Below are 56879 nucleotides of genomic sequence, written 5' to 3' on the forward strand. Positions count from 1 at the left end.
TGGCTGATACACCGCTATCGCAGGCAAGCCAGCTCCCACATTGAATCTCCATACACTTGCAGATAGTGCCTCTTCCCTTCATCACCTGTTTTCCCAGCGAAAGCTGGCTGAAAGCTTTCCCGTCTAGGATCGCCTCCAACTGCCGGCACCAGACCGGCTGTACACAACAACAATGGTGATTCCCGATGTCCGTCCGTACCCGCCTGTTCGCTCCAACTCCCCCCGTACGCCTCGTGCCTTTCGTTCTGCGCTGAGCCCCACCCGGTTCGCCATTCCCTAGCCGCGCTACGCCCGGAGTATTCCTATGCTGACTTTCCTTGGCTTTGCCATGGTCATCACGTTCATGTTCCTGATCATGACCAAGCGCCTGTCCGCGCTGATCGCCTTGATCATCGTGCCGATCCTGTTCGCGCTGTTCGGCGGTTTCGCGCCGGACATCGGCCCGATGATGCTTGCGGGCATCACCAAGCTGGCGCCGACCGGCGTGATGCTGATGTTCGCCATTCTCTACTTTGCCCTGATGATCGACTCCGGCCTGTTCGACCCGGCCGTGCGCAAGATCCTCAAGATGGTCAAGGGCGACCCGCTCAAGGTTTCGGTCGGCACCGCCGTGCTGGCCCTGGTCGTGTCCCTCGACGGTGACGGCGCCACCACCTACATGATCTGCGTGGCCGCCATGCTGCCGCTGTACCAGCGCATCGGCATGAGCCCGCGGATCATGGCCGGCCTGATCATTCTCGCCGGTGGCGTGATGAACATGACGCCTTGGGGTGGTCCGACTGCCCGCGCCGCCAGTGCGCTGCACGTGGACCCGTCGGACATTTTCGTGCCGATGATCCCGGCGATGGCCGCCGGCGCCGTCGCGATCCTGGTGATTGCCTACATGTACGGCCTGCGCGAACGTGCACGCCTGGGTGAATTGCACCTGCAAGGCGACGAGATCGACCACAGCGAAATCAGCGTGTCGCAATTCCCCGACGCCCGTCGTCCGAAACTGATCTGGTTCAACGGCGCCCTGACCTTGGCCCTGATGTGCACGCTGATCGCCGGCCTGTTGCCGCTGCCGGTGCTGTTCATGGTGGCGTTCAGTATCGCGATGATCGTCAACTACCCGTGCCTGCAAATGCAGAAAGACCGCGTCGCCGCCCACTCCGGCAGCGTATTGGCGGTAGTCGGGCTGATCTTCGCCGCGGGTATCTTCACCGGCATCCTGTCGGGCACCGGCATGGTCGACGCCATGTCCAAGAGCCTGCTGGCCGTCATCCCTGACGCGCTGGGCCCGTACCTGGCCGTGATCACCGCGCTGGTGAGCATGCCGTTCACCTTCTTCATGTCCAACGACGCGTTCTACTACGGCGTACTGCCAGTGCTCGCCGAAGCCGCCAGCCACTACGGCATCACTGCCGCCGAAATGGGCCGCGCGTCGATCGTCGGGCAACCTGTGCACTTGTTGAGCCCGCTGGTACCGTCGACTTACCTGCTGGTCGCGTTGGCGGGTATCGAATTCGGCGATCACCAGCGCTTCACCCTCAAGTGGGCAGTGCTGGTATGCCTGTGCATAATGGTCGCCGCGTTGCTGATGGGGATTATTCCGCTGTTCAGCACTCTATAATCGTACCAACTCAACCGCGCGGCGCTGCAGCTTGCGCGGTTTAACACTTGCTCAAAGGAATACACATGGAATGGCTGACCAATCCAGAGATCTGGATTGCCTTCTTCACCCTGACGGCCCTCGAGATCGTCCTGGGCATCGATAACATCATCATGATTTCGATCCTGGTCAGCCGCATGCCCAAGCATATGCAGGCCCGCACCCGGATCTTCGGCCTGGCCCTGGCCATGGTCACGCGAATCCTGTTGCTGCTGTCGATCACCTGGGTCATGCAACTGACCGCCGACCTGTTCGTGGTCTTCGGCCAGGGCATTTCCGGGCGCGACCTGATCCTGTTCTTCGGTGGCCTGTTCCTGCTGTGGAAAAGCTCCCAGGAGATGTACCACGCGCTGGAAGGCGAAGACGAAACCCACGAAGAACCGGGTGGCAAGGGTGGCAAGTTCATCTACACCATCATCCAGATCGCGATCATCGACATCGTGTTCTCCCTGGACTCCGTGATCACTGCGGTCGGCATGGTTTCCCATGTACCGGTCATGGTCGCGGCGATTGTCGTGGCGGTATTGGTGATGATGCTGGCTGCCGGCACCATCAGCGAATTCATCGACAAGCACCCGTCGCTGAAGATGCTCGCGCTGTCGTTCCTGCTGGTGGTGGGTACCGTGCTGATCGCCGAGTCGTTCGATGTGCACGTGCCAAAAGGCTACGTCTACTTCGCCATGGCGTTCTCCCTGGCGGTAGAAGCGGTGAACATCAAGATGCGCACCGCCATCGCGAAAAAGAAGAAGCAGCAGGATCCGGTGAAACTGCGCAAAGATATTCCGGGTCAATAAACCCGCGCCAGTCAAAAAGGGGCTTTTCAAGCCCCTTTTTCACGTCTGCAGAAAGCTGATTTCATGACAGTTTTGTTTCAATCACCCTTTCAGCTATGCAATGCTGGCGCGCACGCCATTCGCCAACTACAGCTTAAGTACAAGACGTAGAGCGGCACGCGGCAACTTTCCTACGCTTCTCTTGAAGCGCACCCACACGGGGGGCCGAGCATGCTGACCTTGCTCAATCTGCTTTCCGCGGTGACCCTGCTGATCTGGGGCACGCATATCGTCCGTACCGGCATCTTGCGGGTCTACGGCTCCAACCTGCGCCACGTCATCGGGCAGAACATGTCCAAGCGCTGGCTGGCGTTTGTCGCCGGTATCCTGGTGACCGCCATGGTGCAGAGCAGCAACGCCACGGCCATGCTGGTGACCTCGTTTGTCGGCCAAGGGCTGATGGGACTCATGCCCGCCCTGGCGACCATGCTCGGCGCCGACGTCGGCACTGCACTAATGGCGCGGGTGCTGACCTTTGACTTGTCCTGGCTGTCGCCGCTGCTGATCTTCCTCGGGGTGATTTTCTTCCTCTCGCGCAAACAGACGCGGGCCGGGCAGTTGGGCCGCGTCGGCATCGGCCTGGGCCTGATCGTGCTGGCCCTGCAATTGATCGTCGAAGCCGCCGGTCCCATTACCCACGCCCAAGGCGTCAAAGTCATCTTCGCCTCGCTGACCGGCGACATCCTGCTGGACGCCTTGGTCGGCGCCTTGTTCGCGATGATTTCCTACTCCAGCCTGGCTGCCGTCCTACTCACCGCCACCCTGGCCGGCGCCGGCGTGATCGGCTTGCACGTGGCCATCGGCCTGGTGATCGGCGCCAACATCGGCAGCGGCGTGCTGGCCTTCCTCAGCACCAGCATGCAGAACGCCGCCGGCCGCCAGGTGGCGCTGGGCAGCCTGCTGTACAAGTTGATTGGCCTGCTGCTGATCATCCCGGTGCTCGACCCGCTCGTACGCTGGATGGATGGTTTGGACTACGGCGTGCAGGGCATGGTCATCACCTTCCACCTGCTCTACAACGTCAGCCGCTGCCTGATCCTGCTGCCGACCATCGGCCCGATGGCGCGCCTGTGTGCCTGGTTGCTGCCCGAGCGCGAAGAACTCAACGGCAAGGCCAAACCCCGCCACCTCGACCTGACCGCACTGACCACGCCGAGCCTGGCACTGGCCAACGCCGCCCGCGAGACCCTGCGCCTGGGCGATCTGATCGACAACATGCTGACCTCGATGCAGGAAGTGCTGCGCGGCAAGCAAACCGCCATCACCCAGGCCATGCGCAGCCTCAGCGATGACGTCGAAGCGCTGTACAGCGCGATCAAACTCTACCTGGCGCAAATGCCCCGCGAAGACCTCAGCGAGCAAGACAGCCGGCGCTGGGCCGAGATCATCGAGCTGTCGATCAACCTCAAGCTGGCCGGCGACCTGATCGAACGCATGCTGCGCAAAGTCCAGCAGCAGAAAACCTCCCAGCGCCGCCAGTTCTCCGAGGTCGGCCTGGAAGAACTGTCCGACCTGCACAGCCAGTTGATTGCCAACCTGCGCCTGGGCCTGTCGGTGTTCCTCAGCGCCGACCCGGAAAGCGCCCGCCAACTGCTGCGCGAGAAGCGCCGTTTTCGCGCCCAGGAACGCCGCCTCGCCCACGCTCACGTCAGCCGCTTGCAGCGCAAGATCGTACAGAGCCTGGAGACCAGTTCCCTGCACCTGGAGCTGATTGCCGACATGAAACGTCTCAACTCGTTGTTTTGCAGCAGTGCCTATGTAGTGTTGGAAACGTCCGACACCGGCGCACTCTCCGCCGAAGATATTGCCGACATCACACATTCGCCCTGAACGTACGATGGCCCGTGAAGTCAGTTAACACTGACCACACTCGCCAGGAAGCCAGTTATGCGTCGCCTGTTGTTCATCTGCCTGCTCATGGGTTCTGCCCACGCCTTTGCCTTTGACCGCCTGCAAGTCGAGGGCTATACCTTGCCCAACGGCCTGCAATTGCTGCTCAAGCCGGGCACCGAGCGCGGGCATGTGGCGATTCGCCTGGTGGTCGGCGTCGGCCTGGATGACTTCGCCTGCGCGGACAAGGAACTGCCGCATCTGCTCGAACACCTGCTGTTCAGCGGCATCGACGGCGGCGGCGAAGGCGACCTGGAAGACCGCATGCAAGCCCTGGGCGGCGAGTGGAACGCCTACACCAGCAACGCCGACACCACCTTCGTGATCGAGGCCCCAGCGCAAAACCAGCGCAAGGTGCTCGACCTGCTGCTGGCGATCATCACCCGCACCGAACTGACCGACGCCAATATCAACGCGGCCAAGCAAGTGGTCGAGCGTGAGGACGGCGGCCATTACTCCCATCTGCAACGCCTGCTCGACCGCCAGGACCTCGGCCACACCGCCAGCAATCAACTCGCCGTCGAACTGGGGCTCAAATGCGCCGAACGTGCCGAAGTCGGCCAGTTGACCCGTGACCAGTTGGAGGACCTGCGCAAACACTGGTACGCCCCCAACAACATGACCCTGATCATCGTCGGCGACCTCGACAAACTGCTGCCGGCCTACCTGGAACGCACCTACGGCCAGCTCGACCCAGTCGATCCCACCGAACACCGTGAACTGCCGCAAATCCAGCACGCCGCCGCCAGCCAGCGCGAACTGATCCACGGCTGGGTCGGTGACAGCGCCAAGCTGCACTGGCTGTTCCCCGAACCGCTGCTGGACGACCAGCACGATGAAACCTACGACCTGCTCAAGGACTACCTCGACTGGGCGCTGTATCGCCAGCTACGCCTCAAGCACACCTTGTCCTACGGCCCCTGGAGCGAGCGTGAAGTGCTGGGCGGTGTCGGTTTCCTCAGCCTGAATGCCGACCTGGAGCGGGAAAATATCCCTGAGGCCGAGCACGTGCTGAAAAGCCTACAGGCGCAATTGCTCAAGGATGGCCTCGACCCGGCCGTGTTCGCACGCCTGCAACAAGCCGCCATCGCCCGCCAAGCCTGGGCCGTGCAGGGCAACAGCGCCCTGGCCGACTACTACTGGGCCGCCTCGGGCGACTACAACAACGGCCACTTCAGCGACCCGGTCAAACGTATCAAGGCGGTAAGCCTGGACCAGACCAACCGGGCCATGCGCCAAGTATTCAAGCAACCCGGCTACTGGCGCATCGAGAAACCGTTGCTGAGCTACGACACCCTCAGCTGGATCGGCGCCGGCATACTCGGGCTGATTGCCATTGTGTTGATCGGTGTGCGGCTTTATCGCAAACGGATCGCGTAATCGGCCACCGAGCACAGGGCTAAGACGTTATTCTGTCTGGGATTTTTCCTACAAAGACTGCGAACCGCCGAATGCTAAACCTGACCCGCATAATCACCCGCGTCCTCGAACTGATGAAGCGCTACCCAGGGGTGATTGCACTCGGCGGCTTTATCTCGGGGGTGTGCAGCTTCATTCTGGTGGATCGCCAGCAGGGCATGGCCAGCTGGATCGCGGTGATCATGCTGGTGAGCTGGCTGTGGCTGATGCTGGAAAACAGCTTCACCCAGCTGTTTACCAAAGTCTTCAAGCGCGAAATCCCCGAGCCGCTGCTGCGCTACGCGACCCAGATGATCCACCAGGAAAGTCTGTTTTTTGTATTGCCGTTCTTTTTCGTCACCACCGCCTGGAACAGCGGCCAATCGCTGTTCACCGGCTTGCTCGGCGCGGCGGCACTGGTGTCGATCGTCGATCCGCTGTACTACAAGTGGCTGGCGCCCAAGCGCTCGCTGTTCCTTGCGCTGCACACCCTGACCTTGTTCGCCGCGCTGCTCACCGCGCTGCCGATCATCCTGCACCTGACCACCGCCGAGAGTTACAAGCTGGCCCTGGGCGTGGCCATGGCGCTGTCGATCCCCAGCCTGGCAGTCAGCCTGCCGCTGCGCAGCCTCAAGGGCTGGGCGATGCTGTTGGGCGTGACGGCCGCGATTGGCTGCGCCGGCTGGTTCCTACGCAGCTGGGTACCACCGGCCACCCTGTGGATGACGGAAGTGGCCATCAGCACCCAGTTGCAAGACCGCACGCCGGGGGATGACCTCAAGGAAGTCACCGTCGCCCAACTGCGCAGTGACGGGCTGTACGCCTACACCGCGATCAACGCGCCGCGTGGCCTGGATGAGCGGATCTACCATGTGTGGAAATTCAACGGCAAAGAGGTCGACCGTATCCCCCTCGACATCCATGGCGGGCGCAAGGAAGGCTATCGCGCCTGGACCCACAAACAGAATTTCCCCGGTGATGCCGTGGGCCGCTGGCAAGTGCAAGTGCTCACCGAAGACGGCCAGGTGATCGGCGTGCTGCGCTTCAAAGTCATCGACACAGCACAAACGGACAACCCAAAGTAGGCAGGTTCGTGCTATTACGTAGGAATTGTGGATAGCCAAACAAGCTCGGAGCTTATGACCAGTAGTACCTCGGCCGGCGCAGCCCATCTCGATACGTCCTCCACGCCTGCGTTACTGCGGATTACGGGGGACTGGACGCTTGCCCACTACGCAGACCTGAAAAAGCTGTCGGACACGCTCGACGGCCAATACGACGCCGGCGCCCGCATCGACCTCAACGGCCTCGGCGCCCTGGATACCGCCGGCGCGTCACTGCTGGTGGAATTGCTCGGCCCCACGCGCATCGAGCAATCCGCCGAGCAGAGCGATTGCAGCCTGTCCGCCGCCGACCGCGCGCTGCTCAAGACCGTCTACCGCTCCCTCAATGATTTCTGCGTACCCGACAAAGCCCCGGAAGAAGCCACCGGCATCCAGGTGCTGGCGCGCATCGGCCGGGCGGTGGATAAAGTCTGGCAAGACAGCAAGCAACTGCTGGGCTTTATCGGCCTGATCCTCGAGACCTTCGCCCGGGGCATTTTCCGCCCCAAGCGCTGGCGCATCACGCCAATGGTCGCGCATATCGAACAGACCGGCCTCGACGCCGCGCCCATCGTCGCCTTGCTGACCTTTCTGGTGGGCGCCGTGGTGGCGTTTCTCGGCGCCACGGTGCTCAAGAGCTTTGGTGCGACGATTTTCACCGTGGACCTGGTGGCGTTCTCTTTCCTACGGGAATTCGGCGTATTGCTCACCGCGATCCTGATCGCCGGCCGCACCGCCAGTGCCTTTACCGCACAAATCGGCTCGATGAAGGCCAACGAAGAAATCGACGCCATCCGCACCCTCGGCCTCGACCCGATGGAGCTGTTGGTGCTGCCACGGGTGCTGGCACTGCTGGTGTCGCTGCCCATGCTGACGTTTCTGGCGATGCTCTCGGGGATTGTCGGCGGTGGCGTGGTGTGTGCCGTGGCGCTGGATATTTCGCCGGCGATGTTTCTCTCACTGCTCAAATCCGACATCGGCGTGCAGCATTTCCTCGTCGGCATGGTGAAAGCGCCGATCTTCGCCTTCCTGATCGCCGCCATCGGTTGCCTGGAAGGCTTCAAGGTCAGCGGCAGTGCCGAGTCAGTCGGCGCCCACACCACCTCCAGCGTGGTGCAATCGATCTTTGTGGTGATCGTGCTGGATGCGGTCGCCGCGCTGTTCTTCATGGAGATGGGCTGGTGAGTCGCTTACACCGTGCGCCCACTGAGGCGGTGATTGAAGTGCGCGGGCTGTGCAACCGCTTTGGCAGCCAGAGTGTGCATGAGAACCTCGACCTGGATTTGTACAAGGGCGAGATTCTCGCCGTGGTCGGTGGCTCCGGCAGCGGCAAGTCGGTGCTGCTGCGTAGCATCGTCGGCCTGCGCCGGCCCAGCGAAGGCGAGGTGCGGGTGTTTGGCAAGAACCTGCCGAGCCTCGCGGAGCATGAGCGTTCCCTGGTGGAACGGCGCTTCGGCGTGCTGTTCCAGAAGGGCGCGCTGTTCTCCTCGCTGACGGTGACCGAGAACGTCGCGCTGCCATTGATCGAGCACGCCGGCCTCAGCCGCCGCGACGCCGAGCACTTGGCGGCGGTCAAACTGGCCCTGGCCGGGTTGCCGTTGTCGGCGGCGGACAAATACCCAGCGTCGCTGTCCGGCGGCATGATCAAGCGCGCCGCCCTGGCCCGCGCCTTGGCCCTGGACCCGGACATCCTGTTCCTCGACGAACCCACCGCCGGCCTCGACCCGATTGGCGCGGCGCAATTCGACCAACTGATCCTGACCCTGCGTGACGCGCTGGGCCTGAGCGTGTTCCTGGTCACCCATGACCTCGACACGCTGTACACCATCACCGACCGCGTGGCGGTGCTGGCGCAGAAAAAAGTGCTGGTGGCGGACGCCATCGATGTCGTCTCGGAAACCGACGACGCCTGGATTTACGAATATTTCCACGGCCCCCGGGGCCGTGCGGCATTGGATGCCGCTCAACCGCTCAACGAGGTATGACATGGAAACCCGCGCCCATCATGTGATGATTGGTCTGTTCAGCGTGATCGTCGTGGTCGGCGCGATGCTGTTTGGCCTGTGGCTGGCCAAATCCAGCATCGACAGTGCCTTCCAGGATTACGAAGTGGTGTTCAACGAGGCGGTCAGCGGCCTGTCCCAGGGCAGCTCGGTGCAGTACAGCGGGATCAAGGTAGGCGACGTGATCAGCCTGCGCCTGGACCCCAAGGACCCGCGCCGCGTCCTCGCGCGCATCCGCCTGGCCGGGCAGACGCCGATCAAGGAAGACACCCAGGCCAAGCTGGCGCTGACCGGCATCACCGGCACCTCGATCATCCAGCTCAGCGGCGGCACGCCACAAAGCCCGGTGCTCAAGGGCAAGGACGGCAACCTGCCGGAAATCATCGCCTCGCCATCGCCCATCGCGCGCCTGTTGAACAACAGCAACGACCTGATGAGCAGCATCAACCTGCTGCTGCACAACGCCAACGCGTTGTTCTCGCGGGAGAACGTCGAGCGCCTGACCACCACCCTCGACAACTTGCAGCAAACCACCGGCGCCATCGCCGACCAGCGCGGCGACATCAAAGTGGTGATGCAGCAACTGATGCAGGTAAGCAAACAGGCCAGCGGCGCCCTGGAGCAAACCACCGTGCTGATGCGCAACGCCAACGGCCTGTTGAACGATCAAGGCAAGCAGGCGTTCAGCAGTGCCGAGCAGGCGATGAAATCCCTGGAAAAAAGCACCGCCACCATCAACACCTTGCTGACCGACAACAAGGACTCGGTGAACAGCGGCATGCAGGGCCTCAACGAACTGGCGCCGGCCGTGCGCGAACTGCGAGAAACCCTCGGCTCGCTGCGCGCCATCTCCCGCCGCCTGGAAGCCAACCCCAGCGGTTACCTGCTGGGCAGTGACAAGAACAAGGAGTTCACGCCATGAAGCGTGCATATCAACTGATCGTCCCTGTAGCCCTGGCCCTGGTGAGCGCGTGCTCGATCCTGCCCAAGCCCGACCCTTCGGACGTGTACCGCCTGGCGGCAGCCCCGGCGACCGTACAAGGCACGCAGGTCGCCTGGTCGCTGCGGGTAACCAAGCCCCAGACCAGCGAATTTCTCGACAGCCCGCGCATTGCCGTGGTGCCCAACGGTGACCTGATCAGCAGCTATGCCAATTCGCGCTGGAGCGATCCGTCGCCGGTGCTGTTGCGCAACCGCCTGCTGGACGGGTTCCAGCGCGATGGGCGGGTGACGTTGTTGAGTACCGACGACACCAACCTGCAAGCAGACTATGAACTGGGCGGGCAGTTGCAGGCCTTTCAGAGTGAGTACCGTGGCAATGCGGTGGAGGTGGTGATCCGCCTCGACGCACGACTGGTGCGTGGGAGTGATCAGCGGATTATTGCCAGCCGGCGGTTTGAGGTGCGGCAGCCGGTGGGGGATACCAAGGTGCCAGCGGTGGTGGCCGGGTTTGGCTTGGCGGGGGATCAGTTGAACAAGCAGGTGGTGGAGTGGGTGGTGCAGCAGGGCAATACAGCGCCGAAACGCTGAGGGCCTCTTCGCGGGCAAGCCCGCTCCCACATTTTTGATTTGTGAATACAGTCAAATGTGGGAGCTGGCTTGCCTGCGATAGCGATCCCAGCCTCAGCCAAAGAACCAGTAGCAAACTGCAATCGCCGCAACGACACCCGCCAACTCCGCCAGCAACGCACAGCCCACGGCATGCCTGGCCCGCTGAATCCCCACCGAACCAAAGTACACCGCCAACACATAGAAGGTGGTCTCGGTACTGCCCTGGATCGTCGCCGCCACCAGCGCCGGGAAGCTGTCCACGCCCTGGGTCTGCATGGTTTCGATCAGCATCGCCCGCGCGGCGCTGCCGGAGAACGGCTTGACCATTGCCGTCGGCAAGGCATCGACAAAACGCGTGTCCATGCCCGTCCAGGCCACCAGATGGCGAATGCCTTCCAGGCCGAATTCCAACGCCCCCGAGGCACGCAACACGCCGACCGCACACAGCATCGCCACCAGATACGGCAGCAGATTCTTGGCCACGTCGAAGCCTTCCTTGGCGCCTTCGACAAACGCCTCGTAGACCTTCACCTTGCGCAACGCGCCGATGATCAGGAACAGCATGATCAAACCAAACAGGGTGAGGTTGCCGAGGATCGACGAGAGGCTGGCCAGCGCGGTGGCGGAGAGGGTCGCCAGCAGCGCCATGAAGCCACCCAGCACCAGCGCGCCCGGGATCAGGTACGCGAGCACCACCGGGTCCCACAGGCGCAGGCGCTGCATGATCGCCACCGACAGCAGGCCCACCAGGGTCGAGGCGCTGGTGGCCAGCAGGATCGGCAGGAACACCAGCGTCGGGTCGGCGGCGCCTTGCTGGGCGCGGTACATGAAGATGGTCACCGGCAACAGCGTCAGCGAGGACGCGTTGAGCACCAGGAACAGGATCTGCGCGTTACTGGCGGTGTTGGGGATCGGGTTGAGTTCCTGCAAGGCCTTCATCGCCTTCAAGCCGATAGGCGTGGCGGCGTTGTCCAGGCCCAGGCCGTTGGCGGCGAAGTTGAGGGTGATCAAGCCGATGGCGGGGTGGCCAGCCGGCACTTCCGGCATCAGGCGGCGGAACAGCGGGCCGAGGGCCTTGGCCAGCCAATCGACGATGCCGGCTTTTTCAGCGATGCGTAGAAAACCCAGCCACAAGGTCAGGGTACCGAACAGCAGCACCATGACTTCCACCGACAGTTTGGCCATGGCGAAAATGCTTTCGACCATTGCCGAAAATATCCCGGCGTTACCGCCCACCAGCCACTGCACCAGCGCTGACACCATTGCCACGACAAAGAAGCCAAGCCACAGGCCATTGAGCATCAGTTAAATCCCCCGAATGATGGGGCGAATGATAGCGGGGCTGGCAGAAACGACAAACCCCGGATTTCCCGGGGTTTGTCTCACAGCGCTCGCGCTATCAGCTGCGCGTGGCCTGGGCGGCCGGAGCCGCGTCCTTGCTGCGCCAGTGCGGCAGGGAATTCCAGTAACGCTCGCCCTTGGCGTCGTCGTACATGCCTTCCCAACGCGCAATGACCAACACGGCCAGGGCGTTGCCGATCACGTTCAGGGCGGTACGTGCCATGTCCATGATGCGGTCGACACCGGCGATGAACGCCAGGCCTTCCAGCGGGATACCCACGCTGCCCAGGGTGGCCAACAGCACCACGAAGGACACGCCCGGTACACCGGCGATGCCTTTGGAGGTGACCATCAGGGTCAGCACCAGCATCAGTTGCTGGCCAACCGACAGGTCGATGCCATACAGCTGGGCGATAAAGATCGCCGCGATGCTCTGGTACAGGGTCGAACCGTCGAGGTTGAACGAGTAACCGGTCGGCACCACGAAGCTGCAGATGGCCTTCGGCGCGCCGTAGGCTTCCATCTTCTCGATCACGCGCGGCAGCACGGTCTCGGAGCTGGCGGTGGAGTAGGCCAGTACCAGCTCATCCTTGAAGATGCGCATCAGCTTGATCACCGAGAAGCCGAACAGGCGGGCGATCAGGCCGAGGATCACAAAGGCGAAGAACAGGATGGCGACGTAAACCAGGATCACCAGCTTGGCCAGCGGCAGCAGCGAGGCGAAGCCGAAGTTGGCCACGGTCACCGCGATCAGGGCGAAGACGCCGATCGGGGCGTACTTCATGATCATGTGGGTGACTTTGAACATGCTCTCGGACACGCCCTGGAACATGGTCACCAGCGGCTCGCGCAGGTCAGGCTTGAGGCTCGACAGGCCGAGGCCGAACAGCACCGAGAAGAAGATAATCGGCAGCATTTCACCACGGGCAACGGCGGCGAAGATGTTCGACGGGATCAGATTCAGGATGGTCTGGATGAACGCATGCTCGTGCTGCACTTCCGCAGCCGTGGCCTGGTATTTGGAGATATCGACCGTACCCAGGGTACTCATGTCGATGCCGGCACCCGGATGGAACAGGTTGGCCAGCAACAGGCCGACCACGATCGCGATGGTGGTGACGATCTCGAAGTAAAGGATGGTTTTGACGCCGATACGCCCGAGCTTCTTCGCGTCACCGACACCGGCAATGCCGACGATCAGCGAGGAAATCACAATCGGGATCACGATCATCTTGATCAGGCGGATAAAGATATCGCCCGCTGGCTGCAACACATTGCTGATCCACCAGGCTTTTTCAGCACTGAAATGGTTAAGCACTGCGCCGATTGCGATCCCCAACACCAAACCGATGAGGATCTGCCAGGCGAGGCTTAGCTTTGCCTTCTTCATGTCATTACCCTTACTTCAAGTGAACTCAAGGCAAATGCGCCAGCCGCAACGCTCGAAAGCGAAAAAGTGTGAGCATCTGCCTCCATGGAAGGTCACCGCAGCGTGGCCGAAATGGCTTACTGGCAGGCGAAAAAAGGCGCAACTATTCCGATGCAAGGGAGCGACGTCTAATGCCGTAAACGCCTACCCTATGCCGAATCGGCATGGCTTTTTTTCATAATAACTGTCCGAACGGTCAGTTCAAATGCGACAAATCGTCCGCCGAATATGCCGTGAACCTGCCAAAGCCGGCTCGCTCAGAGATTCAGCACGTCTTCGAAGGGTTGGCAGAAATGCCTGGGAATACTGCGCGGCAGTGTCGGAAATGTCCTATGGACCCGACGAAATTTTATCGATAGGTGGTCACGCCGACACACCAAGTAATGGTTGGAATCGGGCAAAAAGGAAATTTGCGGCTATGCGCGGTATGAGAAGCGGGGAATGAGAGTCACGAACCCGCCACAAGTTCAGCAAACCGTGGGTTTGTGAACTTGCGATCACTGATCAGGCCCGTCAAAGGGGCCTAGTACCAATTCGGGTCTTTCTTCAGCTGCTCCATCAGCAGCTTTTGCATGCCTGCATCCGGTTTACCGATAAAACGGTAATCGGCGTGCCGCGTCGGCGACTTGTCCGCCGGCAAGCCGGCCGGGACTTCTACCAACAGCGCGTAGGCATCGTCCTTGTCGAGGCTGAAGGCCACGATCAGGCGCTTGTTCAGGCAGGTGTCTGCAGTTTCGCAGAGCGGCCCGACCAAGTACTTGTCGCCGTCTTCTTCCACGGCATTCATTTGTTCAGCCGTACCCGACAGGTTCATCACCCATTCCGGCAGGCGCTCTTCTTTCTTCACCACGCCTTGCCAGGTCTGGCGGTATTGCGGGTCCGCACTGAGCAACTCGTTGGCGCGTGACTGGCCATCGTTGGCGGCCATCACCAAGCCGCTGCCGCCCAGCAGGGCGGCGGCAACCAGGGCTTTAAGAGACAAAGAGGTCATATTCAGCCTCGGCCACGACGACCAAAGAAGAACGAAGCGATAAACATCACCAGGAAGACCACAAACAGAATCTTGGCGATCCCCGTAGCGGTGCCCGCGATACCACCGAAGCCCAGGACTGCAGCCACAATGGCGATGATCAGAAATGTGATTGCCCAACTCAACATGGTGATTCTCCTTACGCTTTCTAAAGGGGTAACAACGGTGGTGCCGTACGGCCGCTCACGTGAGCGAGCGCTTTTCTTGCCTAGAACACCCAACGCTCTTGGACGGGCAGCTCGCCCAGGGTGGAATCCTGGTCGGCGACTCTCAATGGCGGGGCGGTTACATCGGCAGCCACGCTGCCAACGGAACGGAAATGGGTCTGGGTCTTCACGGAATGTTCGAAGTGCGGGACTTGTTGCTGACTCTGCTGCCAATGCTGCATCTGCTGGCCGCCAATCAACGTGACCATCAGGGCCAGGCTGGCGAACAGGCCTTGCTGCAAGCGCAGTGGCGATACGTGCAATTGGCTGAGGCTTGGGCGAGTCATGCTGTGGTGCTCCCGCATTCTGATTATTCGTTGAGAGGGATATTGCAGGGTGCATGCCAGCTTTTTTACAAAATAAAACTCAATAAAATCAATATGTTGCGAGATATCGAATAGGGAGGCACACAGCATCCTGCACGATGCCGCCCTGGGAGCCGTGCGAAATGCACGATCACCAGCGGTCGGATCAAGGGATAGAAAACACGCGACAGGTTGCCGAAGTGGCAAGACGACATGAAAACGCCATCAGACGGGGCTTTTCAGGAAACCATGCAGATACCTGCACGACGCTTCCTTTTATCGATCAGAATAAACCATGCAACTTGCCCGATTATTCTGGGACTAATCACCATCACTCATAGTTAAGGAGCGCGGCACAGATGGAATCAGCCAAGGAACTTCAAGGCCGTATTCTTTTAGTGGATGACGAATCCGCGATCCTGCGCACCTTCCGTTATTGCCTGGAAGATGAAGGCTACACCGTGGCCACCGCCAACAGCGCCGCCCAGGCCGATGCACTGATGCAACGCCAGGTGTTCGACCTGTGCTTCCTGGACCTGCGCCTGGGCGAAGACAACGGCCTCGATGTATTGGCGCAAATGCGTATACAGGCGCCGTGGATGCGCGTGGTGATCGTCACCGCGCATTCCGCCGTGGACACCGCCGTGGATGCGATCCAGGCCGGCGCCGCCGATTACCTGGTGAAACCGTGCAGCCCGGACCAATTGCGCCTGGCCACCGCCAAGCAGCTGGAAGTACGCCAACTGTCTGCGCGCCTGGAAGCGCTGGAAGGCGCGGTGCGCCAACCCAAAGACGGCCTCGACTCCCACAGCCCGGCGATGATGGTCGTGCTGGAAACCGCGCGCCAAGTCGCCGGGACCGACGCCAATATCTTGATCCTCGGCGAGTCGGGTACCGGTAAAGGCGAACTGGCCCGGGCCATCCACGGCTGGAGCAAGCGCGCAAAGAAATCCTGCGTGACCATCAACTGCCCGTCGCTGACCGCAGAACTGATGGAAAGCGAATTGTTCGGCCACAGCCGCGGCGCGTTTACCGGCGCCAGCGAAAGCACCCTGGGCCGGGTCAACCAGGCCGATGGCGGCACGCTGTTTCTTGACGAGATCGGCGACTTTCCCCTCACGTTGCAGCCGAAGTTGTTGCGCTTCATCCAGGACAAGGAATACGAGCGCGTGGGCGACCCGGTCACCCGCCGCGCCGATGTGCGCATCCTTGCCGCCACCAACCTGAACCTGGAAGACATGGTGCGCGACGGCCGCTTCCGGGAAGACTTGCTGTACCGTCTCAACGTCATCACCTTGCACCTGCCGCCGCTGCGTGAGCGCAGCGAAGACATCCTGACCCTGGCCGATCGCTTCCTGGCACGCTTCGTCAAGGAATACGCACGGCCGGCACGCGGCTTCAGTGATGAAGCCCGCGAGGCGCTGCTCAACTATCGCTGGCCGGGCAATATCCGCGAGCTGCGCAACGTGGTGGAACGCGCGAGCATCATCTGCCCGCAGGAGAAGGTGGAAATCAGCCACCTCGGCATGGCCGAACAACCCACCCACAATGCCCCGCGTATCGGCGCGGCGTTGAGCCTGGACGAGCTGGAGAAAGCCCACATCGGCGCCGTGCTGGCCACCGCCGACACCCTGGACCAGGCGGCCCGCACCCTGGGTATCGACGCCTCGACCCTGTACCGCAAACGCAAACAGTACAACCTGTGAGCTGTACCTTATGAAGTTAGCGATGAAGCTGCGGACTCGCTTGTTCCTGAGTATCTCAGCGTTGATCACCGTCGCCCTGCTGGGCCTGATCCTGGGCCTGGTCAGCGTCATGCAAATGGCCAAGACCCAGGAGTCGCTGATTCGCAGCAACTTCATCACCCTGGACCTGGGTCTCAAGCTGCGCCAGAGCCTGGGCGACCAACTGATGATGATGTTGGAGCAGCGCCCCGATCCTGCGGCTCTGCAAGCGTCGAAACAGCACTACTTCGACCTGCTGGACCAGGGCATCGCCCATGAACAGCGCGACGGTCACGGCACCGGCTTCAGCCAGGCCCGGGGCGAGTACCAGAACCTGCTGGACGCGTTTGACCAATCCCAGCAGGCCTCGCCACCGCCAGGCACCAAGGACAAGCTCACCGACACCTTCAACGTGCTGCGCAACGGCCTGATCGCCGAACACAAGCAGGCGCTGGAAAACATCAGCACCAGCGAACACAAATCCCGTGAGCGCGCCTTGCTCATTGCCGGCTTGTTGGGCCTGGTCGGGCTGGCTGTGCTGATCATCGGCTTTGTCACCGCCCATGGCATCGCCCGGCGTTTTGGCGGGCCTATCGAGGCGCTGGCCAAGGCGGCGGACAAGATCGGTCAGGGTGATTTCGAAGTGACGCTGCCGATCTCGTCAGCGGCGGAGATGAACCAACTGACACGTCGTTTCGGCATCATGGCCGAAGCCTTGCGCCAGCATCAGGCGACCAATGTCGATGAATTGCTCGCCGGCCAGCAACGCCTGCAAGCCGTGCTCGACAGCATCGACGATGGCCTGCTGATGATCGACCGCCAAGGCCGCCTGGAGCACCTCAACCCGGTGGCACAGCGCCAATTGGGCTGGGATGAGGAACGCCTCGGCCAGGGGTTGGGCGAAGCCTTGATGCGCCCCGAACTGGATGAGCAACTGCAACTGGTGCTGCGCGGCGGCAACCTGGAGCGCGCACCGGAAGACCTGGAAGTGGAAGTCGAAGGTGAACTGCGCCTGCTGACCTACAGCCTCACGCCCGTGAGTCATACCGAGGGGCATATCCTCGGCGCAGTGATGGTGCTGCATGACGTCACCGAACAGCGCGCCTTTGAACGGGTGCGCAGCGAGTTCGTGCTGCGTGCCTCCCATGAGCTGCGTACACCGGTGACCGGCATGCACATGGCGTTCGGTCTGTTCCGCGAGCGCGCGAAGTTTCCGGCGGACTCCCGCGAGGCGGACCTGCTGGACACGGTCAATGAAGAAATGCAGCGCCTGATGCAGTTGATCAACGACTTGCTCAACTTCTCGCGCTACCAGAACGGCCTGCAAAAACTCACCCTGGGGCCGTGTGACGTGAACGATCTGCTTGAGCACGCGCGTGCGCGCTTCACGGAACTGGCCAATGCGCAGAACATCGAACTGCTGGTAGAAGCGCAGGCCGACCTGCCACGCCTGTACGCCGACCAGCCGCAACTGGAGCGTGTGCTCGACAACCTGCTGGCCAACGCCCTGCGCCATACCGCCGAGGGTGGGCAGATTCGCCTGCAGGCGCGGCGGCATGGGGAGCGGGTGATTGTCAGCGTCGAGGACAACGGCGAAGGCATCGCCTATGGCCAGCAAGGGCGCATTTTCGAACCCTTCGTCCAGGTGGGCCGCAAGAAAGGCGGCGCCGGCCTGGGGCTGGCGCTGTGCAAGGAGATCGTGCAGCTGCACGGCGGCCGCATGGGTGTGTATTCGCGGCCGGGGCAGGGGACGCAGTTCTATATGGCGCTGCCGCTTTAACGACGGTTCAAGGCCCGCAGGATCGCGGCACTCTCGGCGTCGGGCGTGCCATCAAACAGCGACGGTCGGAAGTGCATCTGGAACGCTGCAATCACATGGCGCGTAGCCACATCCAACTCGCCGGTCTGCGGTGTCTGGTAGCCCAGGCGGGCTAGCTCTTCCTGGAACCAGGTAATGCTCGGCAGGTCAGCGGCGTATTGCACCTGGAACCGCGCCACCGCCTGGGCGTCCGGCCATACTCCCAGGCCTTCCTCGGCCAAGCGCTTCCACGGAAACAACGGGCCCGGGTCCAGCTTGCGCAGCGGCGCAATATCGCTATGGCCAATGATGTTCTTCGGGTCGATGCCATTACGCTTGCTGATGTCCTTGAGCAACACCACCAGCGACTTTACCTGCGCTTCGGAATACGGATACCACACGCGCCCCGTCGGCGTGTCGCGATAGCCTGGGTTGACGATTTCGATGCCGATGGAGCTGGAGTTGAGCCAGGTGCGGCCCATCCACTCGCTTTCCCCGGCGTGCCAGGCGCGCTGGCTCTCATCCACCAGCTTGTAGATCTTGCCCGAGGCGTCGTCGCCAATCAGGTAGTGGCTGCTGACCTGGCCGCGGGTCAGCAGTGCCAGGGAGCGCTCAAGGTCGGTGGAGGTGTAGTGGACGATCACGAACTGCACGCGGTTGTCGTGGTTCGCAGAAGGATGGCTGGTGTCCAGGCGCGGGCCGCTGGCGCAACCCGCAAGCAGAAGAAACACAAAGGCAATGGATAAGGATTTCATGGCAGAAGGCAGTACGCTGAAGACGATAATGCAACAGTGTAACGTACCGATTGTGACGCGGCGCTCAAATCACATAATGGAACATCTTTTACGCCGCCTGTACGCGGTTGCGTCCCGCCGCCTTGGCCCGATACAACGCCGCATCGGCGCGCTTGAGCGCCAGGTCGCTGCGCTCGCCCGGCATGAACTGCGCTACGCCCATAGACACGGTGACCGTCACCGGCTCGCCTTTGAAGTGGAACGGGCACGCCTCGATGGCTGCACGCAGCACCTCGCCCACCGCCAGCGCATCCGCCAGGGATGAGTTGGGCATCAGCAAGACAAACTCTTCGCCACCAAAACGTGCGATGAAATCGGTCGAACGCAGGCGCTTGCGCAGGACGTTGGCGATGATTTTCAGCACCTTGTCGCCCGCCAGATGGCCGTAACCGTCGTTGATCCGCTTGAAGTGGTCCAGGTCGAGCATCGCCAGCGACAGGCTGTTGCCGTGCTGGTGCCAGGCATTGACCTCGTGGTCCAGGCGCTCGCTCCAGGCCGCGCGGTTGGGCAGCCCGGTGAGCGGATCGAGCAGGGCTTTCTGGCGCTGCACTTCCAGGTGTTCGCGATAGCCCTGGGCTTCCTGTTCCATGTTCGCCACCCGTTCGGCCAGGCCTTTCAAGCGCGCCGCAACTTCCTGCTCACGCTGGTCGCGTTGCTGCTGGTGCTGGTCCATGGTGCCGAGCAGGCCTTCCAGATGGCTTTCCAGCACGTGCTTGAGGCTGTCCAGGTCAGCCGCTTCCTGCACACTGCTTTGCAGGCCATCGACTTGCTCACGGATCTGCGTATCCAGCTCGCGGGCGGCGTCACGGCTGTCGGCATGCCCGTCGCTGGCCACTTGCAGATGACCCTGGAACGCTTCAAGGCGCTCGTTGAGCTGCTTGAGATAGGCCTCGAACTCGTGCTGGCCGCTGTCGGTGATCGCCAGCATCAACACCGCTAGGTCATCGAGGATCGGCAGCAGTTCATACCAGTTCAAGCCGTGGGCCAGGCGCTCGCGCATCGCCTCGGCCTGTGGCCGGTGGCGCTCGGGCAGCGACAGGTCTTCGAGCAGGCCGAGCAAGGTGTCTTCGATATGCTTGGCCACGGAGCTGTAGGACGGCTCGGGCGAGTCGGGCAGGGCGTAGATGCCCTCTGATTGCAGCTCGTCGGGGTCGGCAGGCGCCAGCACCGGCGGCAACGACAGGCTGCCGATGACGGTCTGCTCCGGTGCTTCGATTGGCGCCTGCGGCGCTTCGACAAAGGTGGCGAGTGCGCTTTCGGCGACAGGCGCTTCGGCCTGCGGCTCGGGCGGCTCGGGCTCGGGCGCAGCGACAGGCGCCGCAGCGTGGACCGGCGCGTCAGCTACAACCGCTGGCTTGGCGACCTCGACCACCGGGGCAGGAGGTACAGGTGCGGGTGCAACTTGCGGCAGCGGTGCGAACGCCCGCAGCGCCTCGGACAACTCTTCAGATTGCGCGGGCTCCTGGGGCACAGGCTCGGGCGCAGGCTTCGCAGCAGTGGGTGGCACGGCAGCAACCGCCGCAGGCTCGCTCACCGGCGCCTCATTGACGACGTCCTTGCCACCAAACAAGCGTTGCAGCAGCCCAGGCCCGGGACGCGCGGTTTCGCCATCCGGCTCCAGGTTATCCAGCGCCTGCCCTTGCAGGCTGCTCAACTCACTGAGCAACAGCGGGATCTCGCGCGCCTGGCCCACTCGGCTGTCCAATTGCTTGGCGAAGGTTTTCAGCGGGCGCGCAACGTCACGGGGCAACGGCAGTTTTTGCAGCTGCGCGACCAGTGCCGTCAGCGCGGTGCTGATCTGCTCGACCCGGGTTTCGCGGCGCTGCTCGGAATCCAGCACGGCCTTTTCCAGGCGTGGCAGCAGGGCGGCGAGGGCGGCGTCCATGTCGTCGGTGCGCACCACGTCGCGCATTTCCTTCATGCATTGGTCGACCGCGCGGTCGGTGCCTTCCGCCGCCAGCGTGCTGCGCACCAGCCCTCGGCGCAGCAGGTCGAGGCGGGCAGCCCAACGGCGTTCGAGCTTTTCTTGTTGCTCGATGCTTAACAGGTATTTTTCTTTCCAGCGCTGGGCGTCGTCGCTCATGCAAGGGGTCCGCGGGGGCCAGGGCTCAACGCGGGCAATGCATCGGCCGTGAGCGAACCCGGCAGGCGAATCTCTACCGCGACCGGCAGGTGGTCGGAAATGGGCTGCGCCAGTACCTGCACGCTTTCGAGCGTGAGGGTCGGGCTCAGCAGGATATGGTCCAGGCAACGTTGCGGGCGCCAGCTGGGAAACGTGGCTTCGACTTGCGGCGCCAGTAACCCGAGGTCCCGCAGCGGGGAATTGTTCAGCAGGTCGCTGGCGTGGGTATTCATGTCACCCATCAGCACCTGGTGTTTGTAGTTGCCGATCAGCTCGCGGATGTAGGCCAGTTGCATCGTGCGGGTGCGTGCACCCAACGCCAGATGCATCATCACCACCACCAGGGCTTCAGGGCCTTCGCCAAATCGCACGAGGATCGCGCCGCGCCCCTTGGGGCCGGGCAGCGGGTGATCTTCGATCGCCCATGGCTTCAAGCGACTGAGCACGCCATTGCTGTGCTGGCCCAGACGCCCGAGGTTGCGGTTGAGCTGCTGGTACCAGTAGGGGAAAGCCCCAAGCTGCGCCAGGTGCTCGACCTGATTGACGTAACCGGAGCGGATGCTGCCGCCGTCGGCTTCCTGCAAGGCGACCAGGTCGAAGTCGCTCAGCAGGTTGCCGATTTTCTGCAGGTTGCCGGCGCGCCCGTTGTGGGGCAGCAGGTGCTGCCAGCCACGGGTGAGGTAGTGCCGGTACTTCTCGGTACTGATGCCCACCTGGATGTTGAAGCTAAGCAGGCGCAACCGGCTGTCGGCCGGCAGGCCCGTGGATTCCAGGTGGTGCTCGTTGACCTGCGGATCATGCAGGCCAACCACACGTTCAGTCCCCCAGCGGCGCATGGCGGGCCCCTTACTTGGCTGCGCGCTCTTTGGCGATCAGCTGGTCGGCGACGTTCAAGACAGCTTCAGGACCACCGGCAGTACCCAGGTCAAAACGGTATTTGCCGTTGACGATCAGGGTCGGTACACCTTGCACGCCGTACTTCTGCGCGAGTTCCTTGGCCTGTTTGATCTGGCCCTGGATGGCGAAGGAGTTGAAGGTGGCCAGGAACTTGTCCTTGTCCACGCCTTGGGTGGCGACGAAGTCAGCCATTTCGTCAGGCTTGGTCAGGCGCTTGCCTTGTTTCTGGATCGCGTCGAAGACCGCGTTGTGGACCTTGTGCTCCACACCCATGGCTTCCAGGGTCAGGAACAGTTGGCCGTGGGCATCCCAAGGGCCGCCGAACATGGCCGGGATGCGCTTGAAGTTAACGTCGGACGGAAGTTTTTCGGCCCATGGGTTGATAGTCGGCTCAAAGGCGTAGCAATGCGGGCAGCCGTACCAGAACAGCTCCACCACTTCGATCTTGCCAGGCACCGAAACCGGTACCGGATTGGTCAATTCGACATAGGTTTTACCGGCTTCAAGCGGCACGTCGGCAGCTTGTGCGGTCATGCCGAAGAGGCTGGCAGTGACGAGAGCGGCGCTGAGGATCAGATTACGCATGCTTTACTCCTGGACAAATAAAGTCGCCTCACGCGACCTTTGTTGTGACAGGTCTACGCGGGCATGAGTTCGTTAGTGTAACGGCACCGGCCACAAAAAAGGGCGGCCTGGGCCACCCTTTTTATGCTTGCATCGACGGATTAATCGAGCGTTAACGTTGCGTGCCGCTTAGTGCAGGCCCTGGATGTAGCTGGAGACCGCCGCAATGTCTTCATCACTCAGTTTGCGGGCGATGGTGCGCATGATTGCCGCGTCGCCATCGTTGGCTCGCCCGGCCTCTTCCTTGCGGAAATCGGTCAACTGCTTGGCGATGTAGGTGGCGTGCTGGCCGCTCAAGTGCGGGAAGCCCGCAGCGGCGATACCGGCGCCATTTGGCGAATGGCAGCCGATGCAGGAAGGCAGGCCTTTTTCCAGGTCGCCGCCACGGAACAGCTTCTCGCCACGGGCCACCAGTTTCGGATCAGCAGCTCCCACGCTGCCCTTCTGGCTGGCAAAATACGCCGCGATGTCCGCCAGGTCCTGATCGCTGAGGTTGGTCAGCAAGCCGGTCATTTCCAGCACCGTGCGCTTGCCATCCTTGATGTCGTGCATCTGCTTGGTCAGGTAGCGTTCACCCTGGCCGGCCAGTTTGGGGAAGTTCGGCGCCGGGCTGTTGCCATCCGGTCCATGGCAAGCACCACACACGGCGGCTTTCGCCTGGCCCGCTGTAGCGTCGCCTGCAGCATGGGCAACACCGGTGATGCCCAGGGTCAACAGCAGACTCACGATCAGTTTGTTCATCAGCTAATCCAACTACGGCTAAGGGGTTTAAGAGTTATCTACCGGGTTTACTCACCATCAACTGAATGACGGCCTGGTAATCCTCAGTACTGCAGTCCATGCACAAACCACGCGGCGGCATTGCCTTGAAACCCTGGGTCACGTGTTGCACCAGCGTGTCCATGCCCTGCGCCAGTCTTGGCGCCCAGGCTGCCTGGTCACCCCGCTTGGGGGCATTGGGCAACTGGCCAGCATGGCAAGCCACGCAAACTCGGTTGTACACCGCTTCCGGTTCCTGTGTAGCCTGAGCGCCATAAAGCGGAATCAGGACACCCAAAGCGAGCAACCATCGGGTCATACATCGACCTTTTCAGGGTTTGAGAGCGTTTTGCGTTCTAATGCGCAATAAAGGTCTTTCGCTCCCGTGAACCTCATCCTTCGCTGGGACAAAGCACACACAAAATCTGCGGCATTATATACTGGCGCTACTGAAACGGAAACGACACCGCTTGCCGCACCCTTTCTCGGCACCGCCCACATCGGAAATCTCATGCAACTCAAGAACCCCATCCTCGGCCTGTGCCAACAGTCCACGTTCATGCTCAGCGCCGCCAAAGTTGACCAATGCCCTGATGACGAAGGCTTTGAAGTCGCCTTTGCCGGCCGTTCCAACGCCGGCAAGTCCAGCGCGCTGAACACCCTGACCCACGCCAGCCTGGCACGCACCTCGAAAACCCCGGGCCGCACGCAACTGCTCAATTTCTTCAAGCTAGACGAAGATCGGCGTCTGGTCGACCTGCCGGGCTACGGTTACGCGAAAGTACCTATCCCGTTGAAGCTGCACTGGCAGCGTCACCTGGAGGCTTACCTGGGTGGCCGCGAGAGCCTGAAGGGTCTGATCCTGATGATGGACATCCGTCATCCAATGACCGACTTCGACCTGTTGATGCTCGACTGGGCCGTCGCCAGCGGCATGCCGATGCATATCCTGCTGACCAAGGCCGACAAGCTGACCTACGGCGCAGCCAAGAACACCCTGCTCAAAGTGCAGGCGGAAATCCGCAAAGGTTGGGGTGACGCGATCACCTTCCAGTTGTTCTCGGCGCCCAAGCGCCTGGGCCTGGAAGAGGCTTACACCGTGCTGGCCGACTGGATGGAATTGGCTGACAAAGGCGCGGAAATCGCCGAGTAACTTTTCTGCGGGCAAAAAAAACCCCGGACTTCGTATGGGGAGGGGAAGTTCGGGGTTCAAGTTCCGGACCGCTAGGGCGGGGTCCAGATATCTGCCAACACTTAACACAACATAGGAGCATTGAAGGGCTTCACCACCCATTCAGTAACTCTGAGTAGCGCTTCACGGGTTAAGTTCCGGCAGGTGCAGAAAACTATTGGAAATAACTGACGGCGCTATCTGATCTAAAGCACTCTGCCACCACCCTGCGGTAGTGGCAAAGCCCCGGAATCAATGCGCTTCGTCCCAGTTGTTACCCACACCCACTTCCACCAGCAGCGGTACATCCAGCTGCGCCGCAGCGCTCATGTGCTCGCGAATCTTCTCGCTGACTTCGGCGACCAGGTCCTCACGCACCTCCAGCACCAGTTCATCGTGCACCTGCAGGATCACCTTGGCATCCAGGTCCGAATCGGCCAGCCAGTTGTCCACCCGCACCATGGCTTTCTTGATGATGTCTGCGGCGGTGCCCTGCATCGGCGCATTGATCGCGGTGCGTTCTGCCGCTGCGCGCTCCTGCGGCTTGTTGGAGTTGATATCCGGCAGGTACAGGCGACGACCGAAGAAGGTCTCGACATAACCCTGATCCGCCGCCTGGGCGCGGGTGCGCTCCATGTACTCGCGAACCCCGGGATAGCGGGCGAAGTACACATCGATGTACGCCTTGGCCGTCTTCGTATCGACGCCAATATCCTTGCCCAGCTTCTGCGCGCCCATGCCGTAGATCAGGCCGAAGTTGATCGCCTTGGCGCTGCGGCGCTGATCCGTGGTGACCTCATCCAGCTCAACCTTGAACACCTCGGCCGCCGTGGCCGTGTGTACGTCCAGGTTGTCGCGGAAGGCGTTCATCAAGCCTTCGTCCTTGGACAGGTGCGCCATGATCCGCAGTTCGATCTGCGAATAGTCCGCTGCCAGCAGCTTGTAGCCTTTTGGCGCGACAAACGCCTGACGAATCCGACGACCTTCGGCGGTACGCACTGGAATGTTCTGCAGGTTCGGATCACTGGACGACAAACGCCCGGTCGCCGCCACCGCCTGGTGATAGGACGTGTGGATTCGCCCGGTGCGCGGGTTGATCTGCTCCGGCAGGCGGTCGGTGTAGGTGCTTTTCAGCTTGCTCATGCTGCGGTACTGCATCAGCACCTTGGGCAGCGGATAGTCATCTTCGGCCAGCTTGGCCAGCACTTCCTCAGCGGTAGACGCCTGGCCCTTGCCGGTCTTTTTCAGCACCGGCAGGCCGAGTTTCTCGTAAAGGATCGCGCCGAGCTGCTTGGGCGAACCGAGGTTGAACTCCTCGCCGGCAATCTCGTAGGCCTGGCGCTCCAGCTCGACCATCTTGTCGCCCAGCTCGACGCTCTGCACGCCCAGCAGGGCTGCATCCACCAACGCGCCTTGGCGCTCGATACGTGCCAGCACGGGCACCAACGGCATCTCGATGTCCGTCAACACGCTGGCCAGGCTCGGGATGGCCGTCAGTTGTGCATGCAGTTCCTGATGCAAGCGCAGGGTGATATCGGCATCTTCGGCCGCATACGGGCCCGCCTGCTCCAGCGCGATCTGGTCGAACGTCAGCTGCTTGGCGCCCTTGCCGGCGATGTCCTGGAAGCTGACGGTGTCGTAGCCCAGGTACTTCTTGGCCAGGCTGTCCATGTCGTGCCGGGTCGCGGTGGAGTTGAGCACGTAGGACTCAAGCATGGTGTCGAAGGCGATGCCGCGCACGGTAATGCCGTGGGCCGGGTCGCCGCCGATGGCGCAGTTGGCCAGGATATTCATGTCGAACTTGGCGTGCTGGCCCACCTTGAGCTTGGCCGGGTCTTCCAGCAGCGGTTTCAGGGCCAGCAGTACGGTGTCGCGGTCCAACTGCTGCGGCACGCCGATGTAGGAGTGGGTCAGTGGGATGTAGGCCGCTTCATGGGGCTGAATGGCGAAAGAAACCCCAACCAACTGCGCCTGCTGGGCGTCGATGCCGGTGGTTTCGGTATCAAAGGCGAACAGCTTCGCGTCGTTGAGCTTTTTCAGCCAGGCATCGAATGTGGCCTGGTCGAGGATGGTGGTGTAGGCAGCTTCCACTGGCTCTGCGACTTCAACGGTTTCTTCGGCAACCGGTGCGGCCTTGAGCTCGACACGCTTGGCATCGCGTTGAATCTCGTCAATCCAGCTTTTGAACTCCAGAAGCGTGTAGAGCTCCAGCAGTTTTTCACGATCCGGCTCGATCAGGTGCAGGTCATCCAGGCCCACATCCAGCGGCACATCGCATTTGATCGTCGCCAACTGGTAGGACAGGAACGCCATTTCCTTATGTTCTTCCAGCTTGGCCGGCAACGTCTTGGCGCCGCGGATAGGCAAGGTCGGGACAATGTCCAACTGCTCATACAGCTCTTTGATCCCGCCGTTCACCCCCACCAGCAAGCCGGAAGCCGTCTTCGGCCCAATGCCGGGAACGCCCGGGATGTTGTCGGACGAATCGCCCATCAACGCCAGGTAATCGATGATCTGCTCGGGAGCGACGCCGAATTTCTCTTTTACGCCGTCGATATCCATCGAACTACCGGTCATGGTGTTGACCAAGGTAATGTGCCCATCGACCAGCTGTGCCATGTCCTTGTCACCGGTGGAAATCACCACCGGGCGGTTGGCCGCCGCGCTGCTGCGGGCCAGGGTGCCGATCACGTCATCGGCCTCGACGCCTTCGACGCACAGCAACGGGAAGCCCAGGGCGATCACGCTCTGGTGCAGCGGCTCGATTTGCACGCGCATGTCATCAGGCATGCTGGGGCGGTTGGCCTTGTATTCGGCGTACATGTCATCGCGAAAGGTCCCACCCTTGGCGTCGAACACCACCGCGAACGGGCTGCCCGGATACTGCTTGCGCAGGCTTTTGAGCATGTTCAACACGCCCTTGACCGCACCGGTCGGCAGGCCTTTGGAGGTGGTCAGCGGTGGCAACGCGTGGAAGGCGCGGTACAGATAAGAAGAACCGTCCACCAGGACGAGGGGGGCTTGGCTCATGAGCAGGATCAACCTTTTCGGCGGGTCAGGCGCTAGAATAGCCGGACCAATGACGACAAAGGGACAAGGTTATCATGCGTACAGCGAATCGCTTGTTGTTGACCGGCTTGATTGCACTCCTGCCACTGGCCGCCACGGCAGCCGACAGCGCCCCCGGTGGTGACCCTGAGGTCACGATCCGCACCGAAGGCGACAAGACCATCCAGGAATACCGCCAAAATGGCTTCCTGTACGCGATCAAGGTCACGCCCAAGGGCGCACCCCCGTATTTCCTGGTGCGCGCGGACGGCACTGATGCGAACTTCATCCGCTCTGACCAGCCGGATATGCTGATCCCGTCATGGAAGATTTTCGAATGGAAATGATTTCTTAACTTAAATTGGCGCCGCGCCCTGCGGCGCCCGTACTGGCAGTTTTAACCATGTCTGTGTTCACCCCCCTGGCTCGGCCCGAGCTGGAAACCTTTCTCGCCCCTTACGGGCTCGGCCGCCTGCTTGATTTCCAGGGAATTGCCGCCGGTAGCGAAAACACCAATTTCTTTATCAGCCTGGAACAGGGCGAGTTTGTCCTGACCCTGGTGGAACGCGGTCCCGTCGCCGAAATGCCGTTCTTCATCGAACTGCTCGACGTGCTCCACGACGCCGACCTGCCCGTGCCCTACGCCTTGCGCACCACCGACGGCCAGGCCCTGCGCGAGCTGAAAGGCAAACCGGCCCTGCTGCAACCGCGCCTGGCCGGCAAGCACATCAAGCACGCCAACGCCCAGCACTGCGCCCAGGTCGGCGAACTGCTCGGCCATCTGCACCTGGCGACACAAGGCGACAAGGTACTGGAACGCAAGACCGATCGCGGCCTGGATTGGATGCTCAGTGAAGGTGCGCAGCTGATTTCGCATCTGGAGGCAGCTCCGCAGCGCTTGTTGCAAGACGCGCTGGACGAGATCGAAGCCCACAAGGCGCAGATCCTCGCCCTGCCGCGCGCGAACATTCACGCAGACCTGTTCCGCGATAACGCGATGTTCGAAGGCACCCATCTGACAGGCCTGATCGACTTCTACAACGCCTGCTCCGGCCCGATGCTGTACGACGTGGCGATCGCCCTGAATGACTGGTGCTCGGACGAAAACGGCGTGATCGACGGCCAACGCGCCCGCGCACTACTGGGCGCCTATGCAGGGCTGCGCCCGTTCACCGCCAAGGAGGCCGAACTGTGGCCGACGATGCTGCGGGTGGCGTGTGTGCGGTTCTGGCTGTCACGCCTGATCGCGGCTGAGTCGTTTGCCGGGCAGGATGTGTTGATTCACGACCCGGCGGAGTTCGAACACCGCTTGGCGCAGCGCCAGCAGGTCACGATCCAACTGCCGTTCGCCCTCTAAGGGTTCAACTCAATCAATGTGGGAGCTGGCTTGCCTGCGATAGCGATACATCAGTCACCAAATATGTGAACTGACAGACCGCTATCGCGGGCAAGCCCGCTCCCACATGGGTTTTGTGTTGGCTGTCAGAGCGACTCCAGGCAACCCGCCAGATCATTCCCCAACTTCTCCAGCACCTGCTCATACCCCTGAGCCGTCGCCGGCGTGTACCCACCCAACGCATCCAACTCCGCCAACTTCACCGGCAAGCCAGCCACCAGCGTCTCAGCCAGGCGCGGACGCAACGGCGGCTCACTGAACACACAAGTCTTGCCCACTTCCTGCAAGCGCGTACGCATCGCGGCCACATGCTGGGCACCGGGCTGCACTTCGGCGGCCACGCTGAACACGCCGGTGTGCTTGAGCCCGTAGGCATCTTCGAAGTAATCGAAGGCTTCATGGAAAACGAAGTAGGGCTTGTCGCCAATCGACGCCAGACGCACCTTCAAGCGTGCATCCAACGCATCCAGACGCTCATTGAACGCCTTGACGTTGCTCTGGTAACGCGCGGCATTCGCCGGGTCGGCAGCTGCCAGGTCAGACGCCATGCGCGCCGCAATCACTCGGGCGTTCACCGTGGACAACCACAAATGCGCATCCAGGCTGCCAGGACGGTGATCATGGTCATGCTCGTCGGCTTCGTCGGCGTGGGAGTGGCTATCTTCGGCGAAACGGCGCAGTTTCATCCCCGGAAGGTCCTGCACGGCCACCGTCGCGGCTGTACGACCTTTCAACACGCGCGGCAGGAAGCTCTCCATGTCCGGGCCGATCCAATACAGCAGGTCGACCGACTGCACGCGCCGTACGTCGGATGGACGCAATGCGTAGTTATGCGGCGACGCGCCCGGCGGCAGCAGCACCTCTGGAACGGCCACACCGTCCTGCACAGCGGCGGCGATCAACTGCAGCGGCTTGATACTGGTCAGCACCTTGACCTCGGCCTGAGCGGCGCCGGTTACGAACAAACTGGCGACAAATACGACAAAAACGGGAAAAAGTCGGGACACGATGACCACTCAATGGCGTAGGAACGGGTAACATAATAACGTCTCTATCAAATATCTGTCGCCGCTCATGCCTAAAACACCGCTTGCCAGCCGTCCCCACGACCACTCTCACTGCGTGCATACCGCGCTGTCGGAAGCCGACACCCTGTGCGCACAGAAGGGCCTGCGCCTGACCGCCTTGCGTCGCCGCGTGCTGGAACTGGTGTGGCAGAGCCACAAGCCGCTGGGCGCCTACGACATCCTCGGCGTGCTCAGTGAGCAGGACGGTCGCCGCGCCGCACCGCCCACCGTGTACCGGGCGCTGGATTTCCTCCTGGAGAACGGCCTGGTGCACCGCATCGCTTCGCTCAACGCGTTTGTCGGCTGCAACCACCCGGAACACGCGCACCAGGGCCAGTTCCTGATCTGCCGCGAGTGCCACGCGGCCATCGAGCTTGAACAAAAAAGCATCAGCGACGCCATTATCAAGAGTTCTGCCGACGTCGGTTTCCGCGTCGAAGGGCAAACGGTCGAAGTGGTCGGCCTGTGCTCGGGCTGCCAGGGGGCTTGATGAGCAACGCGTTAATCCGCCTGGAACAGGTCGGGGTCACGTTCGCCGGGCAAGCCGTGCTGGATAACATCGCACTGAGCGTCGAACCGGGGCAGATCGTCACCCTGATCGGCCCCAACGGCGCCGGCAAGACGACCCTGGTGCGCGCCGTCCTCGGCCTGCTCAAGCCCGACACCGGCAGCGTGTGGCGCAAGCCCAAGCTGCGCGTGGGCTACATGCCGCAAAAACTGCACGTCGACCCGACCCTGCCGCTGTCCGTCCTGCGCTTCCTGCGCCTGGTGCCCGGTGTAGACCGCGCCCGCGCCCAGGCCGCGCTCAAGGAAGTCGGCGCCGAACAGGTGATCGACAGCCCGGTGCAAAGCATCTCCGGCGGCGAAATGCAGCGCGTGCTGCTGGCCCGCGCCTTGCTGCGCGAGCCGGAACTGCTGGTGCTCGATGAACCCGTGCAAGGCGTCGACGTCGCCGGCCAGGCCGAGCTGTACAGCCTGATCACCCGCCTGCGTGACCGCCATGGCTGCGGCGTGCTGATGGTGTCCCACGACCTGCACCTGGTGATGAGCACCACCGACCAGGTGGTGTGCCTCAACCGCCACGTGTGCTGCTCCGGCCACCCGGAACAGGTCAGCGGCGACCCGGCGTTCGTCGAGCTGTTCGGCAAGAACGCGCAGAGCCTGGCGATCTACCATCACCACCACGACCACGCCCACGATTTGCACGGCGAAGTGGTCGACGATCCCGCCGCACCTCACACCCACGTTCATGGAGATAGCTGCAAGCATGGCTGATTTTCTGCTCTACGCCCTGCTGGCAGGCTTGGCTTTGGCGCTGGTGGCGGGCCCGCTGGGCTCGTTCGTCGTCTGGCGGCGCATGGCCTATTTTGGCGACACCTTGTCCCACGCCGCGCTCCTGGGCGTGGCCATGGGCTTCTTGCTGGATGTCAGCCCGACCATCGCCGTCACCGTCGGCTGCCTGCTGCTGGCGGTGCTGCTGGTGACCCTGCAACAGCGCCAGCCGCTGGCCTCCGACACCCTGCTCGGCATCCTCGCGCCGAGCACCTTGTCCCTGGGCCTGGTGGTGCTGAGTTTCATGCACGAAGTGCGCATCGACCTGATGGCCTACCTGTTCGGCGACCTGCTGGCGATCAGCAGCACCGACCTGGGCTGGATCCTCGGCGGCAGCGCCGTTGTGCTGGTATTGCTGATCGCCCTGTGGCGTCCGCTGCTGGCCATCACCGTGCATGAGGAACTGGCCACCGTCGAAGGCTTGCCCGTGCCGACCCTGCGCATGGCCCTGATGTTGTTGATCGCCGTGGTGATTGCTGTCGCGATGAAGATTGTCGGCGTATTGTTGATCACGTCGCTGCTGATCATTCCCGCCGCCGCCGCCCAGCGCCATGCCCGCTCACCAGAGCAGATGGCGATAGGCGCCAGCCTGCTGGGGATGCTCGCCGTGTGCGGAGGCCTGGCGCTATCCTGGTTCAAGGACACGCCGGCCGGGCCGTCGATTGTGGTCACGGCCGCCGCGCTGTTTCTGCTGAGTTTTGTCCTGCCCCGTCGAGGGGTGTAGACTTGCTCGCTTTTTGCGCAAATAGAGAGTCGCAGGAATGAAGCCGTTCACCTCCCGTTATCTGCTCCTTGCCGCATTTTCCCTGCTGCTGGGCGCCTGTCAAAGCACACCGCCCGCCGCCGTCCAGGCCCCGGACGCACGCGCTACGGCCATCGCACAGCTGGAGCAAAACCTCGCCAGCAGTGAGCTGGCCACCGCCGAAGACCAGTTGGCCGCACTGCAAGCCCAGTCGCCCAACGATCCCGCGCTGGAGCCGTACCAACGCCAATTGGCCGAAGCCTACCTGCAGCGCAGCCAGATCGTCCTGCAAAAAGGCGACGTCAACGCCGCCGCCACCGCCCTCAGCCGCGCCCGCGCCCTGATGCCCAAGGCCCCGGCGCTGACCGGCGGCGTGAACAGCGCCATCAGCCACGCCCGCAAGGCCGAACTGGACCAGGCCGAAGCGGCCCTGAAAGCCGCCGAAGCCAAGCCGGTAGCCAAGGTCATCGACCCGACGGCCGAAAGCACCACCGTGGCGTTGAACCTCGTCGATATTGAAGAACTTCGTCATCAACTGGATGCGATTGCCACCGATGTGGTGAATTACCAGTGTGATGTGAGCATCCAGGTGCCGCGCACCGAGGACTATCCATGGTTGGCCACGCTGCTGACCAAGCGGGTCAAGCGTATCGATTCGGCGTATGACCTGAAGCTGCACCGGCAGATCCTGAAGAAGATCCCGGCGCAGGTTGTGTTGATTCCGCGCAAGGCGCAATAAAGCCATCGCAGGCAAGCCAGCTCCCACACTTGAATGTATTCACAATTCAAAATGTGGGAGCGGGCTTGCCCGCGATAGCGATCCAACCAACAACCCAAAACTTAAGCCGGAATCGCCTTAGCCTTCGGCTCCCGCTCCCAAACCCGATGCTGGGCAATCGCCGCCACAAACGCCTTCAACGCCTTGGCATCCCCACCGACGATCAACCCCGCATCAGCCTCCAGCTTCAACAGCCCCAGCAACTGCTCGGCCTCGCCCACCACCGCAATGGCTTTCAAATGCTTGTAAGCCTCCAGCAGGTAATGCAGCGCCACGCCATCTTCGCTCAACGCCTTCACCGACTTGGCGCCGCCGGGCACAAACACCGCGTCGAATGCCACCGACGGCAACCCTTCCATGGACGCATCCACCGGCAGGCTCTTGCCCTGCGCCGTGGTGACCGGTGCCGAGGTCGGCCCGAGCAATTTGGCGTGGGCGCCTTCGGCCTTCAGCACTTTCTTCAAGGCGTCGATTGCAGCACCGTCCACGCCATTCGCGGCCAGGATCGCCACCTTGCGCGTCTTGATATCACCCGACAGCAGGTTCGCCTGGCTCAAGGCCGGTGAGCGCGACAACGATGTCTTGCGCTCCGGCACTGTGCCTTTCTTCGGCGCCGGCAAGCCCAGGTTCTGCGCCACACGCTTGGCCAACTCAAGGTCAATGTTGGCGAGGATCTCATTCACCTGGCGCGCGCGGATGTGCTCACGCTCCACCTTGCCCAGCTCAAAGCTGTAGGCCGCAATGATGTGTTCCTGTTCATGCTTGCTCATGCTGCGGAAAAACAGGCGCGCCTGGGAGAAGTGATCGCCAAACGACTCGCTGCGTTCACGCACTTTATGGGCGTCAATACGTTCATGGTACGACTCGAAACCACCGTCCTGTGCGGCAGGCGGGGTTTCCTTCGGCCAGCCGCCATCGATGGAGTTGGGTTCGTACGCCGCACGCCCTTTGTCGATGGTGGTGCGATGCATAGCATCGCGCTGGCCGCTATGGAACGGCGCCACCGGGCGGTTGATCGGCAACTCATGAAAGTTCGGCCCACCGAGTCGGCTGATCTGCGTATCGGTGTAGGAAAACAGACGGCCCTGCAACAACGGGTCATTGGAGAAGTCGATACCCGGCACGATGTGGCCTGGGCAGAAGGCGACCTGCTCGACTTCAGCGAAAAAGTTGTCCGGGTTGCGATTCAGCACCATCTTGCCCAGCGGCGTAATCGGCACCAGCTCTTCGGGAATCAGCTTGGTCGGGTCGAGGATATCGAAGTCGAACGCATGCTCCTTATCCTCGGGAATCACCTGCACGCCCAATTCCCACTCGGGGTAATCGCCCATCTCAATCGATTCCCAGAGATCGCGGCGGTGGTAGTCGGTATCTTTACCCGCGAGCTTTTGCGCTTCATCCCACACCAGCGAGCAGGTGCCGGCCGTAGGGCGCCAGTGGAATTTTACGAAGCTGGACGTCCCTTCGGCGTTAATGAAGCGAAAGGTGTGCACCCCAAAACCCTGCATGGCCCGTAGGCTTTTAGGAATCGCCCGATCGGACATTGCCCAAATCACCATGTGCGCCGATTCGGGCTGCAGCGACACGAAGTCCCAGAAGGTGTCGTGGGCCGAGCCGCCTGTAGGAATCTCGTTGTGGGGCTCCGGTTTTACCGCGTGCACGAAATCAGGAAACTTGATCGCGTCCTGAATGAAAAACACCGGCATGTTGTTGCCGACCAGATCGAAGTTACCTTCTTCGGTGAAGAACTTCACCGCAAAACCACGTACGTCGCGCACCGTATCGCCGGAGCCACGTGGGCCTTGCACAGTGGAAAAGCGCAGGAACACCGGGGTTTTATGACCGGGGTCGCGCAGGAAACCGGCCTTGGTCAGTGCAGAATGGTTCTCATAGGTCTGGAAGTAACCATGGGCACCGGTGCCACGCGCATGCACGATGCGCTCCGGGATGCGCTCATGGTCAAAATGCGTGATCTTTTCACGCATGATGAAATCTTCAAGCAACGAAGGCCCGCGGGCACCGACCTTCAAGCTGTTCTGGTTGTCGGAGATCTTCACACCCTGGTTGGTACGCAGGGCCTGGCCAGTAGCGTCAGAGCGAAATGCTTCCAAGGCCTCTAGCTTGGCATTGGTGTTCTTACGGTCCAGGGTGTCGGTTCCGGCGAGTTCGCTCTTTGGCTTTTTCGTACTCATCAGTCAAAACTCCTTATTCAGACCCAGGCACGGCACCCGGGAAGCGCATTGCTTAAGTAGTGACTGATGGGGTTTTCGGCCGTTCCTTTTTTATGACCTTTGATCGCGTTATTGCCAAATCGCTGGATGAATGCAAAAGAAATGCTAAGAAAGACTATACGGACAGGCTAAAATGCGCGCCCGGCTAACCGCTGATCCCTTTTCCATGCGCCCCACAAGGTTCGCTACGTGATCGAGTTTCATAACGTCCATAAAACCTACCGCGTCGCCGGTAAGGAAATCCCCGCGCTGCACCCCACCAGCCTGCGCGTCGAGAACGGCCAGGTATTTGGCTTGATCGGCCACTCCGGTGCGGGAAAAAGTACCCTTTTGCGTCTGATCAACCGCCTGGAACAACCCAGCGGCGGTCAGATCACTGTCGATGGTGAAGAAGTCACCGCCCTGGACGCCAACGGCCTGCGCCGTTTCCGCCAGCAGGTCGGGATGATCTTCCAGCACTTCAACCTGCTCGCGTCCAAGACCGTTGCCGACAACGTGGCGCTGCCACTGACCCTGGCCGGCGAATTGTCACGCAAGCAAATCGACCTGCGCGTCGCCGAGCTGCTGGCCCGCGTCGGCCTGTCGGATCACGCCAAGAAGTACCCGGCACAATTGTCCGGCGGCCAGAAACAGCGCGTCGGCATCGCCCGCGCCCTGGCGACCAAGCCGAAGATTCTGCTGTGCGACGAGGCCACCAGTGCCCTCGACCCGCAGACCACCGCGTCGGTCCTGCAACTGCTGGCCGAGATCAACCGCGAGCTGAAACTGACCATCGTGCTGATCACCCATGAAATGGATGTGATCCGCCGCGTCTGCGACCAGGTGGCCGTGATGGACGCCGGCGTCATCGTCGAGCAAGGCTCGGTGGCCGACGTGTTCCTGCACCCCAAGCACCCGACCACCAAGCGTTTCGTGCAAGAGTCGGAACAGGTCGATGAAAACGAGCAGCGCGATGACTTCGCCCACGTGCCCGGCCGCATCGTGCGCCTGACGTTCCAGGGCGACGCGACCTACGCGCCGCTGCTGGGTACCGTCGCCCGTGAAACGGGTGTGGACTACAGCATCCTCGCCGGTCGTATCGACCGCATCAAAGACATCCCCTACGGGCAATTGACCCTCGCCGTCACCGGCGGCGACATGGACGCCGCGTTTGCGCGCTTCACCGCCGCAGACGTCCACATGGAGGTCCTGCGCTAATGGAAGTCCTGTTGAGTTTCTTCGCCAATATCGACTGGTCGGAAATCTGGCTCGCCACCGGCGACACCATGATCATGCTGTTCGGTTCGCTGTTCTTTACCGTGCTGCTCGGCCTGCCCCTGGGCGTGCTGCTGTTCCTGTGCAGCCCGCGCCAACTGTTCGAACAGAAAGGCCTGTATGCGCTGCTGTCGCTGATCGTGAACATCCTGCGTTCGCTGCCGTTCATCATCCTGCTGATCGTGATGATCCCGTTCACCGTGCTGATCACCGGCACGTCGCTGGGCGTGGCCGGTGCGATTCCGCCGCTAGTGGTCGGTGCCACGCCGTTCTTTGCGCGCCTGGTGGAAACCGCCCTGCGTGAAGTGGACCGCGGCATCATTGAAGCCACCCAGTCGATGGGCGCGACGACGCGTCAGATCATCACCAACGCCTTGCTGCCCGAAGCCCGCCCCGGCATTTTCGCCGCGATTACGGTGACGGCGATTACACTGGTTTCCTACACGGCAATGGCCGGTGTGGTTGGCGCCGGTGGCCTGGGCGACCTGGCGATCCGTTTCGGTTACCAGCGTTTCCAGACCGATGTGATGGTGGTCACCGTGGTGATGCTGTTGATCCTGGTGCAAATTCTGCAAACCGTCGGCGACAGGCTGGTGGTGCACTTTTCTCGAAAATAACGGCCATTGCCGGCTCAAAGCCGGCAAATGCCCGAACAAGGAGCTTGCTGGATGAAAAAACTACTGGTTGCTTTCGCCGCCGTCGCCGCGTTTTCCGCCCACGCCGAGACCATCACGGTCGCGGCCTCGCCGGTGCCGCACGCAGAAATCCTCGAATTCGTGAAACCAGCCCTGGCCAAAGAAGGCGTGGACTTGCAGGTCAAGGTCTTCACCGACTACGTGCAGCCCAACGTACAGGTCGCGGAAAAGCGCCTGGACGCCAACTTCTTCCAGCACCAGCCGTACCTGGATGAGTTCAACAAGGCCAAGGGCACGCACCTGGTCAGCGTTGGCGCCGTGCACCTGGAACCCCTGGGCGCTTACTCCAGCAAGTACAAGACCCTGGCCGAGCTGCCGGACGGCGCCAACGTGGTGATCCCGAACGACGCCACCAACGGCGGCCGTGCACTGTTGCTGCTGGCCAAGCACAACCTGATCACCCTGAAGGACCCGACCAACATCCTGTCGACCATCAAGGACATCACCGGTAACAGCAAAAAACTGAAGTTCCGCGAGCTGGAAGCCGCCACCCTGCCGCGCGTGCTGACCCAGGTTGACCTGGCGCTGATCAACACCAACTACGCCCTGGAAGCCAAGCTGGACCCATCCAAGGACGCACTGGTCATCGAAGGCAGCGACTCGCCTTACGTGAACATCCTGGTGACCCGCGAAGACAACAAGGATTCGGACGCGGTGAAGAAGCTGGTGGCAGCCCTGCACACGCCGGAAGTGAAGAAGTTCATCGAAGAGAAGTACAAAGGCGCGATCAAGCCGGCGTTCTGATCCAACTCGATCTCCTCAACACCGGAGATCAAAAAATGTGGGAGCCGGCTTTTGTGGGAGCTGGCTTGCCTGCGATGCAGGCACCGAGGTGTGTCAGTCACACCCTGGTGATGCAATCGCAGGCAAGCCAGCTCCCACATGAGTCCGGCTCCCACTTTTGTTTTGTGTTGCTGGTTATTGGCGCTGCAACAGCACCGGCAACTGCACCACCAACTTCTGATTATTCAACGGCGCCCGGATAAACCCGCGCTGGGTCCCATCCGGCCCGATCAGCGCCAGGTTACCGCTGTGGTCCACCGTGTAGTTCGGCTTGCTGGTATCCGCCGGAATGAACGGGATGCTCACCGCATTCGAAACCTTCTGCACCTCCTCCACATTCGCGCCAGTCAGGCCGACAAACTGCGGATCGAAGTAGCCCAGGTACTGCTTGAGCTGGGTCGGCGTGTCACGGTTGGGGTCAACGCTGACCAGGATCACCTGCAACTTGTCCACCGCCTCCTTGGGCAGCTCGCTCTTGATCTGGCGCAGCTGGGCGAGGGTGGTCGGGCAGATGTCCGGGCAGAAGGTGTAGCCGAAGAACAGCAGGCTCCACTTGCCCTTCAACTCATTGACCAGCACCGGCTGGCCTTCCTGATTAGTCATGGTCACCGGCGGCAGCTGGCGGCTTTGCGGCAGCAGGATAATGCCGGCATCGATCAGCGCAGTAGGGTCGCCCTGGCCTTTGCCACTGAGCACTTTGTTGACGGTCAGGCCCATGATCAACGCGACAATGGCCACCAGGATAAAGACGGTTTTTTGAGTACGGGTCATAGGCTCAACAGTAGGTAATGGTCGACGAGCAGGGCGATAAACAGCAGCAGCAAGTACCAGATAGAGTACTTGAAGGTGTTGATCGCCGCGTGCGGCTGAGCGCCACGGTACAACACCAGGGCCCATTGCAGAAAGCGCGCGCCCAATAGCAGTGCACACACGAGGTAGAGCAGGCCGCTCATGTGGATGACATAGGGCATCAGGCTCACCGCCAGCAGGGCGAAGGTGTAGAGCAGGATATGCACCTTGGTGTAGTGCTCGCCGTGGGTGACCGGCAACATCGGAATGTCGGCCTTGGCGTATTCCTCCTTGCGATGGATGGCCAGGGCCCAGAAGTGCGGCGGAGTCCAGGCGAAGATGATCAGCACCAGCAGCAAAGGCTCGGCGCTGATATGGCCGGTGACGGCGACCCAACCCAGCAACGGCGGCGCCGCACCGGCCAAGCCGCCGATCACGATATTCTGCGGCGTCGCCCGCTTGAGAAAGCCGGTGTAGATCACCGCATAACCCAACAGCGAAGCCAGGGTCAGCCACGCCGCCAAGGGGTTGGTGAACGCCAGCAACAGGGCCAGCCCTGCAACCGCCAGCAGCAACGCAAAGATCAGCGCCGCCAGCGGCGACACGCGCCCTTCAGCCAACGGCCGCTTGTGGGTGCGCGCCATCACCGCATCGATGCGCCGGTCCACCACATGGTTGACCGCCGCCGCACCGCCGGCACACAACGCAATCCCCAGGTTGCCGAACACCAGCACCGCCCACGGCACGCCGGCGCGGGTAGCGAGGAACATCCCCACCAGTGAGGTGACGAGCATCAGCACCACCACTTTCGGCTTGGTCAGCTCCAGGTAGTCACGCCAGATCGCCTGGTTTTGCCGCGCGCCGATCAAGGTCGCCATGGCATCTCTCCTTTAAGGGTGATGAGGCCCGAGACGTGTTTGCGCGGGATAAAACGCCAGCCGAACGGCAGCTGATTGCGCACCCGCACCAGGCTGGTACGGGCGTGGTAATTGACCAGCACCAGCGTCAGCAGCAACGCCGCGCCGCCGGCGTTATGCCCGACCGCCACCGGCAGCGGCAGGTGGAAATACACATTGCTCAAGCCCAGGCAGATTTGCGCGCCCAGGGCGATCAGCAGCAGGCCCGCCAAACGGCTCATGCCCACGGCGCGCAGTTGCCAGGCCAGGCCCAGCAACACCAACGACACCAGCACCGCGCCGAGGCGATGGGTCAGGTGAATCGCCGTACGCGCCTCGCTGTCCAGTTGCCCGCCCAAATAGTTGGGCCCGATGTGCTGGGTCAGGTGAAAGCCATTGGCAAAATCCGCCGCCGGCCACCACTCGCCATGACAGGTCGGCAGGTCGATGCAGGCCACCGCCGCATAGTTGGAGCTGACCCAGCCGCCCAGCGCAATCTGCCCGATCACCAGCACCAGCCCGGCCGTCGCCCAATATTGCAGGCGCTTGGGCACGATCAGCGCGGGCAGCACGCCGGACAGGCGCAGCGTCAGCAGAAACAGCAGGCTCAAGGTGGCAAAGCCGCCCAGCAGATGCCCGGTCACCACCTGCGGCCACAGCTTCAGCGTCACCGTCCACATGCCGAACGCGGCCTGGGCAAACACCACCGCCAACAGGAACAGCGGCAGTTTCACCGGCTGGCCCGGGTCGCGGCGATGGCGCCACGAACGCGCGGCCAGCAGCACGATCAGCAGCCCCAAGGTGCCGGCGAAGTAGCGATGAATCATCTCGCTCCAACCCTTGTCCGCCTCCACTGGCGTGTCAGGGAAGTGCAATTCGGCATGGGCCAATTGGGTTTCGCTTTGCGGCACGCTGATAAAGCCGTAGCAACCCGGCCAGTCCGGGCAACCGAGGCCGGCGTGGGTCAGGCGGGTATAGGCGCCGAGCAGCACGACGATCAGCGCCAGCAAGGTGGCAAACAACGCGAGGCGAAATCCAGGTTTGGCCATGACGATGCCCTTATCCGATATTCGACAGTTTCAGCAGGTGGCGCAGGTCGTTGAGCAAATCCTTGCCCTTGACCGTGGCGTCGTAGCGCAACACCAGGTTGCCGTGGGGGTCGACGATCCACAGCTGCGCATCGCCCGGCGCGGCGGCGCTCTTGCTGAACGTCGGCAGGTCCAGCGGGTAACGTTGCAGTTGCGGGTATTCGGCCTTCAGCTTGGCCTCGTACTCGGCGCCCAGCGGCTGCGCGCTGGCCAAGGCATGGCTGGCACGGGACGCATCACGCCCCAGGCCGATTTGCAGTTGGCGCGCCAGGTACACCAGTTGCTGGCAATCGGCAGCGCACGCGGCGGGCGCGGTGACCAGCAGCTGCCAGCGCTCTTCATCGGCCTGCACGCCGATGTCGGCGCGGGTCTGGCCGTTGCCGATCATCTCGCCGTGGTAGCTGCGGCTGTCCGGCACCCAGAACTGCAATTTGTACATGAAGGTGGCCAGCGCCATCGGCCCGACCACCATCAGCAGGATCAGGATCAGCTGCCAGCGGCCTTTGCGCCGGTCCGGCGCCTCAGACATGTTGGGTGGATTCATGGCCGCTCCCATGGGACTTCTCCTTTTTGTTGTGCCAGCCGAGGTAGAGGTACAGCGCGAGCAACGCCAAGGCCATGGCGAACCATTGCACGGCGTAGGCGAGGTGTTTTTCCGGGCCCATGGCCACGATCGGCCAAGTGGTTTCGTACGTACCGGGGCCAGCTTCGGCGCGCAGCTCGTAGGCAAAGCCGCTGCGAGCCAATTCAGTCCACAGCGCGCCAGGGTGCAAGGCGGTCAGCAGGCGCGGCCATTGCGCCGTGGCCGGGTCCGCATGCAGCTGGAAGGTTTCGCCGGGGGCGACATACACCCAGGCGTCGAGATTGACCGGCGTGGCCGGGGTGGTGAAGGCGGGCGGGGTGCGTCGGTCTGGCCAGGGCAGCCAGCCGCGATTGAGCAACAGCCAGAGGCCGCTGGCCCTGTCGTGGAAGGGTTGCAGCAGCTCTACGCCGGCCTTGCCGTCGCGCATGCGGTTGTCGAGCAGCACGCTGTGCTCGGCATCGAATTGGCCGCGCAAGCGCACGCGGCGAAAGGCCGGGTCAGGCATGTCGTTGAGTTGCGCGCTACTGATCGGCTCCGCCGCGCGCCGCTCGACGTAACTGTCCACCAGCAGCTGCTTTTCATGGCCGCGAGACAGCTGCCAAAACCCCAGGCCCACCATCAAGGGCAGCAGCACCAACACCACCAGTGTCGGCGCGATCCCGGGGCGAAAGCATTTCATGGCGCTGGCTATACTTGTTTTCATTGCCCGCCCATCCCATTGGAGCCCGACCATGCTCAAAGCCGCTATTGCCCTGATGCTGATCGCGACCGTTGTGAGCCTGTTCAGTGGCTTGTTCTTCCTGGTCAAGGACGAGGGCAACTCCAATCGCCTCGTCACTGCCTTGACCGTGCGTGTCGTGTTCGCCGTGATCACCCTGGCGTTGATCACCTGGGGCTTTTTCAGCGGCCAGCTGGTGTCTCACGCGCCGTGGTAAATCGCCTCACAGCACATACACGAAGAAAAACAGGCCGATCCACACCACATCCACAAAGTGCCAATACCAGCTCGCCGCTTCGAAGCCGAACTGATGCTCGGCATTGAAGTGCCCCTTGAGGATGCGCATCAGCATCACAAACAGAATGATCGTGCCGATGGTCACGTGGGCGCCGTGGAAACCGGTGAGCATGAAGAACGTCGCGCCGTACACGCCCGAGCCCAAGGTCAGGCCCAGCTCTTTATAGGCATGGATGTATTCCTCGGCCTGGAACCCGAGAAACGCCAACCCCAGCAGCACGGTGATCGCCAGCCAGAGCTTCAGCGCGCCGCGATGACCTTTGCGCAGCGCGTGGTGAGCAATGGTGATGGTCACGCTGGAACTCACCAGCAAGATGGTATTGACCAGCGGCAGACCCCACGGGCTGATCGTCCCCTCGGGCGCGGGGTACAGTTTTGGGTCAGGGTTGTTCAGCAGCGGCCAGGCAAACTCGAAGTTCGGCCACAGCATGTGCGCGATGCCTTTTGAGCCTTCGCCCGCCAGCCACGGTGCCGACATGTGCCGTACATAAAACAGTGCACCGAAGAAGGCGATAAAGAACATCACTTCGGAAAAGATGAACCAGGTCATGCCCCAGCGGAACGAGCGGTCCATCTGCGGGCTGTACAAACCGGCGCGGCTTTCCTTGATCACCGCGCCGAACCAGCCGAACAACATATAGGCCAGCAACAACCCGCCGACGAAAAAGATCCACGGGCCGTGGGATTCCGGGCGCGCGGCCTTAAGATCGTTGAACCACACGGCCAGGCCGTACACCGTGACCAGCATGCCAACCGTGGCAATTATTGGCCATTTGCTTTGCGCTGGTACGTAGTACGTATCATGAGACGACATGTATTCGCTCTCCTGATTGAGGGGGCAAACAGTAGCTAGCCGCCGCTGCGGACGGCCACCGGCGGTTGGCGCGCAGTGATATCAAACAGCGTGTACGCCAGGGTCAAATGCTTCACATCCTTGGGCATGTCGCGATCGACGATAAAACGCACCGGCATTTCGATGCGCTGGCCCGGCTGCAACACCTGCTGGGTAAAGCAAAAACATTCGGTCTTGTGGAAGTACATCGCCGCTTCCGCCGGCGAAATGCTCGGCACGGCCTGGGCGGTCATGGCCTTGTCCGTGGGGTTGTAGGCCACGAACAGCATCTCGGTCACGGCACCGGGGTTGACCACCACTTCATCGGCCTTGGCGTGGAACTCCCAGACCATGTCGATGGCATTGGTGGACAGGAACTGCACGCGCACTTGGCGCGACGGGTCCACCACCTGCGCCCCTTCGTACTGCCCGGCGGTCTTGCCGTTGATGCCGAACGCCTTGCACATCACGTCATAGATCGGCACCAGGGCGAAGCCGAAGGCGAACATGGCGACCACCAGGATCAGCAGGCGGGTGACCAGGCGCCTGATGGGCACGGACTCAGCCATCACACACCCCCAGCTTTTGATTGTCTGTGGGAGCGGGCTTGCCCGCGATAGCGGTGTGCCAGGCACTGCATGTGGCGACTGACACACCGCCTTCGCGGGCAAGCCCGCTCCCACAGGAGTCCCGTGGCGACTTGTTCATTTGACCTCCGGCGGCGTAGTGAAGGTGTGGTACGGCGCCGGCGAAGGCACGCTCCACTCCAGCCCTTCGGCCCCATCCCACGGCTTGGCCGGTGCCGGCGGGCCGCCACGGATGCACTTGATCACGATAAACAGGAAGAAGATCTGCGTGGCGCCAAACATGAACGCGCCAATCGACGACACCATGTTGAAGTCGGCGAACTGCAGGTTGTAGTCCGGCACCCGCCGCGGCATGCCGGCCAATCCCACAAAGTGCATCGGAAAGAACGCCATGTTCATGCCCACGAAAGACAGCCAGAAGTGCAGCTTGCCCAGGGTTTCGTCGTACATGTGGCCGGTCCATTTCGGCAGCCAGTAGTAGGCCGACGCGAAGATGCCGAAGATCGCGCCGGGCACCAGTACGTAATGGAAGTGCGCCACTACAAAGTAGGTGTCGTGGTACTGGAAGTCCGCCGGGGCAATCGCCAGCATCAGCCCGGAGAAGCCGCCGATGGTGAACAGGATCACAAAGGCCACGGCAAACAGCATCGGCGTCTCGAAGGTCAGCGAGCCTTGCCACATGGTGCTGACCCAGTTGAACACTTTCACCCCCGTCGGCACGGCGATCAGCAGGGTGGCGTACATGAAGAACAACTCGCCCACCAGCGGAATGCCCACCACGAACATGTGGTGCGCCCACACGATGAACGACAGGAACGCAATGCTCGCCGTGGCGTACACCATCGAGGTGTAGCCGAACAACGGCTTGCGCGAGAAGGTCGGGATGATCGAGCTGACGGCGCCAAAGGCCGGCAGGATCATGATGTATACCTCGGGGTGGCCGAAGAACCAGAACACATGCTGGAACAGCACCGGGTCACCGCCACCGGCCGCGCTGAAGAAGCTGGTGCCGAAGTGGATGTCCATCAGCATCATGGTCACGCAACCCGCCAGCACCGGCATCACCGCGATCAACAGGAACGCGGTGATCAGCCAGGTCCAGACGAACAGCGGCATTTTCATCAGGGTCATGCCCGGCGCGCGCAGGTTGAGAATGGTGGCGACCACGTTGATCGCGCCCATGATCGAACTGATGCCCATCAGGTGGATGGCGAAGATGAAGAACGTCACGCTTTCCGGCGCATAGGTGGTGGAGAGCGGGGCGTAGAAGGTCCAGCCGAAATTCGGCCCGCCGCCGGGGGTAAACAGGGTCGAGACCAGCAACAGGAACGCCGCCGGCAGCAGCCAGAAGCTGAAGTTGTTCATGCGCGGCAGGGCCATGTCCGGCGCGCCGATCATCAGCGGGATCATCCAGTTGGCCAGGCCGACAAACGCCGGCATCACTGCGCCGAACACCATGATCAGGCCGTGCATGGTGGTCATCTGGTTGAAGAACGCCGGCTCGACGATTTGCAGGCCGGGCTGGAACAGTTCGGCACGGATCACCATGGCGAACGAACCGCCGAGCAGAAACATGGTGAAGGCGAACCACAGGTACATCGTACCGATGTCTTTGTGGTTGGTGGTCAGCACCCAACGCATCAGGCCTTTGGCGGGGCCGTGGGCATGGTCGGCGTGACCATGGTCATCGATCACAGTGCTCATGGCCGTTCTCCTGCAGGCGAGTGGGCGGGGCCGGTCGGGGTAGACGCTCTGAAGTCAGTCATTTGCTTTCCGCCTGTTTCAGGTCCAGCACGTCTTTGGGCGTGACCATGTCGCCTTTGTTGTTGCCCCAGGCGTTGCGCTCGTAGGTGACAACGGCGGCGATGTCCACTTCCGAGAGCTGCTTGCCGAACGCTGCCATGGCGGTGCCGGGCTTGCCGAAGTAGACGCGGTGCAGGTGGTCTTCCTTCGGCCCGGTGGCGATTGGCGAACCCTTGAGCGCCGGGAACATCGGCGGCAGGCCTTGGCCTTCGGCCTGGTGACAGGCCACGCAGGCGGTGTGGTAGACCTTGTCACCACGGGCCACCAGCTCTTCCAGCGTCCATTCTTTGGAGGTCAGTTCCTTGAGCTTGGCGGCTTCGTCTTTGCGCGCCGCCAGCCAGGTGTCGTAGTCGGCCTTGGACTTGACCTCGACCACGATCGGCATGAAACCGTGGTCCTTGCCACACAGTTCGGCACACTGACCACGGTAGATGCCGGGCTTCTCGACGCGCGTCCAGGCCTCGTTGACGAAGCCGGGGATGGCGTCGCGCTTGACCGCAAAGGCCGGCACCCACCAGGAGTGGATCACGTCGGCGGCGGTCACCAGGAAGCGCACTTTTGCGCCCACAGGTAGCACCAGCGGTTGATCGACTTCCAGCAGGTAATGCTCGCCCTTGGTCGCCTGGTTATGGATCTGCTCGGCGGGGGTGGCCAGGTTGCTGAAGAACTCCACATCCTGGCCGAGGTATTTGTAGTGCCACTTCCACTGGTAGCCGGTGACCTGGATATCGATATCCGACTCACTGCTGTCGTAGATATTGATCAGGGTCTTGGTTGCCGGAATGGCCATCGCGACAAGGATCAGCAAGGGCACCACGGTCCAGAGGATCTCCACGGTGGTGCTCTCGTGGAACTTGGCCGCCACCTGGCCCGTGGACCGGCGGTGCAGGATCATCGACCAGAACATCGCGCCAAACACGATGATGCCGATCACCACACAGATCCAGAAAATGGTCATGTGCAGGTCAAACACAGCGTGGCTGACTTCAGTCGCCCCTGGCGCCATATTCGTGGTCCAGGCGGCGTGCGCCTGGCCGAATACCGACCACAACAGAAGGCCCATCCAAACGTGTGGATGTCGCGTCATTGCGGGTTCCCCTTATCGTTCTTGTTATCCCGCCGGTTTGCACCTGCGTCGAAGGGAGCGGCTTCCATACTGCTTACAACCGCTTAGCCTCACCTGCTTATGCAGTCTGGCGTCATCAGCTAATTGCCTACAAAACCGAGTATAGACAGCACCTGCAACCCCGCAATGTGTGGGGACAAATCAGCACAAACAGACGGGCGGAGCCAATAAAACCGGGGGCGGAATCGTTTATCCGACGAACGATGGCATTTCGATATAACACAGGCGCATAACCATGAAATAATTATGACAAATGCGTCTGAGGCGCTCGTATAAACGAGCTACCTTATCCTCTCCCTTTTCCTACGCCTGCATCACTGGAGCCCTCATGAACACCGCCGCATTGCGCGAGCAGATTTCCCGTGCCCATCAACACGAAGCCAGCACGGGCCAGCTGGCCCAGCAACTGGAAACCCAATTGCCGCACCTGCATTCGGCCATCTCTTTGGCTGACGGTGATCGCAACATTGTCATGACGCGCTTCGTCACTGCTTACATCGACCTCGTCCCGGATTTGCTCGACGCCGCCAACGACGTGGCCCGCGAGGCTGGTATCGAAAGCCAGATCAAGCCTGTGCTGAAAATCGCCGAGCAGTTTTTTCTGCAACCGCCCGCGATCCTGGCCGGACATGAAGGGCTCGATGGCCTGCTGGACGAGGCCTACCTGGCCCATCGCCTGGTGGAAGAAGTAAACGATCTGTATATCAAGCATTTCGGCCAGCCGCTGATCCCGGCGGACACCACCGTGGCCAACCTGATTGCGCACCAGCTGATCGGCGAAGCATTTGCCAACAGCCTCGATGAAGCCGTGCACCTGGCGGTGGATGAGATGCTCAACGAAGACAGCTTTGCGCTGGAATCGGTGGAGGCTTATCGCGAAACGCTCAAGAGCCCGGACACGGAAGCGGCGTGGAAGCGCTGGCCGTGCCTGTCTCGCCAACTGGGTGTGGAGTTGGCGCTGGATCAGCCGGCCTAAATCTCGCAGCCGATACCAGACCAATGTGTGTGAGAGCTGGCTTTTGTGGGAGCTGGCTTGCCTGCGATTGCATCACCTCAGTGCAACTGAAACACCGAGGTGCCTGCATCGCGGGCAAGCCCGGCTCCCACAAAAGCCAGCTCCCACATTTTTGATCCGGTTTCGTCAGCCAGAGGGCGCTGCCGAGCCTATCCCCGTCGTCATCCGCACCCGGCCTTCCAGCCGGCGCTTCAACCCGCGCGCCTCGATCACCAGTTTCGAACCCTTCGCCGCATTGGCCCGCCCCCATTCCTCCAACAACTCCAGGCAGGAATGGTCGATGTAACTCAGGTTGTTCAGCGGCACATGCACGGTCGTCCCGGCCGGCACCGTCGACAGCACCTGGGTCAACGCCGGCACTTTCAGGAAGGTCGCCGCACCGCTCAAACGTAGCTCCATCTCACTGTCCTGGGGCAGGTCGATCAGGCTCACCTTCAAACGCGAAGCCTTGAATGCCAGCTTGACCAGCGTCAGCCCGAAGCCCACCAGCACGCCGGTCAGCAGGTCGGTAAAAATGATCGCCAGCGCTGTCGCCGCATAGGTGAACATCGGCATGCGTCCATAACGCCCCAAGGCCTTGAATGCCTTGATGTCCACCAGCTTGATCCCGGTGTACACCAGCACGCCCGCCAGGCTCGCCACCGGGATGCTTTGCAGCACGCTCGACAGCAACAGCACGAATGCCAACAGCCACAGCCCGTGGAACATCGCCGATAACCGCGTGGTTGCACCGGCCTGGACATTGGCTGAGCTGCGCACGATCACACCGGTCATCGGCAGGGCGCCGACCAGGCCGCACAACATGTTGCCGACACCTTGAGCGGACAATTCCTTGTCGAAATCCGAACGCTGGCCGTTGTGCATGCGGTCTACCGCTGCGGCGGAGAGCAAGGTCTCGGCGCTGGCGATAAAGGCCACGGCGAATGCCGCGATCAACAGCTGAGGGTCGGCCAGGTTCAAGAGGTCACTGGGGCGCAGCCAGTCGATGGCGTCCGCGAGGTTTTCCGGGACTTCCACACGCTTGACCTGCAACGCCAGCATCAGGCTGACCAGCGTGGTCAGGCCCACGCCCAGTAGCGCGCCGGGCACAAAGCGCAGGGTTTTCGGGCGGAGCTTGTCCCACAGGTACATCACCAGCATCGTCGACAGCCCGAGCAAACCCGCCTGCCAGCCAAGGCTGGGAATGGCCTGCGCCACTGCCGCCGGGAAACCCGCCAGGTTATCCAACCCCGAAGGCTTGGGCACACCGTCGAGCATCACATGGATCTGCGACAGCACAATCAGCACGCCGATACCTGCCAACATGCCATACACCACAGCCGGTGCCGTCACGCGGAACCAGCAACCCAGGCGCAACCGCCCAGCCACCAGTTGCAGGAAGCCTGCCAGCAGCAGGATCGGCCCCAGCATCATCATTCCGTGTTGGCGTACCAGCTCAAACACCAACACCGCCAGGCCTGCCGCCGGGCCGCTGACTTGCAGCGGCGAACCCGCCAGCCACCCGACGACCAGGCCACCGATGATCCCGGTGATCAAACCCTTGGCCGGCGGCATGCCGGACGCAATCGCAATGCCCATGCACAAGGGCAGGGCGACCAGGAACACAACCACCGAGGCGAGCAGCTCCCGTGGCAATACAGCTTTCAATTGAGCAGCACGCATGATGACTCTCCCGAGGCATTCGCCGGGCGCGGCAAAGCCTGGCTGCATCCATGGCAGCCACCGCTTTACCCGGCAGGGAAGTGTTTTAGAAGCGCGCTTTAGGCGTCGCGCAAGGGATTGGCCCTTCGCCGTTCAGGGGTCTGAACGTGGACTGATCCGCATCGTAGGCGCGGATTTCGCTGGTCTCGATGTTGTAGATCCAGCCATGGATAAACAAATGACCATTGGCCATGCGCGAAGCCACGGAAGGGTGGGTGCGCAAGTGCTGCAACTGGGCGATGACGTTTTCTTCGGTCAGCACCTTCATGCTTTCGCTTTCATTGGCGCAGTCGCAGTTGTCATGGACCATGGTCTTGGCAACCTCGGCATGCCGCAGCCAGGCCTTTACCGTCGGCATTTTTTCCAGGCTGTCGGGGTTGAGCACCGCACGCATCGCGCCGCAATCGGAGTGCCCGCAGACAATGATGTGCTGCACGCCCAGGGCGAGTACCGCGTACTCGATGGCCGTGGAAACACCGCCGTTCATCTGGCCGTAGGGCGGCACCACGTTGCCGACGTTACGGGTCACGAACAAGTCGCCCGGCGAACTCTGGGTAATCAGTTCAGGGACGATGCGCGAATCGGCACAGGTAATGAACATCGCCCGCGGGCTCTGGGCCGTGGCGAGTTTCTTGAAGAGTTCTTCCTGCTGGGGGAAGACGTCGTGATGGAAATGCAAAAAGCCGTCAACGATATGCTTTAGCGCTGCATCGGCGGATTCCGCCACCTCAGGGGCTGAAGCCGACGCAGCCAACGGCTGTTTATCCTTATCACTCATGATTCATCCTCTTGGTTAATGCAGGGGAGTGTTCAAGTGCGTTCGACGCCTGGCCCCTGCAATGGTTGCAAACGCCACACAGCTGGCCGCGACTCATCAGTCACTCGCTGGACAAGGTAGCCGCCGAAACTTAACTCAAACTGAATGAACCGCTCTAGATCGCGGGTTTCAGTGATGTCAAAGTGAGACTATTCCTACAAATAAAGTGCACCTTTCCTCAACAGTCTACAACAACGCCATCTGCCTGCCCGGCGGACAGAACGCCGTGCAATCCAGATTAAACCCTTCCCGACGATTGAGCCCCAGGCGCTTGATCGCCTTGCTGAAACGCTGGGCCAGCAGATCGGCAAAAGGACCCTCGCCGCGCATGCGCACGCCGAAGCGGCTGTCGTACACCTCACCACCACGTACCTGGCGCACCAGGCTCATCACATGGGCCGCACGCTGCGGGTAATGCGCCGCCAGCCACTCCTCGAACAACGGCGCCACTTCCAGCGGCAGGCGCAGCATCATGTACGCCGCACTTTGCGCACCGGCGGCGTGGGCTTCGCTGAGCAGGCTTTCCAACTCACTGTCGTTGATCATCGGGATCATCGGCGAACACAACACCCCCACCGGGATGCCCGCCTCGCGCATCACCCGAATCGCCCGCAACCGTGCCTTGGGCGCCGCGGTGCGCGGTTCCAGGATGCGCTTGAGCTCATCATCCAGGCTGGTGAGGCTGATCATCACGGCCACCAGCCGTTGCCTGGCCAACTCGGTGAGCAGGTCGAGATCGCGCAGGATCAGCGAACCCTTGGTGATGATGGTCACCGGGTGCCGGTAACGCAGCAGCACCTCAAGGGTTTGCCGGGTGATGCGGTACTCGCGTTCGATAGGCTGATAAGGGTCGGTGTTGGACCCCAGGTTGATCGGCGCACACACATAGCCCGGCTTCGACAGTTGCTGCTCCAGCACATCGGCGGCGTTGCTCTTGGCGATCAGCTTGGTTTCGAAGTCCAGCCCCGGCGACATGTCCCAGTAAGCATGGCTGGGCCGCGCATAGCAGTAGATGCAGCCATGCTCGCAGCCGCGATAAGGGTTGATCGAGCGATCAAACGGCAAGTCCGGCGAGTTGTTGCGGGTGATGATGGTCCTGGCCGTTTCGATACGCACTTCGGTGCCCTGGGTCGGCGGCACTTCCTGATACCAGCCGTCGTCCTCGGCCACGCTGACGGTGGGCGCAAAGCGGTTATGCAGGTTGGTGGCCGTGCCCCGGCCACGGGGCGGCAGCGCAGTAGACATAAAAACGCCTCGATACTGTTTTTATATACAGTATCGAGGCGCGAGGGTTATGACCAGTGCCGTTTGGCGGTCAGTGTTTTTCCGCAGCCTGACGCAGGTTCGCTACATCACCGGCTTTCACCGGCTCACCTTTGTTGCCCCAACTGCCACGGATGAAACTGACGACATCCGCCACTTCCTGGTCCGACAGGCGCCAGGCGAACGCCGGCATGGTGAAGGTGGACGGCGCCGCGTGGGTCGCCGGCAAGGTGCCGCCGTTCAACACAATGTTGATCAACGAGGTGGCATCCGCCGTCTGCAATACCGGGTTGCCGGCCAGGGCCGGGAACACGCGGGTGTATCCGTGGCCGTCGGTGCGGTGGCAAGCGGCGCAGTTGTCGATGTACACAGAGGCGCCGCGCTGGCTGTCGTCGCCTTTCCACAGGGCTTGCGCAACCTGCTTGTCGTACTGGTGCGGCTGATCCTTGGGATCGACCGCCGGCAGGCTCTTGAGGTAACGGGCGATAGCCGTCAGGTCATTTTCCGACATGTACTGCATGCTGTGGACGACCACATCGCTCATGCCACCAAACACCGCGCTACGGTCGCTGCGGCCGGTCTTGAGGAATTGCACCAGCTGTTCCTCGCTCCAGCTGCCGAGGCCGTCCTTGTGATCGCCGCGCAGGCTTTTGGCAATCCAGCCTTCCAGCGGCGCACTGCCAGACAGGAACGCGCTGCCCTCGCTGGCACTCAGGGCTTTTTCCTGCATGGTCAGGGCCCGCGGCGTGTGGCAGGCGCCGCAGTGGCCGAGCCCTTCCACCAGATAGGCGCCACGGCTGATCACCGGGTCGGCCTGCGCGGCTGGCTGCGCTTCGGCAACCTCAGGCGCAAACATCCAGCGCCACGCGGCCAACGGCCAGCGCATGCTCAACGGCCATGGAATATCGCTGGCCTTGTTGTCCTGGGCCACCGGTTCCACACCCTTCATGAAGTACGCGTACAACGCCTGCATATCGCTATCGCTGACGCGCGCGTAAGACGGATAGGGCATGGCCGGGTAAAGCGTACTACCGCTCTTGGCGACGCCATGGCGCACGGCCTTGTCGAAGTCCTCGAAGCTGTAGTCGCCCAGGCCGCTCTTGTCCGGGGTGATGTTGGTGGAATAGATCACGCCAATCGGCGTTTCCATCGGCAGGCCGCCAGCGAACGGCTTGCCGCCCTTGGCGGTGTGGCAGGCCACGCAGTCACCGGCGCGGGCCAGGTATTCGCCCTGCTTGATCAGGTCGGTTTCGGCAGCGCTGACAAAGCAACTGCTGAACAGCGCCAGAGAGGCGATAACAAATGCTTTCATGGTCATCGCTCCTTATGCCTGAACCAGTGGGCCGGGGTTTTTCAGGTACTGCTCGCGGATCGCGCGGGCCGACCAATAGGTCAGCGCCGCCACCAGGCCGGTAGGGTTGTAGCCCAAGCCTTGTGGGAAAGCTGACGCACCGGGGACAAACACGTTGTGTACATCCCAGCATTGCAGGTAACGGTTCAACGCACTGGTCTTGGGATCGGTGCCCATGATCGCGCCACCGTTGAGGTGGGTGGTCTGGTACGACGCAGTGTTGAAGTGCTCACCGACCTTTTTGCCGAGCACGGCAATCGCCTTGGGGTTCATCGCCTCGGCGACCTTGCCCATTTTCTCGACCATGAAGCGGTTCATCTTGATGTCGTTGTCCTGCCAGTCGAACGTCATCCGCAGCAGCGGCTGACCGTAGGCATCGCGGTACACCGGGTCCAGATCCAGGTAGTTGCCCCGGTAGGATTGATGCGCACCGTGGGCGTCCATCGATACCTGGTGGGTGTAGTAATCGGCGGTCGCGCGCTTCCACGCACTGCCCCAGGTCGGTGTACCCGGTGGGTTGGACGTGCCGGCAATCGGCCGGCTGCCGGCCTGGTTGACCCACATCGGCGACCCCCCCACAAAGCCATGGGGGCCGTGGTCGAAGTTGTCCGCATTGAAGTCATCGATGGCCACGCCATTGCCGCCAGCACCGATGAAGTTGTTGGTGTGGGTGTCCTTGTCGAAGAACGCCTTGATGGTGGCCATGTTCTGGTAGGCAAAGTTGCGGCCCACCACGCCCTCATTGGTGATCGGGTCGTAGGGTTTGCCGATGCCCGACAGCAGCATCAGGCGCACGTTGTGGAACTGGAACGCACCGAGAATCACCAAGTCCGCTGGCTGCTCGCATTCGCGGCCCTGGGCGTCGATGTATGTCACGCCGGTGGCCTTGCGCTTGGTGCTGTCGAGGTTGACCTTGAGCACGTGGGAATTGGGCCGCAACTCGAAGTTCGGCACCTGGCGCAGCGCCGGCAGGATGTTCACGTTCGGCGACGCCTTGGAATACATGTAGCAGACGTAGCCGCTGCAAAAACCGCAGAAGTTGCACGGACCCATCTGCGCGCCATAGGGGTTGGTGTACGGCCCCGAAGTGTTAGCCGACGGCAGGTTGTAGGGTTTGTAACCGACTTCCGCAGCGGCTTTCTGAAACAGCTGTGCGGAGACGGTGTTTTTCTGCGATTCCAAGGGGAACGGGTTGGAGCGGTCCGGGGCATACGGGTTGCCACCGCGACCTTCGCCCACCAACTGGCCTTTGACGGTCCAGGCCTGGCCGGAGGTGCCGAAGACTTTTTCCGCGTAGTCGAAAAACGGCTCCAGCTCTTCATAGCTGACGCCGAAGTCCTGGATGGTCATGTCCTTGGGAATGAAGTTTTTGCCGTAGCGCTCTTCGTAATGGCTGCGCATGCGCAGCTCGATCGGGTCGACACGAAAGTGCACACCCGACCAGTGCAGGCCCGCACCACCGACGCCATTGCCCGGCAGAAACGCACCCAACTGACGGTTGGGCAGGGCGACGTCATTCAGGCTATGGCGAATGGTCACCGTCTCCTTGGAAATGTCCTGGAAGAGTTTTTTACGCACGCTGTAGGTCAGTTCGTCGATGACCTGGGGATAGTTGCCGTCTGGGTAAGTGTCCTGCATCGGGCCGCGCTCCAGCGCTACCACGTTGAGGCCTGCTTCCGTCAGCTCCTTGGCCATGATCGCGCCGGTCCAGCCGAAGCCTACGATCACCGCATCCACTTTCTTCATGATGGTCGCCACGTTTATGCCCTCTCGCCGCGGATGGAAACTGCCGGGAAGGGGTATTGCTCGTTGCGTTCAACCCAGTCCATGAAATCGGCGCGGGCGCCGGGGAAGCCGATCATGGTCCAGCCGACCATCCCTTTGTTGCCACCGTGGATCGGGTCGCAGAAGAACCCTTCCTTGGTGTTTTGCAGCAGCAGGTTGAAGAAAATCTTCGGCGGCACCGCGTCGAAATGCGCGGCCACTTCACTGCCGCCAGCCTCCAGGCGACGCAGCATGTCGTCTCGGGTAGCGCTGTCTTGCGCAGCAAAAGCTTTACCGTTGAACGCTTTCGACCACGCGTCCGTCGCGGCGATACCCAGGCGATAGATGTCCTTGGGCACCAGTTTGCTCTGCCAGCCCATCTCGGGCGGTGCATCGGCGTTGAACGGACCTTGCATGAACCACAGCGCGCCACTGGCGTACGGCGTGTTCATCTGGCGGTCGATGTATTCCGGGGCGCCGGCTTCCAGGGCGCCTGGGCCTTGGGCATCCGCCGGGATCAACTGCGCCACGGCGGCGTTGATAAACGCCCACTCTTCGGCCGTGAAGTAGCTTGGCTCGTAGGCTTTTTCGCTAACCGCAGGCTTGGCTGGGGCCGCCTGGGCCGCCTCGGGCGTGGCCATCAGTATCGAGCCGCCAAGGCCAGTGCTGGCAACCGTGACCACCGGGATCAAGGTCAAGGATTTGCGCAGAAAGTCACGCCGGGGGTTGTCTTGATCTTGATCAGACATGGGTGCACCTCATCATGTGGTCACGGGTTGATCAGCCGCTTCTGGGGAGCGGCTTGGGTATTTTTGGCAATCAATGGTTACAAATGATAGCAGCCTAAGGATCGGGAGGAATCGTTTCAGCGACTAAAGACTGAGGATTCACGAATCTTTGACGACCACCTCACACCCCGTTGACCCCCCGTAAACCAATCTGTGGGCCATCCCCCAACCCTCATGTCTGGTTAACGTCACCCATGTTCAAGCATCAATGGCTGTCGGCTCTTGGCCTCGCGCTCGTGGCCTTGTTTACCCTCGTGCCTGCCCAGGCCGACGAGTCCGCGTCCATTCGCTCGGCCGAATGGGCGCAGCCCGTGGGCAGCCAATACAACCTGCAACAGATGACGCCCACCCTGTATCGCAGTGCTTTACCCGACAGCAGCGCAGTGCCGCTGCTGGAAAAGCTGAAGATCGGTACCGTGATCAACTTCCTGCCGGAGTCCGACGCCAACTGGCTGAAAGCCCCCGGTATCCGTCAAGTCCAGCTGAGCTATCGCACCAACCATGTAGATGATTCCGACGTGCTGGCGGCACTCCGGGCGATCAAGGACGCCGAGGCCAACGGCCCGGTGCTGATGCACTGCAAACACGGCTCCGACCGCACCGGCCTGATGGCGGCGATGTATCGCGTGGTGGTGCAGGGATGGAGCAAGGAGGATGCGCTGAACGAGATGACCCTGGGCGGTTTTGGCACCAGTAACGGCTTCAAGGACGGCGTTCGCTACATGATGAAGGCCGATGTCGACAAGTTGCGTACAGCCTTGGCGAATGGCGATTGCAGCACCAGTGCGTTTGCACTGTGCTCGATGAACAGTTGGCTCAACACGGCGGGAACGGGCCGTGCCGAGCCAAAGAACGACATTGGACTGACGGTAAAACCCTAAACGGGCGTCAGTCTTTTTTCAGCTTGGGATTGGGGAAGAACTGCACCGCCTGCACCTTCGGGTCAGCCGGCGCCTTCAACGCCGAGGTGTTGACCCGCGTGCCCAATTCCTTGGGCACTGACAGACCTTGGTCATTCAATGTGTCGGTATAACCGCAGGCCACACACTCACGGTGTGGCACGCTGTCTTCGGTCCACATCTTCAACTTGTCCGGCTCGCTGCACGCCGGGCAGACCGCCCCGGCGATAAATTGCTTTTTGGTGATCACAGGCCCTTCACTCATGCTGCCGCGTCCTCACTCAGGCCGCTGTGGCGCAAGAGTGCGTCAATCGACGGCGCACGTCCGCGGAAATCGACGAACAACACCATCGGTTCCTGGGAACCGCCACGGGCCAGGATCGCCTCGCGGAAGGCGCGGCCGGTCTCGGCGTTCAATACGCCGTCTTCTTCAAACTTGGAGAAGGCATCGGCCGACAGCACTTCGGCCCACTTGTAGCTGTAGTACCCCGCCGCATAACCGCCGGCGAAAATGTGCGCAAAGCTGTTGGGAAAACGGTTGTAGGACGGTGGACGCATCACCGAGACCTCATCGCGCACGCCTTCCAGCACCTGGGCCACGCTGCGT

55 protein-coding genes (1 of these 55 running past the window's edge) are annotated in these 56879 nt (G+C 61.8%); 24 read left to right on the top strand and 31 right to left on the bottom strand.

What is annotated here, in order from left to right:
* The first annotated feature begins 304 nt into the window (after positions 1-304).
* The 9 genes from B348_RS0102930 to B348_RS0102970 all read left to right on the top strand — a co-directional run bounded on the left by B348_RS0102930 (position 305) and on the right by B348_RS0102970 (position 10408).
* Entirely contained in the window at positions 305-1612 is a 1308-nt protein-coding gene (locus B348_RS0102930; protein ID WP_017734668.1) for a CitMHS family transporter, read from the top strand.
* A gap of 65 nt (positions 1613-1677) precedes the next feature.
* Complete coding sequence (locus tag B348_RS0102935) at positions 1678-2445, top strand: TerC family protein (protein ID WP_017734669.1); 768 nt, start codon at positions 1678-1680, stop codon at positions 2443-2445.
* A 210-nt stretch (positions 2446-2655) separates the two neighbouring features.
* Positions 2656-4314, top strand: coding sequence for a Na/Pi cotransporter family protein (locus B348_RS0102940; RefSeq protein ID WP_017734670.1), 1659 nt, complete (start codon positions 2656-2658; stop codon positions 4312-4314).
* Positions 4315-4371: 57 nt separating this feature from the next.
* Complete coding sequence (locus B348_RS0102945; RefSeq protein ID WP_017734671.1) at positions 4372-5754, top strand: pitrilysin family protein; 1383 nt, start codon at positions 4372-4374, stop codon at positions 5752-5754.
* Positions 5755-5825: 71 nt separating this feature from the next.
* Complete coding sequence (locus B348_RS0102950) at positions 5826-6857, top strand: DUF5924 family protein (protein WP_017734672.1); 1032 nt, start codon at positions 5826-5828, stop codon at positions 6855-6857.
* Positions 6858-6911: 54 nt separating this feature from the next.
* Positions 6912-8060 (top strand): ABC transporter permease, encoded by a 1149-nt coding sequence (locus B348_RS0102955; protein ID WP_017734673.1) that lies wholly within the window; start codon positions 6912-6914, stop codon positions 8058-8060.
* On the top strand, positions 8057-8860 hold the full coding sequence (locus tag B348_RS0102960) for an ABC transporter ATP-binding protein (protein ID WP_017734674.1): 804 nt from the start codon (positions 8057-8059) through the stop codon (positions 8858-8860). The genes B348_RS0102955 and B348_RS0102960 overlap by 4 nt, the downstream gene beginning before the upstream one ends.
* Before the next feature lies 1 nt (position 8861).
* Positions 8862-9800: an MlaD family protein gene (locus B348_RS0102965; RefSeq protein WP_017734675.1), complete on the top strand. Its 939-nt coding sequence runs from the start codon at positions 8862-8864 to the stop codon at positions 9798-9800.
* Positions 9797-10408, top strand: a complete 612-nt coding sequence (locus B348_RS0102970; protein WP_017734676.1) for an ABC-type transport auxiliary lipoprotein family protein — start codon at positions 9797-9799, stop codon at positions 10406-10408. Before B348_RS0102965 ends, B348_RS0102970 begins: the two co-directional genes overlap by 4 nt.
* A 93-nt stretch (positions 10409-10501) precedes the next feature.
* Here B348_RS0102970 and B348_RS0102975 read toward each other — a convergent pair whose 3' ends face one another.
* The 5 genes from B348_RS0102975 to B348_RS0102995 all read right to left on the bottom strand — a co-directional run bounded on the left by B348_RS0102975 (position 10502) and on the right by B348_RS0102995 (position 14722).
* On the bottom strand, positions 10502-11731 hold the full coding sequence (locus B348_RS0102975) for a nucleoside recognition domain-containing protein (RefSeq protein WP_017734677.1): 1230 nt from the start codon (positions 11729-11731) through the stop codon (positions 10502-10504).
* A gap of 97 nt (positions 11732-11828) precedes the next feature.
* On the bottom strand, positions 11829-13160 hold the full coding sequence (gene gltP, locus B348_RS0102980; protein ID WP_017734678.1) for a glutamate/aspartate:proton symporter GltP: 1332 nt from the start codon (positions 13158-13160) through the stop codon (positions 11829-11831).
* A gap of 562 nt (positions 13161-13722) precedes the next feature.
* Entirely contained in the window at positions 13723-14190 is a 468-nt protein-coding gene (locus B348_RS0102985) for an inhibitor of vertebrate lysozyme family protein (RefSeq protein WP_017734679.1), read from the bottom strand.
* Between the two features lie 2 nt (positions 14191-14192).
* The gene (locus tag B348_RS1000000130625; RefSeq protein WP_003170804.1) at positions 14193-14357 is read right to left on the bottom strand and encodes a DUF1328 domain-containing protein; all 165 of its coding nucleotides are present in this window, start codon (positions 14355-14357) and stop codon (positions 14193-14195) included.
* Between the two features lie 80 nt (positions 14358-14437).
* Positions 14438-14722 (bottom strand): hypothetical protein, encoded by a 285-nt coding sequence (locus B348_RS0102995; RefSeq protein ID WP_017734680.1) that lies wholly within the window; start codon positions 14720-14722, stop codon positions 14438-14440.
* Between the two features lie 377 nt (positions 14723-15099).
* Here B348_RS0102995 and algB point away from each other — a divergent pair, with 377 nt between their 5' ends.
* Together algB and B348_RS0103005 are read left to right on the top strand one after the other, a co-directional pair.
* A complete protein-coding gene (gene algB, locus B348_RS0103000; protein WP_017734681.1) occupies positions 15100-16446 on the top strand; it encodes a sigma-54-dependent response regulator transcription factor AlgB in 1347 nt (448 codons plus the stop codon).
* Positions 16447-16456: 10 nt separating this feature from the next.
* Positions 16457-18244, top strand: a complete 1788-nt coding sequence (locus tag B348_RS0103005; protein WP_026136511.1) for a KinB sensor domain-containing domain — start codon at positions 16457-16459, stop codon at positions 18242-18244.
* Here B348_RS0103005 and B348_RS0103010 read toward each other — a convergent pair.
* The 6 genes from B348_RS0103010 to B348_RS0103035 all read right to left on the bottom strand — a co-directional run bounded on the left by B348_RS0103010 (position 18241) and on the right by B348_RS0103035 (position 23777).
* Positions 18241-19017, bottom strand: coding sequence for an N-acetylmuramoyl-L-alanine amidase (locus tag B348_RS0103010; RefSeq protein ID WP_017734683.1), 777 nt, complete (start codon positions 19015-19017; stop codon positions 18241-18243). The two genes, B348_RS0103005 and B348_RS0103010, sit on opposite strands and share 4 nt — an antisense overlap.
* 88 nt (positions 19018-19105) lie before the next feature.
* The gene (locus B348_RS0103015) at positions 19106-21139 is read right to left on the bottom strand and encodes a GGDEF domain-containing protein (protein ID WP_017734684.1); all 2034 of its coding nucleotides are present in this window, start codon (positions 21137-21139) and stop codon (positions 19106-19108) included.
* On the bottom strand, positions 21136-22014 hold the full coding sequence (locus B348_RS0103020; protein WP_017734685.1) for an endonuclease/exonuclease/phosphatase family protein: 879 nt from the start codon (positions 22012-22014) through the stop codon (positions 21136-21138). Before B348_RS0103020 ends, B348_RS0103015 begins: the two co-directional genes overlap by 4 nt.
* Positions 22015-22024: 10 nt before the next feature.
* Positions 22025-22660: a thiol:disulfide interchange protein DsbA gene (dsbA, locus tag B348_RS0103025; RefSeq protein ID WP_017734686.1), complete on the bottom strand. Its 636-nt coding sequence runs from the start codon at positions 22658-22660 to the stop codon at positions 22025-22027.
* Between the two features lie 168 nt (positions 22661-22828).
* A complete protein-coding gene (locus B348_RS0103030; protein ID WP_017734687.1) occupies positions 22829-23440 on the bottom strand; it encodes a cytochrome c4 in 612 nt (203 codons plus the stop codon).
* Positions 23441-23474: 34 nt separating this feature from the next.
* The gene (locus B348_RS0103035) at positions 23475-23777 is read right to left on the bottom strand and encodes a cytochrome c5 family protein (protein WP_017734688.1); all 303 of its coding nucleotides are present in this window, start codon (positions 23775-23777) and stop codon (positions 23475-23477) included.
* Between the two features lie 192 nt (positions 23778-23969).
* Between B348_RS0103035 and yihA the strand changes: the two genes are divergently transcribed.
* Positions 23970-24611 (top strand): ribosome biogenesis GTP-binding protein YihA/YsxC, encoded by a 642-nt coding sequence (gene yihA / locus B348_RS0103040; RefSeq protein WP_017734689.1) that lies wholly within the window; start codon positions 23970-23972, stop codon positions 24609-24611.
* Between the two features lie 270 nt (positions 24612-24881).
* Here the strand turns inward: yihA and polA are convergent, their stop codons facing one another.
* Complete coding sequence (polA, locus tag B348_RS0103045; protein ID WP_017734690.1) at positions 24882-27659, bottom strand: DNA polymerase I; 2778 nt, start codon at positions 27657-27659, stop codon at positions 24882-24884.
* Positions 27660-27733: 74 nt separating this feature from the next.
* Between polA and B348_RS0103050 the strand changes: the two genes are divergently transcribed.
* Together B348_RS0103050 and B348_RS0103055 are read left to right on the top strand one after the other, a co-directional pair.
* Positions 27734-28024: a DUF2782 domain-containing protein gene (locus tag B348_RS0103050; protein ID WP_017734691.1), complete on the top strand. Its 291-nt coding sequence runs from the start codon at positions 27734-27736 to the stop codon at positions 28022-28024.
* 56 nt (positions 28025-28080) lie between these two features.
* Positions 28081-29034 (top strand): homoserine kinase, encoded by a 954-nt coding sequence (locus B348_RS0103055; protein WP_017734692.1) that lies wholly within the window; start codon positions 28081-28083, stop codon positions 29032-29034.
* 125 nt (positions 29035-29159) lie between these two features.
* Here B348_RS0103055 and B348_RS0103060 read toward each other — a convergent pair whose 3' ends face one another.
* On the bottom strand, positions 29160-30089 hold the full coding sequence (locus tag B348_RS0103060; RefSeq protein ID WP_017734693.1) for a zinc ABC transporter substrate-binding protein ZnuA: 930 nt from the start codon (positions 30087-30089) through the stop codon (positions 29160-29162).
* A 58-nt stretch (positions 30090-30147) separates the two neighbouring features.
* Here B348_RS0103060 and zur point away from each other — a divergent pair, with 58 nt between their 5' ends.
* The 4 genes from zur to B348_RS0103080 are packed head-to-tail and all read left to right on the top strand — an operon-like array spanning position 30148 to position 32953.
* The gene (gene zur / locus B348_RS0103065; RefSeq protein WP_026136513.1) at positions 30148-30630 is read left to right on the top strand and encodes a zinc uptake transcriptional repressor Zur; all 483 of its coding nucleotides are present in this window, start codon (positions 30148-30150) and stop codon (positions 30628-30630) included.
* Entirely contained in the window at positions 30630-31415 is a 786-nt protein-coding gene (gene znuC / locus B348_RS0103070) for a zinc ABC transporter ATP-binding protein ZnuC (protein WP_017734695.1), read from the top strand. The genes zur and znuC overlap by 1 nt, the downstream gene beginning before the upstream one ends.
* On the top strand, positions 31408-32196 hold the full coding sequence (znuB, locus tag B348_RS0103075) for a zinc ABC transporter permease subunit ZnuB (protein ID WP_017734696.1): 789 nt from the start codon (positions 31408-31410) through the stop codon (positions 32194-32196). Before znuC ends, znuB begins: the two co-directional genes overlap by 8 nt.
* 37 nt (positions 32197-32233) lie before the next feature.
* A complete protein-coding gene (locus tag B348_RS0103080; RefSeq protein WP_017734697.1) occupies positions 32234-32953 on the top strand; it encodes a PA5502 family lipoprotein in 720 nt (239 codons plus the stop codon).
* Between the two features lie 101 nt (positions 32954-33054).
* Here the strand turns inward: B348_RS0103080 and katE are convergent, their stop codons facing one another.
* Entirely contained in the window at positions 33055-35184 is a 2130-nt protein-coding gene (gene katE / locus B348_RS0103085; RefSeq protein WP_017734698.1) for a catalase HPII, read from the bottom strand.
* 228 nt (positions 35185-35412) lie between these two features.
* Here katE and B348_RS0103090 point away from each other — a divergent pair, with 228 nt between their 5' ends.
* The 3 genes from B348_RS0103090 to B348_RS0103100 are packed head-to-tail and all read left to right on the top strand — an operon-like array spanning position 35413 to position 37916.
* Positions 35413-36420, top strand: coding sequence for a methionine ABC transporter ATP-binding protein (locus B348_RS0103090; RefSeq protein ID WP_017734699.1), 1008 nt, complete (start codon positions 35413-35415; stop codon positions 36418-36420).
* Complete coding sequence (locus B348_RS0103095; RefSeq protein ID WP_017734700.1) at positions 36420-37094, top strand: methionine ABC transporter permease; 675 nt, start codon at positions 36420-36422, stop codon at positions 37092-37094. The genes B348_RS0103090 and B348_RS0103095 overlap by 1 nt, the downstream gene beginning before the upstream one ends.
* Before the next feature lie 51 nt (positions 37095-37145).
* Entirely contained in the window at positions 37146-37916 is a 771-nt protein-coding gene (locus B348_RS0103100; RefSeq protein ID WP_017734701.1) for a MetQ/NlpA family ABC transporter substrate-binding protein, read from the top strand.
* Between the two features lie 174 nt (positions 37917-38090).
* Here B348_RS0103100 and B348_RS0103105 read toward each other — a convergent pair whose 3' ends face one another.
* The 5 genes from B348_RS0103105 to B348_RS0103125 are packed head-to-tail and all read right to left on the bottom strand — an operon-like array spanning position 38091 to position 42014.
* A complete protein-coding gene (locus tag B348_RS0103105; protein WP_017734702.1) occupies positions 38091-38726 on the bottom strand; it encodes an SCO family protein in 636 nt (211 codons plus the stop codon).
* The gene (cyoE, locus tag B348_RS0103110) at positions 38723-39622 is read right to left on the bottom strand and encodes a heme o synthase (protein ID WP_017734703.1); all 900 of its coding nucleotides are present in this window, start codon (positions 39620-39622) and stop codon (positions 38723-38725) included. Before cyoE ends, B348_RS0103105 begins: the two co-directional genes overlap by 4 nt.
* Positions 39610-40689: a heme A synthase gene (locus tag B348_RS0103115; protein WP_017734704.1), complete on the bottom strand. Its 1080-nt coding sequence runs from the start codon at positions 40687-40689 to the stop codon at positions 39610-39612. The genes cyoE and B348_RS0103115 overlap by 13 nt, the downstream gene beginning before the upstream one ends.
* A 10-nt stretch (positions 40690-40699) precedes the next feature.
* A complete protein-coding gene (locus B348_RS0103120) occupies positions 40700-41284 on the bottom strand; it encodes a hypothetical protein (protein WP_026136514.1) in 585 nt (194 codons plus the stop codon).
* On the bottom strand, positions 41250-42014 hold the full coding sequence (locus tag B348_RS0103125) for an SURF1 family protein (RefSeq protein ID WP_026136515.1): 765 nt from the start codon (positions 42012-42014) through the stop codon (positions 41250-41252). Before B348_RS0103125 ends, B348_RS0103120 begins: the two co-directional genes overlap by 35 nt.
* A 28-nt stretch (positions 42015-42042) precedes the next feature.
* Between B348_RS0103125 and B348_RS0103130 the strand changes: the two genes are divergently transcribed.
* Complete coding sequence (locus B348_RS0103130) at positions 42043-42246, top strand: twin transmembrane helix small protein (protein WP_017734707.1); 204 nt, start codon at positions 42043-42045, stop codon at positions 42244-42246.
* A gap of 6 nt (positions 42247-42252) precedes the next feature.
* On the opposite strand, the gene B348_RS0103135 is transcribed toward B348_RS0103130, so the two are convergent.
* From B348_RS0103135 to coxB, 4 genes are all read right to left on the bottom strand, one after another.
* Positions 42253-43140, bottom strand: a complete 888-nt coding sequence (locus B348_RS0103135) for a cytochrome c oxidase subunit 3 (RefSeq protein WP_026136516.1) — start codon at positions 43138-43140, stop codon at positions 42253-42255.
* A gap of 35 nt (positions 43141-43175) precedes the next feature.
* Positions 43176-43727, bottom strand: a complete 552-nt coding sequence (locus B348_RS0103140) for a cytochrome c oxidase assembly protein (RefSeq protein WP_017734709.1) — start codon at positions 43725-43727, stop codon at positions 43176-43178.
* A 135-nt stretch (positions 43728-43862) separates the two neighbouring features.
* Positions 43863-45449, bottom strand: coding sequence for a cytochrome c oxidase subunit I (gene ctaD / locus B348_RS0103145; protein WP_017734710.1), 1587 nt, complete (start codon positions 45447-45449; stop codon positions 43863-43865).
* A gap of 58 nt (positions 45450-45507) precedes the next feature.
* Positions 45508-46635, bottom strand: a complete 1128-nt coding sequence (gene coxB / locus B348_RS0103150) for a cytochrome c oxidase subunit II (protein ID WP_026136517.1) — start codon at positions 46633-46635, stop codon at positions 45508-45510.
* 367 nt (positions 46636-47002) lie between these two features.
* On the opposite strand from coxB, the gene B348_RS0103155 reads away from it, so the two are divergent.
* The gene (locus B348_RS0103155; protein ID WP_017734712.1) at positions 47003-47650 is read left to right on the top strand and encodes a hypothetical protein; all 648 of its coding nucleotides are present in this window, start codon (positions 47003-47005) and stop codon (positions 47648-47650) included.
* 165 nt (positions 47651-47815) lie between these two features.
* Here B348_RS0103155 and B348_RS0103160 read toward each other — a convergent pair whose 3' ends face one another.
* The 6 genes from B348_RS0103160 to B348_RS0103185 form a co-directional block, all read right to left on the bottom strand.
* On the bottom strand, positions 47816-49351 hold the full coding sequence (locus B348_RS0103160; protein WP_017734713.1) for a SulP family inorganic anion transporter: 1536 nt from the start codon (positions 49349-49351) through the stop codon (positions 47816-47818).
* 85 nt (positions 49352-49436) lie between these two features.
* Entirely contained in the window at positions 49437-50168 is a 732-nt protein-coding gene (locus B348_RS0103165; RefSeq protein ID WP_017734714.1) for a carbonic anhydrase, read from the bottom strand.
* A 225-nt stretch (positions 50169-50393) separates the two neighbouring features.
* Positions 50394-51452 carry a PA0069 family radical SAM protein gene (locus tag B348_RS0103170; RefSeq protein ID WP_017734715.1) on the bottom strand — a complete coding sequence of 353 codons (1059 nt, stop codon included), beginning with the start codon at positions 51450-51452 and terminating at the stop codon, positions 50394-50396.
* 70 nt (positions 51453-51522) lie between these two features.
* On the bottom strand, positions 51523-52782 hold the full coding sequence (locus tag B348_RS01000000129665) for a cytochrome c (protein ID WP_017734716.1): 1260 nt from the start codon (positions 52780-52782) through the stop codon (positions 51523-51525).
* 12 nt (positions 52783-52794) lie between these two features.
* The gene (locus tag B348_RS0103180) at positions 52795-54579 is read right to left on the bottom strand and encodes a GMC family oxidoreductase (RefSeq protein ID WP_026136518.1); all 1785 of its coding nucleotides are present in this window, start codon (positions 54577-54579) and stop codon (positions 52795-52797) included.
* Positions 54580-54581: 2 nt separating this feature from the next.
* Positions 54582-55334, bottom strand: a complete 753-nt coding sequence (locus B348_RS0103185; protein WP_017734718.1) for a gluconate 2-dehydrogenase subunit 3 family protein — start codon at positions 55332-55334, stop codon at positions 54582-54584.
* Positions 55335-55567: 233 nt separating this feature from the next.
* On the opposite strand from B348_RS0103185, the gene B348_RS01000000129670 reads away from it, so the two are divergent.
* Entirely contained in the window at positions 55568-56254 is a 687-nt protein-coding gene (locus B348_RS01000000129670) for a dual specificity protein phosphatase family protein (protein WP_017734719.1), read from the top strand.
* A 7-nt stretch (positions 56255-56261) separates the two neighbouring features.
* Here the strand turns inward: B348_RS01000000129670 and B348_RS0103195 are convergent, their stop codons facing one another.
* Positions 56262-56537 carry a YheV family putative zinc ribbon protein gene (locus B348_RS0103195; RefSeq protein WP_017528719.1) on the bottom strand — a complete coding sequence of 92 codons (276 nt, stop codon included), beginning with the start codon at positions 56535-56537 and terminating at the stop codon, positions 56262-56264.
* A protein-coding gene (gene prlC, locus B348_RS0103200; protein WP_017734720.1) for an oligopeptidase A crosses the window boundary here: on the bottom strand, positions 56534-56879 show its 3' portion. It continues 1706 nt past the right edge of the window; the window shows 346 of its 2052 coding nt (coding positions 1707-2052); the start codon falls outside the window, past its right edge; the stop codon is at positions 56534-56536. Before prlC ends, B348_RS0103195 begins: the two co-directional genes overlap by 4 nt.

It is taken from the genome of Pseudomonas sp. CBZ-4 (genome assembly GCF_000346755.1).
GTDB lineage: Bacteria > Pseudomonadota > Gammaproteobacteria > Pseudomonadales > Pseudomonadaceae > Aquipseudomonas.

Coding starts and splice junctions, on each gene's coding strand:
- gltP (WP_017734678.1), bottom strand. CDS start 13,160: ATGAAGAAGGCAAAGCTAAGCCTCGCCTGGCAGATCCTCATCGGTTTG.
- yihA (WP_017734689.1), top strand. CDS start 23,970: ATGCAACTCAAGAACCCCATCCTCGGCCTGTGCCAACAGTCCACGTTC.
- B348_RS0102945 (WP_017734671.1), top strand. CDS start 4,372: ATGCGTCGCCTGTTGTTCATCTGCCTGCTCATGGGTTCTGCCCACGCC.
- B348_RS0102985 (WP_017734679.1), bottom strand. CDS start 14,190: ATGACCTCTTTGTCTCTTAAAGCCCTGGTTGCCGCCGCCCTGCTGGGC.
- B348_RS0103020 (WP_017734685.1), bottom strand. CDS start 22,014: ATGCGCCGCTGGGGGACTGAACGTGTGGTTGGCCTGCATGATCCGCAG.
- B348_RS0103100 (WP_017734701.1), top strand. CDS start 37,146: ATGAAAAAACTACTGGTTGCTTTCGCCGCCGTCGCCGCGTTTTCCGCC.
- B348_RS0103015 (WP_017734684.1), bottom strand. CDS start 21,139: ATGAGCGACGACGCCCAGCGCTGGAAAGAAAAATACCTGTTAAGCATC.
- B348_RS0103170 (WP_017734715.1), bottom strand. CDS start 51,452: ATGTCTACTGCGCTGCCGCCCCGTGGCCGGGGCACGGCCACCAACCTG.
- polA (WP_017734690.1), bottom strand. CDS start 27,659: ATGAGCCAAGCCCCCCTCGTCCTGGTGGACGGTTCTTCTTATCTGTAC.
- B348_RS0103165 (WP_017734714.1), bottom strand. CDS start 50,168: ATGAGTGATAAGGATAAACAGCCGTTGGCTGCGTCGGCTTCAGCCCCT.
- B348_RS0102950 (WP_017734672.1), top strand. CDS start 5,826: ATGCTAAACCTGACCCGCATAATCACCCGCGTCCTCGAACTGATGAAG.
- B348_RS0103195 (WP_017528719.1), bottom strand. CDS start 56,537: ATGAGTGAAGGGCCTGTGATCACCAAAAAGCAATTTATCGCCGGGGCG.
- B348_RS0103120 (WP_026136514.1), bottom strand. CDS start 41,284: ATGGGAGCGGCCATGAATCCACCCAACATGTCTGAGGCGCCGGACCGG.
- B348_RS0102995 (WP_017734680.1), bottom strand. CDS start 14,722: ATGACTCGCCCAAGCCTCAGCCAATTGCACGTATCGCCACTGCGCTTG.
- znuC (WP_017734695.1), top strand. CDS start 30,630: ATGAGCAACGCGTTAATCCGCCTGGAACAGGTCGGGGTCACGTTCGCC.
- B348_RS0102965 (WP_017734675.1), top strand. CDS start 8,862: ATGGAAACCCGCGCCCATCATGTGATGATTGGTCTGTTCAGCGTGATC.
- B348_RS0102930 (WP_017734668.1), top strand. CDS start 305: ATGCTGACTTTCCTTGGCTTTGCCATGGTCATCACGTTCATGTTCCTG.
- algB (WP_017734681.1), top strand. CDS start 15,100: ATGGAATCAGCCAAGGAACTTCAAGGCCGTATTCTTTTAGTGGATGAC.
- B348_RS0103080 (WP_017734697.1), top strand. CDS start 32,234: ATGAAGCCGTTCACCTCCCGTTATCTGCTCCTTGCCGCATTTTCCCTG.
- B348_RS0103050 (WP_017734691.1), top strand. CDS start 27,734: ATGCGTACAGCGAATCGCTTGTTGTTGACCGGCTTGATTGCACTCCTG.
- B348_RS0103115 (WP_017734704.1), bottom strand. CDS start 40,689: ATGGCCAAACCTGGATTTCGCCTCGCGTTGTTTGCCACCTTGCTGGCG.
- znuB (WP_017734696.1), top strand. CDS start 31,408: ATGGCTGATTTTCTGCTCTACGCCCTGCTGGCAGGCTTGGCTTTGGCG.
- katE (WP_017734698.1), bottom strand. CDS start 35,184: ATGAGTACGAAAAAGCCAAAGAGCGAACTCGCCGGAACCGACACCCTG.
- B348_RS0103135 (WP_026136516.1), bottom strand. CDS start 43,140: ATGTCGTCTCATGATACGTACTACGTACCAGCGCAAAGCAAATGGCCA.
- B348_RS0103005 (WP_026136511.1), top strand. CDS start 16,457: ATGAAGTTAGCGATGAAGCTGCGGACTCGCTTGTTCCTGAGTATCTCA.
- B348_RS0103035 (WP_017734688.1), bottom strand. CDS start 23,777: ATGACCCGATGGTTGCTCGCTTTGGGTGTCCTGATTCCGCTTTATGGC.
- B348_RS0103140 (WP_017734709.1), bottom strand. CDS start 43,727: ATGGCTGAGTCCGTGCCCATCAGGCGCCTGGTCACCCGCCTGCTGATC.
- B348_RS0103010 (WP_017734683.1), bottom strand. CDS start 19,017: ATGAAATCCTTATCCATTGCCTTTGTGTTTCTTCTGCTTGCGGGTTGC.
- B348_RS0102970 (WP_017734676.1), top strand. CDS start 9,797: ATGAAGCGTGCATATCAACTGATCGTCCCTGTAGCCCTGGCCCTGGTG.
- B348_RS0103030 (WP_017734687.1), bottom strand. CDS start 23,440: ATGAACAAACTGATCGTGAGTCTGCTGTTGACCCTGGGCATCACCGGT.
- B348_RS0102935 (WP_017734669.1), top strand. CDS start 1,678: ATGGAATGGCTGACCAATCCAGAGATCTGGATTGCCTTCTTCACCCTG.
- ctaD (WP_017734710.1), bottom strand. CDS start 45,449: ATGAGCACTGTGATCGATGACCATGGTCACGCCGACCATGCCCACGGC.
- B348_RS0103095 (WP_017734700.1), top strand. CDS start 36,420: ATGGAAGTCCTGTTGAGTTTCTTCGCCAATATCGACTGGTCGGAAATC.
- cyoE (WP_017734703.1), bottom strand. CDS start 39,622: ATGGCGACCTTGATCGGCGCGCGGCAAAACCAGGCGATCTGGCGTGAC.
- B348_RS0102955 (WP_017734673.1), top strand. CDS start 6,912: ATGACCAGTAGTACCTCGGCCGGCGCAGCCCATCTCGATACGTCCTCC.
- B348_RS0103125 (WP_026136515.1), bottom strand. CDS start 42,014: ATGAAAACAAGTATAGCCAGCGCCATGAAATGCTTTCGCCCCGGGATC.
- dsbA (WP_017734686.1), bottom strand. CDS start 22,660: ATGCGTAATCTGATCCTCAGCGCCGCTCTCGTCACTGCCAGCCTCTTC.
- B348_RS0103105 (WP_017734702.1), bottom strand. CDS start 38,726: ATGACCCGTACTCAAAAAACCGTCTTTATCCTGGTGGCCATTGTCGCG.
- B348_RS0102975 (WP_017734677.1), bottom strand. CDS start 11,731: ATGCTCAATGGCCTGTGGCTTGGCTTCTTTGTCGTGGCAATGGTGTCA.
- B348_RS0103155 (WP_017734712.1), top strand. CDS start 47,003: ATGAACACCGCCGCATTGCGCGAGCAGATTTCCCGTGCCCATCAACAC.
- B348_RS1000000130625 (WP_003170804.1), bottom strand. CDS start 14,357: ATGTTGAGTTGGGCAATCACATTTCTGATCATCGCCATTGTGGCTGCA.
- zur (WP_026136513.1), top strand. CDS start 30,148: ATGCCTAAAACACCGCTTGCCAGCCGTCCCCACGACCACTCTCACTGC.
- B348_RS0103055 (WP_017734692.1), top strand. CDS start 28,081: ATGTCTGTGTTCACCCCCCTGGCTCGGCCCGAGCTGGAAACCTTTCTC.
- B348_RS0103185 (WP_017734718.1), bottom strand. CDS start 55,334: ATGTCTGATCAAGATCAAGACAACCCCCGGCGTGACTTTCTGCGCAAA.
- B348_RS0102940 (WP_017734670.1), top strand. CDS start 2,656: ATGCTGACCTTGCTCAATCTGCTTTCCGCGGTGACCCTGCTGATCTGG.
- B348_RS0103160 (WP_017734713.1), bottom strand. CDS start 49,351: ATGCGTGCTGCTCAATTGAAAGCTGTATTGCCACGGGAGCTGCTCGCC.
- B348_RS01000000129665 (WP_017734716.1), bottom strand. CDS start 52,782: ATGAAAGCATTTGTTATCGCCTCTCTGGCGCTGTTCAGCAGTTGCTTT.
- B348_RS01000000129670 (WP_017734719.1), top strand. CDS start 55,568: ATGTTCAAGCATCAATGGCTGTCGGCTCTTGGCCTCGCGCTCGTGGCC.
- coxB (WP_026136517.1), bottom strand. CDS start 46,635: ATGACGCGACATCCACACGTTTGGATGGGCCTTCTGTTGTGGTCGGTA.
- B348_RS0103130 (WP_017734707.1), top strand. CDS start 42,043: ATGCTCAAAGCCGCTATTGCCCTGATGCTGATCGCGACCGTTGTGAGC.